Here is a 57,412-nt window from a genome sequence, read left to right as displayed (position 1 = left end):
CTGAGCACGTATTAGCCGCACGAGGCATTTGAGAAACGGGCTGGCAAGCGCCACCTCGTCCTCATCGACAGCAAGGCTAAGGGCAGGGTCGAACATTTCGCCTCCTCATTTCAGTCCTCGTCTTCAAAGGACGGCTTCTGTTTCGCGACGCCTGCCTCAGCCAGGACCTTGCGCAGCCAAGGTGGAGGGCAGGTCCTGAGCATCAGCTGCGTGCGAACCAGCACCTCTTGGATGCTCTGAGTATGCCGCACCTTGATCGGATGGATTTTTGCCGAAACAAGCTTGGCTGCCGAAGGTCCACCGATCGCCAGGCAAAACAGGAGGTGGCAGCCCTTCAGCGCTTTTATCTTCGGTGTGATGCGGTCATCCCTCTCGGAGTGATGTTTCCCACTTTCGTCGGAGACGTCGTCGAACTCGATGACTTCCACAAGCTCCCACTCCTCGCGCGTCATATCGTAGATGACAAAGCGCTTGGCCGACCCGAAATGGGCGTTGAGTTGCTTGACGTCCTGGGTAGCGATTGCCACCCGCAAAGCGCCTGCTTGTCGTTCACGCATCGGACGGTGAACCTCGTCAGTGACGAGTGAGAAGCGACGCATCGGGCTCACCTGGCGTTTGGCGTTTGCGGAATGGATCGAGCTCATCAGGCGTCGGCGCACGCCGGCCGGCCTGGAACAGGTTGGCAACCTCGAAGACCAGGTCACGGGTCCCTTGATAGAGGATCGAGAGCCTGTGCTGGCTGCCAAGCCGGTCGAAGACGGGGAAGCCGATGCGCATAAGCGGAATGCCAAGGCGTTTCGAGGCCTGGCGTCCATGTGAATGGGTGACCAGAAGATCAGCGCCGCTTGCAAGTGATTCCAGATCGCCGAGATCGCCGACCTGAATCGACTCCGCCGGTACCTTTTCCAGAATTTTCGACATACCGGTCGTCGTGACGGCCGCCGTGATTGCGCAGCCCATGTCGACGAAGAACGCTCCGAATTGATAGAGTTGGTCTGGTTCAGCAGCGATCGCAATTTTCTTGCCTCCGAAGTGGAAATGTCCGTCGAGCAACGCATCTTGCAGTTGCGCCCGCCGACGGCGGACGCTTGCCGGCACAGGCTGGCCAGAAATAGCCGACAGCAGCGAAACGAACTGATCGGCGCCCTTCAATCCGGTCAGCGACTGAAACAGCACGTAAGGCACGCCGGTCGCCTTGTAGAGAACCTCGGCCGGGCGGCGCATATGCTCGCCGATCGCGATGCAGTGCTCGGCCGTGCCGAGCTCGCGGATATCCTCGATGCTCGTTCCGCCATAGGTGGTGGGGACCCAGTGGTCTGGCACGGTACCGTCGAGCGAGCCTGAAAGGTCTGGCAAGATCACCGATTGCAGGCCAAAGCTTTCGACCATCTCGCGCAAATGCTCGAGGTCAGCCACGGTGAGGTTCCAGCCAGGAAGGATCGCGATCTTCTTTGACTGCCGCGCCCGCTCCCCAGGCTTTGTAATGCCTTCGATCATGGCGGTGACAGCCTTGGCCCAGCCCTCTTCAAGGGCGCCGGCGAAATCCGGCGTGTTGGCCAGCACGATCTCGGTACCCGCGAGTTCTTCCGCCCGTCTCAGCCTGATGTCCGAAATGTCGCCTGCGCAATCCTCGCCACGGGTTTCCACCAGGGCCGTGGTGCAGACCCCAATCAGCTTTGGCGTCGTGCGGGTCTTGAGGTTGAAGATCGCCTCTTCCAGATTGTCCGACCCGCCGAGGATGATTGTTATTTCATCCATCGCGGTCGTCTGTAGGGGAATCGTTTCCTTGAAATGCCGCACGAACAGCACGAGGGCAAAGCTGGTGCAGCCCTGGGCGCCGTGGAACAGCGGCACTGCGCCGTCAATGCCGAGAAACGCCAAGGCGGCACCAAGCGGCTGTGACGATTTCAGCGGGTTGATCGCGGCTGATTTTGTCTGGGGAAGGATACGCGTCATCGGATCTCCTCAGCACTCACGCAAATCGTCGGCGCCTTGCCGGCGGTTTCCTGGACAGCGTGCAGGTTCTCGGCGTCGTCGCTTGGGCCCGGCAGTGCGTCGTACCCATGGATCGGACCATCCCACGGGGGTCGCTCGCGCACCTGGCGCCAGATCGGGTTGTGAATGGCGAGGTCGATCTGGCGTACGAGTTCCACCATGCCGTCATAACCGGCGTAAGGGTGCTGGCGCTCCTGGTTGATGTCGAGCCAGGGCATCTTGGCCTTCAGCGCGACGAATTGCGTGCGCCCACCCGAGAGCATGATATCGGCCTTGCCTCCAGAGAGGATGGCGTAAAGGTCGCGCGCTGACATCTGCTCGAACGTATCGTTGTCGTCCTTGAGCATCTGTTTGATGCGCACCTTGTCTTCGAGCGTGGATTTCTTGACCGAGGTGCCCACGATCTCCATGCCGATCTCCACCAGCGCATGGACGAGCGACCAGGACTTCACACCACCGGTGTTGAGCAGCACGCGCTTGCCTTGGAGCCGCGGCCGGTAGGCTTCGAGCTTCTTCCATGCAATCGCCTCCTGCTGGGCGATCAGCCTCTCCGTGCGGTCCAGGATCTCCGGATCGGCCCCCTTCCTCACCAGGAGCTCAGCAATGTTGCGGAGTGCTTCCGACGTATCCGAGATGCCATAGAAAGAGCCCTCGAAGAACGGGATGTCCCAGCGCTCGTCCATCTTGCGGGCTAGAGTGATGAGGGCCGTCGAGCACACCACCATGGCCGCCCGGGCGCTGTGCGCGGAAGCTACGTCGCGATAGCGCGCGTCGCCCGGAATGCAGGCGCGAACCCGGATCCCGAGCCGATCCAGGAGCGGCTTGACCAGCCAGAATTCGCCGGAAAGGTTGAATTCACCAAGGACGTTGATGTCATACGGGCCGGCGTCGTCGGGTTCCACCGTGCCGATGACATGGTCGAGCAACGCCTCCGCGGCAAGCTTGTTGCCCAGGTTCTTGGAGCCAGCCAGGCCCGGCGCGTTGACGGGAACCACGGCCAGGCCGAACTTTTCGGCGGCGCGTTTGCAGACGGCCTCGATATCGTCGCCGATGAGCGCCGTCACGCAGGTCGAATAGACAAAGACTGCTGCGGGCGCATAGGCTTCCTTGATTTCGCGGATCGCCTTGAAGAGCTTCCGCTCGCCCCGCCCCATCACCACATCGAGTTCGGTAAGATCGGTCGTGAAGCTTGTGCGCCACAAGGTTGGCCCGGACGAAGCTGCACCGCGGTTGTCCCAGGAATTTCCCTCGCAGGCGAGCGGCGCATGCACCAGGTGGGCAACGTCAGTGATCGGCTGCAGGACGATCTTGGCCCCGTCAAACGCGCAGCCGCCCGCTGCCGCTCCCGGCGTCAGCGGCCGTGCGCAGCCTTCCTTGCGCGCCCTGACGTCCTTGCCACGGTTCTTGTCGCATGCAGGCTCGTCGAAAACGTCCTGGATCTTGGCACTGAGCGAGGTCATTGCGTCAGTCTCCAAAGTCCATTCGGGCAATGAACAGCCTGGGCGAAAAGCTGGCCGTGTGCTTTAGCGGGTGAGGTCATAGGAATAGTCCGTCACGCCCGTCTGGCTCGTCTCGCGATCGAGCTTGTCGAAGATCTTGTCGAGGATCGTGGTCAGCACGCGTAACCCGCCCTGGTAGCCCATGAGCGCAAAGCGATGGTGATGGTGCCGGTCGAAGATTGGAAACGTCAGGCGGATCAGCGGCGTGCCGGTGTCGCGCTCCAGATACTTGCCATAGGAATTGCCGATCAGCAGGTCCACCGGCTCGGTGAAGAGAAGCGATCGCAGCGCCCAAAGGTCCTTACCCGCCCAGACCTGAGCGTCCATGCCGAAGGGCGAGGCGTCAAGCAGTTCCTGCAACTCGGCTTGCCAGGCCGAGGAGCCGTTGGTTGCCAGGCAATGTGTCGGCTCGCCGCCGGTCTCCATGACGAAGCGGGCCATGGCGTACACGAAGTCCGGGTCGCCGTAGATCGCGTATTTCTTGCCGTGCAGCCAGGATTGGCTGTCGGCCATGGCATCAACCAGTCGGCCGCGCTCCAGTCGGATTGCCTCGGGGATTTCCTTGCCGGAAAGCGCCGACACCTTCATCAGCAATTCGTCGGTCGCCTGGACGCCCAGCGGATAATGGAAGGAAGCCGTGGCCTGCCCAACTTGCCCGCAATAATCCAGCGTTTTTCGCGTGTTGTAGTGCTGGAGCGAAAGCGTTGCCTCGGCGTCAAGTGCCCCCCTCACCTCTTCGATCTTGGTGCCGCCGTCATACATGCGGTATTCCCCGTCCGATGGCGTGTCGAACTGGTCAGAGGCGTCCTGGATGAAGGTGTAGGACACACCCATCATATCGAGCAGGCGTTTGAGTTCCCGGTTGTTGCCGACGCAGAAGCCGTCGAAGCCCGGAATGAGGTTGATGGTTCCCTTGGTTTCCGTGCGCTCCTGGCCTTTCCAGAAGTGCTCTAGAATGCCCTTCAGCATGCCGTCATAGCCGTCGACATGGCTACCGACGAAGGCCGGCGTGTGGGCGAAGGGCACGTCAAAGTCGCGCGGCACCGACTTTTCGTCTTTGGCGTTCTCGATGAAGCTGTGCAGGTCGTCGCCAATGACCTCCGCCATACAAGTCGTCGAGACTGCGATCATCTTCGGGTCGTAAAGCTGGTAGGTGTTGGCGAGCCCATCGACCAGGTTCTTCAGGCCCCCGAATACTGCCGCATCCTCGGTCATCGAGGAGGAAACCGCCGAAGCAGGCTCCTTGAAATGGCGCGATAGATGAGAGCGGTAGTAGGCCACGCAGCCCTGGCTACCGTGGACGAAGGACATGGTCCGCTCGAAGCCCGCGGCCGCGAACACAGCGCCGAGCGGCTGGCAGGCCTTGGCGGGATTGATCACAAGCGCTTGTCGGGCGAGGTTCTTTTCGCGGTATGCCCAGGTCTTGGTGAATTCACCCTGATCGGCAACGATCTGATCCGGGTGCGGACATTCGAAATTCAGCTTCTTCCCGGCGAGCATCTGCCTGTATTCCGGCTCGCGGAACAGCGGAGCGTGGTCGAGAATCTTTTCGGCCGACTGCGGCATTGGTATTACCTCTTTCCATCTGGCCGCGCCATACGGCAGCTCAGGTACGTGGAGACGTTTGCGGTTTCCCGAGGCTCACAAGCCGCGAGGGTTCATCGTCTCTCTGGGGAGACTAGGCCTGGGACAGGGCATCTATTCGGCAGCCATCGCCTGCCCACGGGACGGGCTTTGTTTCCAAGGTGCCTGGTAGAGGCCCCAGACCGGATTGTTGATCGCAAGATCCACGTCGCGCGCGAAAATGGCGAAGCCGTCATAGCCGTGATAAGGTCCCGAATAGTCCCAGGAGTGCATTTGACGGAACGGGATACCCATCTTCTGCACGGGGTATTTTTCCTTGATGCCAGAGCCAACCAGGTTGGGGCGAACTCCCTCGATGAACTTCTCCAACTCGTAGCCGGTAACGTCGTCATAGATCAGCGTGCCATTCTTTGCGTAATGGCCCGTGCGTTGATAGTCATCGTTGTGAGCGAACTCGTAGCCGGTGCCAACGATGATCATGCCGAGGTCTTCGTAAGCTGTGATGACGTGGCGGGGGCGCAGGCCGCCGACGTAGAGCATGACGGTATTGCCTTCGAGGCGTGGCCGGTACTTTGAGATGACCGCGTCGACAAGCGGTCTGTACTTGGCGATGACCTTCTCGACTTTCTCCTCGATTTCGGGGCCGAAATGCTTGGCTATTTTACGCAGGGAGGTCTCGATCTGGGACGGTCCGAAGAAATTGTACTCCATCCAGGCGACGCCATACTTTTCCTCCATATGCCGGCAGATGTAGTTCATAGACCGGTAGCAGTGGATGAGATTGAGCTTGGCCTTCGGGGCGCGCTCGATCTCGGCGAGTGTCGCGTCACCGGACCAGTTGCCGACCACGCGCAATCCTATCTCCTCAAGCAGGATGCGCGAGGCCCACGCGTCGCCGCCAATATTGTAGTCGCCGATCACGTTGACGTCGTAAGCACCGGCCTCGAAATCGACGTCCTTCTTGTCGAAGACCCAGTCGCGGATGGAGTCATTGGCGATATGGTGGCCGAGTGATTGCGAGACGCCGCGGAAGCCCTCGCAGCGCACCGGCACGATAGTCTTTTCGTACTCCTTGGCCTTCTTGCGAGAAACTGCCTCGGTGTCATCGCCAATGAGACCGATCGGGCATTCGGATTGCACCGTGATGCCGTTATTCAGCGGGAACAGTAGCTCGATCTCATCGATGATCTGTTCCAGTTTCTTGTCACCGCCGAAGACAATGTCTTTCTCCTGGAAATCGGATGTGAACTGCATTGTCCCGAACGTGTCGATGCCCGTTGTTCCGACGTAGTAGTTGCGGCGCTGTGACCAGGAATATTGGCCGCAACCGACGGGGCCGTGCGAGATATGGACCATATCCTTGACCGGACCCCAGACCACGCCCTTTGAGCCGGCATAGGCGCAGCCGCGTATGGTCATCACTCCCGGAATGGACTTGATGTTCGATTTGACGTCGCATTCGGAAAGGATCTCGTTTTCCCCGCCGGCCTGGTCCCCGCTCTTTGCGACGCTGAGATGCTTTTTGCGGCGCTTCGCCGCTTTGTCCGGATATTGCGATAGCACCTCCTCAATAAGCTTCGCATGGAGAGCACCATCATTCTCGTATTCCAGGCTCATGGGACCCCTTTCAAGGTGTCTGGTGACGCCTCACCGACGAGGCGCCGTTCTTTGCAAGGCGTGCCACCTCAAGGAGGGCGCCCAATATCGGTTACTGGGCTGCCGCCTTTGCCGCTTCCTTGGCCTGAAGCTCGGCAAGCATCTGCTCGTCGGTTTTCATGATGCCGAAATCGAGCAGCATGTCCTCGAGCTCCTCCATGGTAATCGGGGTCGGGATGGTACCCTGGCCAGAATTCGCATGGATCTTCTCAGCAAGCGCGCGGTATTCTCCGGCCTGCTTGGAGTCGGGCGCATATTGGATCACTGACATCTTTCTGAGCTCGGCGTGCTGGACGATGTTGTCGCGCGGCACGAAGTGGATGAGCTTGGAGTTGAGCCTGGAAGCCAGTGCTTCGGCCAGGTCAAGCTCACGGTCGGTCTGACGCTCGTTACAGATCAGTCCGCCGAGCCGAACACCGCCCGAATGTGCATATTTCAGGATGCCCTTGGCGATATTATTGGCGGCATAGAGCGCCATCATCTCCCCGGACATGACGATATAGATTTCCTGCGCCTTGCCCTCGCGGATCGGCATCGCGAAACCGCCGCAAACCACGTCCCCGAGCACGTCGTAGGAGACATAGTCGACATCGTCGTAGGCGCCGTTCTCCTCAAGGAAATTGATTGAGGTGATGACGCCGCGGCCGGCGCAGCCTACACCCGGCTCCGGGCCGCCGGACTCCACGCACTTGATGCCTCTGTAGCCTACCTTGAGCACGTCCTGAAGCTCGAGGTCTTCCACCGAACCTTCCTGTGCCGCGAGATGCAGGACAGTATCCTGAGCCTTCGAGTTCAGGATCAGGCGGGTGGAATCCGCTTTGGGGTCGCAGCCGACGATGAGGATTCGCTGCCCGAGGTCGACGAGAGCGGCGAGCGTATTTTGGGAGGTGGTGGACTTGCCGATGCCGCCCTTGCCGTAAAAGGCGATCTGACGCAGACGTGACATTAATAGGTTTCCTTCCTTGGTTTCATCCGTCGCGGCTGCCCGGGACACAAATGCCGATGGGCAGCTCTTGCCGCCTCACAACGAGGTCTCAAGTTTCGTGCCAACTTTTTCGAAGGACAGCCAAAGCGGGATTTTTCCTTTTGGCTCTAGCTAGTTAGCTTGTGCGCTAACAAGTGCTCGCTGGCAGATAGATTATTGTTGGAACAAGCCGTGTAGCGGACCCGACAATGCCCGACACAAAACGTCAGGTTCGAGCCACCGGAAATGGTCCTTTCAGTCAGAGCCGGTTTTTGGCTGCTTAAAGGCGGCGGTCATAGCGACCGGCTCGCGTCGTCCCGTCACGGAACATCAGACATCCGGGCTCGGAACTGCTGGCGCGCATGGCTGGTTCGAGACGGACGCCGAGGTCGGCATAGAACAGCCTGATGAGACGTCTGCCGACGATGACACCCCCGTCGGGCACGGAGAACCGGCACCGAAATTGCACGCCCTACTGTCACAAGATGTCGGGCAGCGATGGCGCGCTTCTGCCTTTAGTTCGGGTCATCGCAGCCAACCCATGTTGGGCGAGGATGTTCATGACCGAATCGGCGACGGGTCTTATCGAGACTGTTCTGCACGGCCCAGAAACGCCGGATCGACTATCTCCTCCCGCATGGGGTGCGGTCATTTCGCTTGCTTTGGGCACCTTCGGGCTGGTGGCGGCAGAGTGTCTGCCAGCCAGCGTGCTGACGCTGATAGCGCGCGATCTCGGCATCTCAGTGGATGCGGCTGGATATGCGATCACAGCGACGGGCATTGCTGCGGCGATCTCAGCGCCGACGATGGCCATTATTGCAAAGCGCCTGGACCGCAGGACCGTCCTGTGGGCAATGATGCTGCTTCAGATCCTGTCCAACCTTCTGGTGGCAGTCGGGTCGTCGCTGCCGGTTTTGCTGGCAGCACGCGTTATGCTCGGCATTGCGCTCGGAGGCTTCTGGTCGATTTCGGCATCGCTGGCGATACGGCTCGTTCCAAATCATCTTCTGCCGCGCGCCATGTCAATCATCCTCGCCGGCGTTTCGGTCGCTCTCGTATGCGTGCCTGCATTCGGCGCCGTCGTCGGCGGCAGCTTGGGATGGCGAGTGGCCTTCACGCTCACCGCAGTGCTTAATGCTGTTACGCTGCTGGTGCTGCTTTTAACGATGCCGACGCTGCCTCCGGTTGAAATGGCTGGATTCCGCAGTCTGCTGGATGCGGCCAAAGATCCGACCATAAAGGTCGCACTTTTGGTCGTACTGCTGGTCGCTTCTGGGCACTTCACCAGCTTCAGCTATATTCGGGTCTTCCTCGAGACGACTCCCAAGCTCGGTACCAACGGGATCTGGATATTGTTGCTCCTTTCTGGCATAAGCGGCTTCTTCGGCAGTTTTGCCGGAGCATTCCTGGCCAAACACAGTCTCAAGGCAGTCGCGGCCCTGCCATCCTTCCTTATGGCGATAGCCGCTGTCTCGTTGCTGAAGTTTGGAGCATCGACCTTTGCCTCGGCGATTGCGGTTTCCGTATGGGGCTTTGCCTTCGGCGCGGTGCCGGTGGGGTTGCAGACTTGGATACTGCTGCGTGCGGTTCCCGAGCAGGCCGAAAGCGCCGCCGTGCTGATGACCTCAACGTTCCAGGTAGCCATCGCAGCCGGCGCGATTTTCGGCGGACTGCTGCTGAAGGATCCCGACCACGTCACGGGTGTCTTTGCCTACACCGCAATTGCCACATTGCTCGCGGCACTCACAGTGTTCGTATTCGACCCGAAACACGCAACCTAACCGCCTGGTGGGAGAGAAGCTCGCCGTCGAGGTGGACTCGCACCAGCCGCGCGACGCGGTCTGCGCACGATACTTTTTCGATCCAGGCCTTCGTCTCGCCTAGGATGGCCGCCTGGATCGCGGTACTGCCTCTTCCACGTCGGCTCTTCAACGGGCATGGACCAGCGCCGGTGCCTTGCCGGCCTGCACCGAGACTACAGCGAGCGATCAGCGCTCGGCCGGGCGGACTTGGTCAGGTTGCGCAGCCCATCTTCGCCGACATCGATGTCCTGATATTGCAAGGGTGTCAGCGCAACGACGGTCTCACCTCTCGAATGACTATGTCCGACAACTTCATGGCAACGACCTCGTCCCGCTGGTGGACGCCGACGAGCTTGGGAGATAAGGGCGCAATCTGCTCTTCAACCGTTTGAACGTCGGGCACAAATGGGCAGCAAACTTTTTCGGCGCGAGCTAGCGAGACCCGTCAAATCATCGGTTTTGAAATGCCGATTTAGTGCCTGCCAGGCATAGCGATCGAATGGATCACAGAAATCCTTTCAGTTGAGTTGGAGCGGAAGATCAATGCGCTCCTGCATCAAGCCTCGCTAGGGGCAGCCGAGGCTCTCCTCGAAATTTGCAGACGTCCCACTGACAAGATTGTTGGCTATTTGCGTGCCCGGTTGGCGCTCCGTTGCGTTCTGCCGGTTCCCGCAAACAGCGGACGCTTCTTGGCGACCTTTGGGTCGGCTTTGCGACAATTCTAGTCCAGTTTCCGACACAATGGATTTCGATAGGGACGCTCGGCGAGAGGAACACCATGCGTGTAAAGATCGTAGCCGAGTCGAAAGCGATCCTTATCGAATCCGGATCGTGGCGCTGCCGGCCTGCGTTCACGTTAGTCGCACGTAAAAACACGCCAGGGCAAACACACTGTGCAATCGCTGTGCCGGCCGATGCGGGGTATTGCCTGGGCTTGCCCTGTCTGGCCCGTCCTTTGCCAGCCGGCGCCGGACGGGTGAATACCCTCTCTACACAGGACTTTTGTTCGGTGTGATGACGTGACGGCTCTGGCGCGCACCTCCGGTTGGCGAAGACGTCGTACCGAAGCGATAGCGCTGGTGCAGGAGCAGCTTCATTGGAAATGGCATGCCGCTTGCAGCCTTGTGCTTAGAGCCCATCAAACCAGGAAGAAGGTGACTACCATGGCTGACGCCCCAAGCTCCAAACGATGGACAAAGGCGACGGTGGCCGTCTTCGCTGAAGATCGGGACGTCGTCCGGTTCGGAGATCCGTCCTCCGAAGCGGCTTTGCAACTGGGGTCCGATGCCGAGACGCCAGATGATGCTCGCGCATTTGCCGGAAATCGGTTTGCATCAGCATGTCAGTGGCCAAGAGGCTTCTCAAAATTTCGGCCGAGCCCACGTCGGCCGGAAACAGGCAAGTCCAGCCAATACGCTGAACCAGTTCAGCCACGCCGCTCTGCGGCGCGGAGAATCACTTTTGCGACGCATATGCTCATCCCGCTCCTGGTCATGTCCGGTTGCCAGCATTTTGACCCCGGGTATGAGGAGTGGGTGATCCATGCCGGCTCCGGCGCCCTAGTCGCGGCCAGACCAATCGCGGCGCTAGAAGGTGCCCTCATCCCTCATATCGATGGCTTTCGGGTGAGAAAGGTCTGGAGCCGGGCCGTTGCCACGAATCCGGAGCCGCGTCCCCCAATCGCCCACGTCGATGCGGTTCGGGTGAAGAACACCTGGAGCCGGGCCGTTCCCATACACCCGAATGGAGAAAGCATCGGGAGCGCCGTCGGCATCATGCCATGCACGAGACCCGCAGCTCGGTATTGCGCCAGCCCCTGCAAGAATCCAGTGCCACCTCCCTTCAAGGAGAAAATTGATGACCGGTAAAAAGAAGGTTCCCTTCGTCACGTTTCTTACGCGTGTCCGCGATGATTCAGTCCAGGGGCCAAATCCCTACCGCTGGGAAAAAAGAACATCCGACGACTACTTTGCCGGCAAACGGGTCATCCTGTTTTCGCTGCCCGGTGCTTTCACACCGACCTGTTCGACTTACCAACTGCCGAATTTCGAAGATCTCTATGCGGAATTCAAGAAGGAAGGAGTTGACGCGATCTACTGCCTCTCCGTCAACGATGCCTTTGTCATGAATGCATGGGGGAAGTCCTTGGGGTTGCAGAAAGTCGAGCTGATCCCCGACGGTTCAGGCGAGTTCACCCGCAAAATGGGCATGCTGGTTGCCAAGGACAATCTCGGCTTCGGTATGCGCTCCTGGCGCTACGCGGCTCTGGTCAATAATGGCGTGGTGGAGCAGTGGTTTGAGGAGGAAGGTTTCTCCGACAACTGCGGGACCGACCCTTATGGCGTCTCATCCCCGCAGAACGTCCTTCAAACATTGAAGGACGCTGCATGACCTGGTGCCGAGGATGTGCAGCTGCGTTTGGACGCCACTTGCACAAGGGCAAAGCTCTAAAGCGGCGCGTCCGGGAAGGTCATTCAAAGGTGACGCGCATGAGAGGCGTCGACCCTGTGAGAGATCGAAACCAGCCGCAGTCAAGAGCTTCTAGACAGGAATAAGTGACCATGCAACCGTCATTGAGCCTACTTCAGAAACAGTCTCTGGGATTATCGCCTCAACTCATCCAGTCGATTCGCCTGCTTCAAATGAACATTCCCGAACTGAATCAGTTCGTGGCCCAGGAGCTCGAGAGAAATCCCCTTCTGGAGTATGCGAAGATGTCCCGGGATCTGCCCAGGCAAGGGAAATCGAGCACCGCGCCTGGCGATCATCGTGCCTTCGAGGAGTTTGTCGCCTTACCAGAAACGCTGCACGACCATGTCGCTTCTCAGATTTCCTTCACCGCCTTCACGCCGCACGAGCGGCTGATTGCTAATGTGCTTGCGGGACATCTGGATGACACTGGTTTGCTTGGGGCAAGTGCTTCGGAGCTGGCTGGGAAGCTAAACATCCCGCTGGCCGATGTGGAACGAGTTTTGGGTATCTTGCAGCACCTCGATCCGCCGGGGATTTTCGCACGATCTCTCGGCGAATGTCTTGAGATACAGTTGCGCCAGCGAGACCGGTTCGACCCGGCCATGGCGGCTTTGATTGCCAACCTTGACGTGCTTGCGCGGTGCGATTATCGGACTTTGAAGGTGCGTTGCGGCGTCGACGACGAAGATCTTTTCGACATGCTGCAGGAAATCCGTGCGCTCGACCCCAAGCCCGGAAACGCATTCCACTCGGGCGCGCCGGAATGCATCGTGCCGGATGTCTGGGCCACTCCCTCGCCCGGAGGTGGATGGCAGATCGAGCCTGATCCGAACACGCAGCCCAAGTTGATGATCAAACACACTTATCTCAAGGAAGTTTCACGCCGAGTCGCCAAAAAATCGAAAGAGATGACATTTCTCAACGAATGCCTACAGAATGCGCTCTGGTTAATCAGCAGTCTCGATCAGCGCGTCAAGACGATCGTCAAAGTTTCGAACGAAATCGTGCGCCAGCAGCATGCCTTTCTGGACTATGGCGTCGCCCACCTACGACCCCTCAATCTCAAGGCGGTCGCTGACGTGATCAACATGCACGAGTCGACTGTAAGCCGGGTAACGTCGAACAAGTACATGCACACCCCACGTGGAGTGTTCGAGCTCAAGTACTTTTTCACTGTCGCGATCGCTTCTTGCGAAGGCGGTGACGCGCACTCCGCCGAAGCTGTCCGCCATAGGATCAAAGCAATGGTCGCCGAAGAATCGTTTGAGAACGTGCTTTCGGACGATGAAATCGCTGACCGGCTCAAGGAAGACGGTATCGATCTCGCTCGCCGCACCGTCGCAAAATATCGCGAGGCGATGAATGTCCCCTCCTCCGTACAGCGGCGCCGGGAAAAACGCTTGTGGCACAACGGTAATCAAGGCCTCAGGGCCTCGTGACGAAAAGCGGCGTTTAAACCGGTGTGACGCGTTCTTCACATTCGCCTTTCTCGGGGCCGAAGCAATTTTCGAAATCACTGCATTCCCGACAATTGGGCGCAGTGCACAGCGAAAACCCTTCGGCCTCGCAGAGTTTGCGGTAAAAGTACTTCTTCCATTTCATATTTTGGGTGTTGCCGGCCGCCAGCGTCGGAAAGTGTGTGGCCAGAAGGCGGTTGAGCTCGGTCCGGTCGGGAAGCCCAAGGTCCTGCCACAGATGGCCATCATGCATGGCGCGCCGGGCGAGGATCTTAGCGAAGCGGGCGCTCGCCGGATGACTCGCCCGGGCATGTGCCAGTAGCAGGCCGCGCAGAAGTTCTTCCTCTACACCCGGCTCAGCATCGCTGACGTTTGCCGAGGCGAATGCTGCCATCGCGGTACCAGGGAAACCGCGGGGCAAGACCTCGCGCAGCTCGGCAAGCGAAAGGCCTGTTGACTCCGCCACTGTCGTGCCAGCCTCGACCTCCTTGAGCGCACAGGAGAAGACGCAGGCAAGCACATGTTCGTCGAACTCCTTCTCCGGCTGGATCGTCGGCCATTGGCCGGTGCCGATATGCGCATCGTTTTGACCGGACATGGTTCCGTTCTCCTGGTCTGTGCCTTCACGCAGCACTCTGCCGAGCGCAACGCGGGTCAGTCAGTCTTTCGGGCACACGTGTGCGCAGGCTCGTGCCCAATGAGCGGTCGGGGAAATCGACCGCCTTGATCATGCAATTGAGCCTCGCCTTGAAACGCGTCCTGCAGCCTGTCGGGCAGGCGAGAATTTCACCCAGGACACGACGCCGTGAATTTGGCTGACGGCGCGAGCAGGTCCTGAAGCGACGGTTAGCCGTGAAGGCTCGCCCGTCGGCAGGCGAGATAGTGGGGAACCCCATCTGGGGCCGTCCAGGTGACGGCAGCGCCACTCATCGAAACCCACGCCAAGTTCCGTTCATGAACGTGCCATTTGAATCCGTTTATGCCGAGTGGAACGAAAAAGAAGCTGCGGCCACGAAGTTGGCCCCCTTATGATTTCAAACGCGCGCATAACCCAGCGCCTTGTTGATTGCGGGAATGATCTTGTCTCCCCAGAGTTCGATCTGGCGCAGCATTAGCTTTTGGTCGAAATCCCCCAACTGGGTCTGGATTGCGATCTGATCCGGCTTCAGAATGTCGATCTCTTGCAGCAAGCGATCAATCACGCGATTCACACTGCCGATCGGCAGGTTGTTGCGCATTGCCCCGAAGGACAGATCCTGCTGGGTGGGCGTTTCCTGCAGCAGATAGCCGTCGTGGCTCTGCTGCCGGCGCTGATGCAGCGCCTCGGACAGGCGGCGCTGGAAACGGGCGTTGTCGAGATAGCTGTTGATCTCCTCCTCGTCATCGCTGGCGTAGCAGCAACGCAACAGCGATATCCTGGCGTCCGTCACATTCCTGTCCTCGGAAGCCGCCGCCTCCTTGATTGCTCCGCGCAACGTGCTCAAGCTCGCCAGGCCGTCGTGGAATGCGGTGACAAAGAAATTGTGACCCTCTCGGTAGGCCCGTTTCATGCGGGCCGGCCCGCCGGCCATCCAGATGGGCGGTGCCGGCCTTTGGACGGTGCATACTGAAATCGCCGTCGGGGGTATTTTCTCATAGTGGCCATCGTGCTCGAAGATGTTCTGGTTGAGACCCTTCAAAAGGATATCGAGATGTTCCGAAAAGATCGCCGGCGCCTCATCGATACTGACGCCGAAGCGCTCGAACTCGAACTGTTGGTATCCAGAGCCGACGCCGAGTTCCAGGCGACCGTTCGCAAGGATATCGGCGAAGCCGATCTCGGAGAGCAGGCGCTGCGGTTTGTAGAGCGGCAGCACGCAGACGGCAGTGCCGAGGCGAATGGTGCTCGTCACTCCGGCGCAGTGGGCCACCATCATCAATGGCGAAGGGATCAGGCTGTAGTTGTTGAAGTGGTGTTCTGCGAACCAGGCTGTGCCGAAGCCGGCCTGTTCCGAAGCGATGGCCTGTTCGATCGAGTTTCGGATAACGATCTCGGGGGATTGATGATACCCACGTTGGGCGGCCAGGATGAAGGTGGCGAATTCCACTATGTTTCCTTGTTTGCTGATGGTTGGCGGATTTGGAACTGCGCTCATCCGAGACACGCGATTGCCTCGGATCGGGCGCCTGGCAGGGGCATAGTGGTACGATAAGCAGTCCGGATCCATGGTTGCCGGCACGCGCGAGAGCTTGTCCCCATGCCGAGGGACGTTGCCCCGCCGACATCTTGGATCGGGGCCGCGCCGCGGGCGCGTTCCAAGCCAGGTCTCCGCTTTCATGGACGGCGCCCGGTAGCGTAGCGATGGTCGACGTTCAAACACCCGCCTCCGCAAAGCATTCGTCGTAGAGTTCGCTGGCGTTTCCTGCGTCACCGAACGCGGTCCAGCCGCCGTCCACATAGAGGATCGAGCCGTTGATGTATGAGGCGTCGGAGGAAGCCAGGAAAAACGCTGCATCTGCAACGTCTTCCGGCCTTCCCATCCTGCCCAAAGGGATCCGTCGGCCGATCGTTGCCAAGTCGATGTGGCCGGTTTTCGCCAACTCGCTAATGGCGGGAGTGCGGATATAGCCAGGAGCGACGGTGGCTGTGCGAATGCCGGCGGGCCCCAGTTCGGCCGCCATGCATCGGGTCAGCATGTCCATCGCCGCCTTCGAGGCACCGTAGGCGTGACGCGGCGCGAAGGGCAGAAAACTGTTGATCGATCCGAGGTTGAGGATCACGCCGCCCGGGCGCATTGCTTTGATCGCTTCACGCGCGCAAACGAAGGCGCCAGTGAGATTGACATGCAGGACACGTTCGATGTCTGCAGGCATTTGTTCGATCCCAGCCACAAAAGTGTCGACGACAGAAGCACCGTTGACGAGGATATCGACGCCCCCGAAGCGCTCCCTCAGTTCCTCAAACACCGCCACCACCTCGGCCTCGACGGCCACATCTACCGATTTCGCGATGTTCTTTCCGCCGAGCAATGCAGCCAGGAGAGTTGCCGCGGTGCGGTCTTTATCGGCGATCACTACGGTATCACCATTCGCGGCAAAACGGCGAGCAACGGCGGCGCCTATACCGTTCGCACCACCCGTGACGAGCACCACTCGCGCGTCGGCGCGTTGGGCCGGACAGGAGAGTTCGCTTAGGGGAACGCCTTCCACCTCAGGGCAGGCATCCCCAGGTTGGTTGAATGACATCCAGCCGCCGTCGACCGCCAGCACGGATCCCGTGACGTAGTGCGCCTGTGCGCTTGCCAGAAAACGCACAGCCCGGGCGATCTCGTCGGGCCGAGCCATGCGCCCCATTGGCACGCGACGGCGCATCGCCGAGAGGTCCATTTTGCCTGCTCGTTCCAGCTCTGCAGTCATAGGCGTGCGCACGCAGCCCGGCGCTACCGCCGTCACGCGGATGCCGCGATAAGCCCATTCGCATGCAAGCGACTTTGTCAACGAGATCAGGCCTGCTTTCGAGGCTGCGTAGGCATGGCGTCTGGGATTGCTGGCCACGCCCGACATCGAAGCGACGTTGACGATGGCACCTCCCGGCCTCATGCGCCTCGCCGCCTCGCGCGCCATGACGAACGGCCCAATCAGGTTTACTGCCAGGCGGCGTCGGAAGGCGTCGACATCGGTGTCGACAGTGGCAGCCACATTGGGTCCCACCGCGGCGTTGTTGATGAGGACGTCGATCTGCCCGAACTGTGCTTCGACCCGGCCATAGAGCGCGAGGATATCTCCCTCTCGCGAGACATCGCACTCGAGGCCAAGGTGCTGCTCGCCGAGATCGCGGGCCAGTTCAAACACGCCGGTCCCAGGAAGGTCCACCGCAACAATAGTGTCTTGATCTGCCGCAAGAACATCGACCAGGGCACGGCCGATTCCGCCCACGGCGCCTGTTATGATTACGACCCGTCCTGCATGCTTCATGGGAACTTTCTCCAGGAGTCTCTGAAATCTCTGCCCTCGACGTGGTGCGGCGGAATGGTGCGCCCCCGTAGAGCACCCTGTGCTGGCGCCGGTCGCGTGCGTTCCCAGACAGGCGTCGTCCGCATTGGCTGCGATCCAACTCTCGGTCGGATAGTCGAATGTGTGTCCGACGCCTCAAGCACAGGGGCTTGCCTCGATGAGCGGCTCTGCCAAGTCCAGCAAATCGATGTAGACCGGCCTCGGCGCGCTCGTGGCCTCAGACCAGAGCGCTGTCGCGGTCACGCTGTCGCGGGGCAGAAAGGCTACCCTGGCGGCCGCATCTTTAGCGTGCAGGGTATCGCTAAGCTTGCTGTGGCGTAGCAGAGTTGTCATAAATTATCGTCCCACCGATGTGGTTTTCCCGTTCGGAGCTGGGGACGCATTATCGCGAGAAGCAACGCGATGCTTTCCGATCGCGTAGACCGGATCGTTCGGATACGGTGCTCCAATCGGCTGTCGCAGGCCGAACCGTTCTGTCTCAAGCACCGCAGCTGGGACCTGCTCCTCGAGCCAATCGTAGACGACGGTCCGATCGGCAATCCGCCACTCGCCTGCCCTCTTTTGAAACAGATCGCAGTAGCGCCCGCTTAGCAGCATCTGGCGCATTTCTCCGTCTTTGTCCGGTCCGCGTTGCAGCGCGGTGAAATAGCTCTCGACTGCGGCCTGAGCCGGTTTGATGAATTCGACAAGGACGTTCGTGATCTGATGGATGTTGCGCGGTCCGGTCTTGAAGACACCGAGCGCAAACCGGATGAAGCCCTCGGCCGAGCCGCGATAGGCCCCATGATTGTCATGTGCATCAGGCCAGTAGGCGCTACGCAGCGCTGCCTCATCGGCGCGGTCTATCCCGCGGCAGTACCGATAGAGGCAGTCGCGGATCGCCTCACGGTCGAGTAGTTCGGTAGTTTTTGCGGGGTCCATAGTCGAAAATTCCGTCGTTCTGAGGTGTTCCGGGAGCGCATTGTTCCGTTTGCGCGTGGCCTGGGCTACTATGCGCGCAGCAGGCGGATCGTCTATTTCCAGCGCTAGTTCGGGGCAGGATCGCACCCCATCTGCCGCAAGCAGTTGCTCCCCATCCGCAACATCAATGTCACCAGGTAGGATGTAGCCCGCCTCATCCAGCTTGAAGACTGCCGGCGCTCGCGCCGAGCATTGCGCATGACCCTGGCACCTGGCTTTGTGAACGATAATGCGCACGGCTACTTCCCACGTCTGTGCCCAGTTCCGGGCGGCCTTGGTCAAGCCCAATCCAGAATCAGATTTTCGATCCCGAACACATGGCCGCCATGGGTGATGGGTGCTGTTGCCTCCTTGATCCGAAAGGGCGGTATGCGCGCCATCCACTCCTCCAGCCCAATGACAATTTCCCGCCGGGCGAGATGAGAGCCAAGGCAACGGTGGGGACCATAGCCAAAGGCGGCGTGGCGGTTGCCCTCTCGCGTCAGATCGACCGTGTTGGGGGCCTCGAATTCCGCAGGGTCACGATTTGCAATCATCGTGGCGCAGGAAACAAAGTCTCCCTTGCGGATCGGCGCGCCTTTGAAATCGATATCTTTCCGTGCCACGCGGATCATCTGAACGCTCGGATAGGCGCGCAGCAACTCTTCGGCTGCGAGCACAATCCGGTCCGGTTCGTTCCGCAGCAATTCCTGATCTTCGAGGTTGCGCGCGAGATAGGCCAAGTCGAAGCCAATGGCTGCAGCGACGGTGTCGAGTCCCGCAACGAAGGTAAGCACGCCAATGCCACGGACCTCCTGGTCCGTCAACCCGCGACCCTCGACCTGTGCATGCACGATGAAGCTCATGAAATCGTCGACGGGCTCTTTGCGGCGCATCGCCGCTAGTTCGTCGATGAACGCCACAATAGTCCGAGCAGCCGCCGGCCGTCTCACATCGTCGCCGTGGAGCAGATCTTTCGCCCAGCCGACAAATGTATCGAGACGGTGATCCGGCAGTCCGAGAAAGCGAAGGAAGATGTTGACGGCGAAGGGAAAGGCGAAATCCTTCATCACGTCGCAGCTCGTGCCCCGCGAGGCGATGCTGTCGATGAGCGTTATCGCTCGCTCGCGGATAGTTGGTTCAAATTCCGCTACGCGCTGTGGCGAAAGCAGCGGATTGAGCAGTGAGCGAAAGACTCCATGGTACGGTGGATCGAGTTCGAGCGGGATCATCGGCCAGTCTTCGCCCAATGCAGATGCGAAGATGCTGCGATGACTGGAAAAGACTTCGGTCTCCTGCAGCACCCGGCGCTGATCTGCCGCCCGAGTGATGACCCAAGTACCCTGTCCGGCCCGCGTGTTCCAAGGCGAATAAAAGATCGGCGGCCCGGCATGCACGCAAGCGACTGCTGCGTGCGGATCGCCGTTGGGCGTCGGGGACATGCCTGGCGAGGTAAAAAGACTGAAGTCGCCCACCATTTCCGGGGGGACATGATCTGGAACCGGGTTGGCTACCATTTGGTCCTCCTGCGTTCAGGCGTTTACGCCGCTGAACTGCGTGACGCACTGCCGACATCGCCTCAGATGACATTGAGCAAATCGCGTGCCGAATAGGGGCACCGTTGGCACCCGCTCATATATCGTCGTGGCGACCCGGTATGGGGCTACGCCTGGTAGGGCTTTCGACATTCTTGTCCGTTCCAGACATCACAACGGTGCGCATAGAAGCTAACGAGGAGCCTGGTGGAAGCTGCCTAAGGATCGAACGAGGTCCCTCCCAGACCGGGTGTCGCTCGGCGGTAGCGAAGCCGCTCGCGAGCGCGCTCTCCACAAGCGCTGTAGGGAGCGAGCGGCTTTGCGGTGGTAATCGACGGTTCGCAGGCAAGGTGGATTTGCTGACAGCGATTGGTTCGCAGGAACGATCACTGACCATGATGAGCCTGCGCGCTCGTGAAGAAGGCTCCGGCCCCGATCCCTTGCTGGTTTGCCGCCGAGCGGCGGAGCTGGAGCTTGGGGCCGCCGACGCCGCCAACGGCGAAAAGAAGGCCTACGTCCGCCGAGGCTATCGCGAGGCCGCAAATTAGCTCTGAAGATTCCGCCCCGACATTCTTCTGCGTCAGGATCACCTCGCCTGGCGGTGACGATCGCCTCGTCGGACAGCTGCTGCCCGCCGGAGAAATCCTCGACCGCACTCGTCGTACCGGCAACCAGGCCTTCGACTGCTGCGTCGCCGCCCCGGGCCGAGAATCTAACCGCCCTGCTCCGATAGCACGAACAGGATGCGCTGGCGTTCTTTGATGATACGGTCTGCTTCGGGCGGCGTTCAGCTTTGCATCCATCTCGCACGCTACCCTTGCGGACTTGGCATTGGACGCCGACGGGCCTTGCCGACCTTATGGATCATTCGAGCACGCCTTTGTGGACCCATCCCTCTGGAAACTGGACGAAGGGACCGATCGATTTCACCTCGACCACTTGATGCCACCCGGCGCCGTACAGGGCCGGGATGTTGGACGTTCGATCGACGTACAGCTGACGCATTAGACCAGGGGCAGCTTCCGGTTCTGGGACATCGCAACGGAACCATCGATGGCTGGCTCGCCACGGGTGTAGCGCCCTGGGGCTGGAGACTACGGTCAAGGCGATCCGCGACGGGTCGCAAAAGACAGCTGTGCTCTCGTTGGCCTCGGCAGGCGCAGAGGTGGTCAGCAGAATCCAGAGTAGCGGCGCGGACGCCGAGCGAAAACGGAAATCAATATGCGTCGGTCCTACCTCAAGCGGCGGTTGAATTGGGAAAGCGCGGCAGGTTCTCGGTCAGTAACCGCCAGTCGTCGCGCTCGGGTTCGCCTTCCCTGCGCGTCCCGAAAAACTGGATGATCATATTGCCGTCGGCGCCATAGGCTTCGAGTGACGTGACGTGGCCGTCCCTGGTCGGCTTGCGCACGGCCCAAACCTCGCGGATGTGCTGGGTCCTGAGATGCAGGTGGAAAGTGGCGTCGAGAACGTTGATGCAAGGCCCGATCTGCCTGACCAACTTGATCGGGCCGGAATGGATCTGGATGCAGCCAGGATTGCCGACAAAGCACATGATCGGCATCTCGTCCTCGGCGACACGATGGAACATGCCGCCAATGGCAGCATTGTCAAGCAGCCAGGCGTAGTCCTGGCCGACCATGCGGACCGCCCGGCGGCGCCTGAGGTTCAGCGTCTTCAGCATGCCGAAGAACTGGTGTACGTCGGTCAGCTGGCTCCAGTGCTCCCGCAGGTCGTCGATGGTAGCGGCTTGGTCCGGAATGTTTGCCTCGTTTTCGGCTGACCTCGTCTTAACCGATACAATCGGCTCCTGGTTCGAGGATTGGAGTTCGTCTGTCAGTCTTTGATAGGCATAGAGGTTTGAGGACGGCCTCAGATGCACCTTGTGCACTGCCTCGCCTGCGGCGTCGAAAAATTGCAGGCTGCGGCGGATCTCCCCGCCTTCGCGTGTCTCGACGGCAAAGCCATGCGCCCACACCTTCGGGAAGATGCGCAGATCAATGTCATTGCCGAGCACCATGGCGTGATGGCTGCCGGTGAGCACCTTGTCGTAGATGCCTATCTTCTCATGCACGGCACTATCATTGCTGGTCAGCGCCATTACCTCGCCGACCGCCTTGAGAGCGGTTAGAACAACATTGACGCGTGGCTCGATGCGCACCGTGCCAAAACCGCAATGTGCCGCGGAGAGCTCCGCTTCCGAGATGCCCAATTGGCCAGCGAGATCGCGGTCGCGGATTTTGGGGCTGTCTTCGCGTGCCCGCCGGATTCTCTCTGGCGAAGGTTTCTCGCGCTGGTGCATGTCTTACCTCTGCTTGCCCATACTGTCGGTCAGGAGCGTTAGTCCTCGCCAAAAGGGAGCCTCAAAACTCGTGCCAATTTGCCGAAGCATCTCGGAAACTGGCTTACGTGCCAGCTCAGCGGGAACTCGGGCCCAGCCCCTGTGGCGGACGCGACAAATCCGACAATACGTGTCGATTGCCGGACGCCTTCGCAGCAATTCCGAACCGGAATCGCGGCAGTGTTAGCGATGTCGCACTGTTCCAGCGCCGCTTTTCCCATTGGCACGGACCATGCATGGTGATCCGCAAAATCGTCACGCACGAGGATAAGCGAGCCATGATTACGCTCACCGACAAGGCCGTTGCCGCGGTCAAGACCGCTCTTTCCGCCGCTACTGACCCCGCGGAAGGCTTTCGCATCATGGTTCAGCCCGGCGGCTGCTCCGGCTTCAAATACTCAATCGGCTTGGAGAGCGTCCCGCGCGAGGGCGACGCGATCCTCGAGACAGATGGGATCAAGGTGTTCTTAGACGCCGGCTCCCAACCGCATGTCGCCGGCATGACCGTCGACTTCGTCACGGGGCTCGAATCCTCCGGCTTTGTCTTCGATAACCCAAACGCGCGAGCGAAGTGCTCATGCGGCAAGTCCTTCAGCTGATCGTCGAAGCAGGAGAGAGGGCCCGGGAGGTGAGCTCGTCGATCGCGACGGCGGCGCCTGTCTAAATCAATTTGTGGGTGCTGCACCGGCTCTGGATCGTCTCGGCTATCAACGGCGGGTGCAAGCGCGATGAATCCTTGCGCTTAACGTCATTCCGCTCGATTGGAGACCACACCCATGACAGTTCTCTATCTCGACAACAACGCAACGACACGGGTCGATCCCGAGGTCGTTCAAGCGATGTTGCCCTTCCTTACGGATCAATTCGGCAACCCTTCGTCGGCGCACGGTCTTGGCACCCTTGCCGGCGCCGCGTTGAGAAACGCGCGGCGGCAGCTGCAGGCGCTGATCGGCGCGGCGTTTGATGACGAGATCACCTTCACCTCGGGTGGGACGGAAAGCGACAACGCGGCCATTCTTTCGGCGCTCGAGGTGATGCCTGACCGGACAGAGATCGTGACGTCCGCCGTTGAACATCCCGCAGTGCTGGCGCTCTGCGCACATCTTGAGCAGACGCGCCGGGTCAAGGTGCACAGGATCCCGGTGGATCACCATGGCCGGCTCGACATTGACGCTTACCGGGCAGCCCTCAGCTCAAACGTGGCAATCGTCTCGATCATGTGGGCCAACAACGAAACTGGTACGATCTTCCCCGTCGCAAAGCTCGCCGAATTGGCGAAGGAAGTCGGCGCCCTTTTCCACACCGATGCCGTGCAGGCGGTCGGCAAGCTCCCCATGGACCTGAAATCGACCGCTATCGACATGCTATCGCTCTCCAGCCATAAATTGCATGGACCGAAAGGCGTCGGCGCACTTTTCCTCAAGCGCGGTGTGCGCTTCCACTCGCTGATCAAAGGCGGTCACCAAGAGAGAGACCGGCGTGCGGGAACCGAAAACACGCCCGGCATAGTTGGGCTCGGCATGGCAGCCGAACTCGCCCTGAAATTCATGGATGATGAGACCACACGGATAAAGTGGCTACGCGACCGGCTGGAGAACGGGATTCTTCAGCGTGTACCAAACACCTTCGTCAACGGCGATCCCTTCGAGCGCTTGCCGAACACCGCAAACATCGCCTTCGAACGTATCGAAGGTGATGGAATCCTGCATCTCCTCAACCGCGTGGGTATCGCCTGTTCCTCAGGCTCCGCCTGCACCTCTGGCTGTGCACAGCCGAGCCATGTGCTGAGGGCGATGAACATCCCACATGGGGCGGTCCGTTTCTCGTTCTCGCGTGACAACGACCAAGACGACGTGGACCGGGTGCTCGAGGTCTTGCCTGCCATCGTGGAGAAGCTGCGCGAGTCCCTCAGTTCTGCGCCGGAAGGGCGGAGTGCCGAAGACCTTCAATGCGGTCCCTGTCTCAGCGCCGGAAGCTCGGGCGACCATTCATGAGAAGTCAGGTCTTTCTCAAGGAGACGACTCTGCGCGAGGGCGAGCAGGCACCCGGCGTTGCCTTCACCGTGGCGGAAAAACTTGAGATCGCTGAGTCGCTTGCAGCAGCCGGCGTCGCTGAGATCAAGATCGGCACGCCGGCAATGGGCGCCGACGAGATCGACGCAATTCGCGCCGTGGTCGCGCGGAGCCTCTCGGTGCGGCTCACGGCCTGGTGCCGGATGACCTCACCGGATCTCGAAGCAGCGATCGAGGGCGCGGTCCGGGCCGTCAATCTGTCGTTTCCTGCATCGAACATCCAACTTGCCACCAAGCTCGGCCTCGATCAGGCGGGAGCGCTCCAGCTTATCGAGCATATGGTCGGGCGCGCAGCCGCCAGCGGCTCCTCCGTCGCCGTTGGCTGCGAGGATGCTTCACGGGCCGACCGGGATCATCTCGGGCGCGTTATCATGATGGCGGCGCGCGCCGGCGCAAGGCGCGTGAGGCTGGCTGGCACAGCCGGCGTTCTCGACCCCTTTTCGACCTTCGAGCTTGTCGCCCAGCTGGCGGCGATCCGCGCCGGCGCGCGCCATGCCTCGGCCACCGTCCTTGGACTCAGCGAGCGCGCGGGCAATGCCGCGCTGGAAGAGGTGGCCGCCGCGTTAGCTGTCCTCCAGCACGCAGATGCTGGCATCGACCTGACCGCATTGCCTGCCCTGGCAGCCAAGGTCGCGCAGGCGTCACGCCGACCGACAGCCGCCACCAAGCCGATCGTCGGGGCTGTGACCTCCAAAACCCTCCGGAGATCAAGGCGCATGATCCGGCCGCGTCTGGCCGATCTCCTCATAGATGCCAGCAACAAGACCTCGGTCCCATTCAGGTCGGAGCCCGGGCAGATCGAGAGCCAATGCGGCAATAATCGAGCCCATCTCGCACTGCTCGGCGCTGCGCATGGCGCCTGTTCGCCACGCCCGGGCACCGGGGTGCCCAGCCTTGCGACCAACCGATTGCCTCGCTGGCTCAGCCCACCTCGTGCATCAAACTGCGGATTTTCGCGGCTGTAGATCAGAGTTTTTCGTATTTGACCCAACAGTTTTCCGACAAGGGAGAATGTAATGACCTGTTCCGCTGACGGCCGTCCCATCGATGTCACCGATATCGTTACGCGACTGAAAGGAGTGTCGGCCGCGGAGGAGTTCTTCTCTGTCCTTGGCGTCTCCTATGATCCGAAGGTGCTCGACGTTTCACGGCTCCATATCATGAAGCGTGTGGGACAATATCTTGCTGAGGAAGATTTCTCCGGTCTGCCCGACCAGGTGATCGCCGCGCGCGTGCGCGCCCTGCTGGAACGGGCTTACGGGGACTTCGCGGTTTCCTCGCCGCTCACGCACCGGGTCTTCAAGGTGCTCAAAGATCACGATCCGGATAAAGCTTGCACGACACGCCGCGCCTTCGTTCCTTTCGATCCCGTCCTGAAGCCGTTCGGCAGGGAATGATCGCGACATAGACGCGACGCGACAATGTCAAGAAGTCGACAAGTTCGGGATCGCAACGGCGCCATCCGTAGTGAGCAGCCCGAAGGGGAACAGGGCCGCAAAGCACTTGGCACGAATGATGCAGCCAAGAACTCGCACCGCCAGCCCGCCGGATAACAGCGTAGAGAAACGCCAATGCACATCGTCGTCAGCATTAAGCAGGTGCCGGACTCGGCACAGATACGGGTCCATCCGGTGACGAACACCATCATGCGCCAGGGTGTGCCGACCATCATCAACCCCTATGACCTATTCGCCCTCGAAGAAGCTCTCAGGCTACGCGACGCTTATGGCGGCGAGGTCACCGTGCTCACCATGGGTCCGCCCATGGCAGAGGACTCCCTGCGCAAAGCGCTTGGCTACGGCGCCGATCGCGCGGTGCTTTTGACCGACCGCTATTTTGCCGGTTCCGACACACTGGCGACATCACTTGCTCTCTCCCAGGCAATCGCGAAGATCGGCGAAACCTTCGGCACGCCGGACGTGGTCTTCACGGGCAAGCAGACGATCGACGGCGACACCGCGCAAGTCGGGCCCGGCATCGCCAAGCGTCTCGATCTCAGCCAACTCACCTATGTCGCGAGAATCGCTACCATCGATCTTGCTGCGCGCGAGATCACGGTGGAGCGTCGTTGCGAGGGCGGGACGCAGACGCTGAAGAGCAAGCTGCCTTGCCTCATCACCATGCTGGAAGGCACCAACGAGATGCGTCGGGGCTCGATCGAAGACGCATTGAGCGCTGCGCGGAGGCAGGTTGTGAAATGGAGTGCGGCCGAGGCGGGCATTGAGGACCTCACCAAGTGCGGCTTGCGTGGCTCGCCGACGGTCGTCAGACGCGTTTTCGCCCCTACGGCGCGGTCGGAAAAGGCAGCGCAAATTGACACGGCCGAGAAGACGCTGCGCGACCTCGCCGACGAACTGATTGTTGCAATTTTCACCCGCCAGCCGGCACTGGAACCGGAACTCGCCTTCGACGGCGCCTGACGGCAAGGAGCAGACCATATGTCGAGCGCGAACCCAGACACTCCCCGCCCGCCCGCCGGCCGTGCCGGGATGACGAAGGAACTGCCCGAGCGTTTCAGGGCCTATCGGCACGTTTGGGTTTTCATCGAGCTTGAACGCGGCCAGGTCCACTCCGTGTCCTTCGAATTGCTTGGTGAGGGCCGCAAGCTGGCAGACAAACTTGGCGTCCAGCTCTGTGGCGTTGTGCTCGGACCGCCGGAAGAAGCCACCCAGAACGCGGTCGCCGAAGCCTTCGCCTATGGCGCCGACCTTGTCTACTTCGTCGAGTCGCCGCTGCTCGCCGACTATCGGAATGAGCCTTTCACCAAGGCGATGACCGATCTGGTTGATACTTACAAACCCGAGATTCTGCTTCTCGGAGCGACCACGCTCGGCAGGGATCTCGCCGGGTCCGTCGCGACGACCTTGCTAACAGGGCTCACGGCCGACTGCACCGAACTCGATGTGGATGCCGACGGTTCGCTTGCCGCGACCCGTCCGACTTTCGGGGGTTCGTTGCTATGCACGATATACACGCTGAACTACAGGCCGCAGATGGCGACGGTGCGACCGAGGGTCATGCCCATGCCGCAGCGGGCGGACAGAGCGATCGGGCGCGTCATCGCGCACAAGCTTTCACTGGCCGAGGATGAGATCGTCACCAAAATCCTCGGCTTCCTGCCGGATAGCCAGTCAGGCACAGCCAATCTCGCCTATGCCGATGTGGTGGTTGCGGGAGGGCTCGGCCTCGGCGGGGCGGAGAACCTGCAGCTTGTGAAGAGTCTCGCGCGAGCGATTGGCGCCGAATTTGGCTGTTCGCGGCCGCTGGTCCAAAAGGGCTGGATGCCGGCGGATCGGCAGATCGGCCAGACTGGCAAGACAATCCGGCCGAAGCTTTACATAGCGGCTGGTATTTCTGGCGCGATCCAGCACCGCGTTGGGGTTGAGGCAGCCGATCTCATCGTGGCCATCAACACCGACCCGAACGCTCCGATTTTCGATTTCGCTCACCTCGGGATCGTCACCGATGCGGTCCGCTTCCTCCCCGCGCTCACCGAGGCCTTCACCCGGCGGCTGTCACCGCACAGCCGCGACAAGCTTGCGAGCTAAGGGAGATCGAGATGATCAACGAAGAATTCGACGCGATTGTCATCGGAGCCGGCATGTCCGGGAACGCAGCTGCTTACACGATGGCAAGCGACGGCTTGAAGGTACTCCAGTTGGAGCGAGGTGAATATCCGGGCTCCAAGAATGTTCAGGGCGCCATCATGTACGCGAACATGCTGGAGAAGATCATCCCGGATTTCCGCGATGATGCACCTCTGGAGCGGCATCTGGTCGAACAGCGGCTATGGGTCATGGACGAGACCTCCCACACCGGGATTCACTATCGGTCGGAGGACTTCAACGAGGTGAGCCCCAATCGCTATACCATCATCCGTGCCCAGTTCGACAAGTGGTTTTCGCGCAGGGTGCGCCAGGCCGGCGCGACGCTTCTGTGCGAGACGACCGTGACGGAACTCGTGCGTGACAACAAGGGCAAGGTGATCGGGGTGCGGACAGATCGGGCTGGCGGAGCGATCTACGCGGACGTCGTTGTTCTTGCAGAAGGTGTCTGCGGGCTGCTTGGCACGCGAGGCGGCCTGCGCAAGATGCTGACGCCCGAAGCCGTGGCGCTGGCCGTCAAGGAAATGCATTTCTTGCCCGAAGAGGTCATTGAGCAGCGGTTCGGCGTCAAAGGGAGTGAAGGCTGCGTGATCGAGGCAGTCGGCACGATATCCCACGACATGGCCGGGCTCGGGTTCCTCTACACCAACAAGGAATCGATCTCACTGGGCATCGGCTGCCTCGTCTCGGATTTCACCGCGAAGATGGAGAGCCCTTACGCCCTCCTGGAGGCGCTAAAAAACCATCCTTCGATCCGGCCGCTGATCGCCGGCTCGGAGGTGAAGGAATACGCGGCGCATCTCATTCCTGAAGGTGGCTACAAGGCAATTCCGCAGCTCTTTGGCGACGGTTGGGTCGTTGTTGGCGATGCTGCGCAATTGAACAACGCCATTCACCGCGAGGGTTCGAACCTCGCCATGACCTCCGGTCGCATTGCGGCTGAAGCTATCATCCAAGTCAAGAGACGCAACGATCCTATGACCAAACGGAACCTCGCCCTTTACAAGACGATGCTGGACGAATCCTTCGTGGTGAAGGACCTGCGGAAATACAAAGACATGCCAGCCTTACTCCATAATAACGCCGCTAATTTCTTCACGACCTACCCGCGGCTAATGTCGAAAGCCGCGCAGAACTTCATGCGGGTCGACGGCACGCCAAAGATCGAGAAGGAAAGGGCTACTACCGCAGCCTTCATCAAGGCGCGATCGCGGTTGGGTCTGGTCAGGGACGCTATCCGCCTGGCATTGGCGTGGCGGTGAGGCACTGACCACATGACAAACCCAGTGACGAACTTGCGTGTAGAGGACAAGCTTTACCAGAACCGCTATCTGGTGGACTCCGGCCGTCCGCATATAAAGGTGCGACCGCACGAGCAACCAAGCGCGAATCTGGTCGCGCTGACCCACGTCTGTCCAGCGAAATGCTATGAGTCGAACGACAAAGGTCAGGTTGAAATCACCGCTGATGGCTGCATGGAGTGCGGCACCTGCCGCATCTTGTGCGAGGCCAGCGGCGAGATCGAATGGAACTATCCGCGCGGTGGCTTCGGTGTCCTCTTCAAGTTCGGATGATCCGCGTTTGCATAGGGCACGTGTGTACTCCTGAAGTTACCACAAGCGCCAACCGCTTCTGGCGCCATCCTCGCAAAGGGGGCGGGTGAACAGTGTGCTTCCAGAATTGAATGAATGCTACTTGGGAGGAGCATTGGACCACAACTCCTGAGTGTTTCCAGGGCTCACATACCGCCGGACCGGGTTAACGAACGCGGCAGGTCAGATACGCTTTGCGCCGACATGACATCGAGATGAAGAAATTCCAGCGTTCTCACGATGTCGAGAACAAGACCATACCCCTGCGCCAGGTGCGCGGGAACTGTCCGTGCCAAGGCCAAGCTGCTCGGGTCTCTGACGATGATCACGCTTTTGATCGCGATCATGAGGAGCCCAGGCGGGCGTCTGGACGAGAGTAAAGGGGAGGCACGCATCTCCCAGCTGGAACCATGCCGACACAGTATGCGGCGACACCTTCACCGCCGATGAGTTCACAGTCGCCGAGATCGACATCTTCGCCGGAGACCGGTCGAGAACGTTGTGCCGAGGCGCTCACGGGTGAAGGGATCGACACGCGATTTCTGTCTCTCAATGATGTCCGGCCGTAGTCGCCTTCCTCACCTTATGCGGCTGCCGCTGTCCGAGGTCCGACAAATTTATGTCGGAGCAGCCTCATGATATCCGACGCGAAAGCCAATTGCCGATCATAGTGCCGCCTTTTGAGTTGGCATTGCGCTTGCGCTTTGAACTGCGACGTTAACCCGCAACGGAGCCGTTCGATGTCCGCACCGGCAATTTCGGTTGAGAGCCTGACCGAGACGAAGCTCTCCGACCAGTTGCTGGCGAGCGCGAATTCGGGTGGCTGCGTATCTACCTCCTGCGGGTCGTCGACAAGACCGGACGATCTGGATCCGGCTGTCTGGGACAAGATCAAGGATCATCCGTGCTTTTCTGAAGAGGCGCATCACTATTTCGCGCGCATGCACGTCGCTGTCGCGCCTGCGTGCAATGTCCAATGCAACTATTGCAATCGCAAATATGACTGCTCCAACGAAAGCCGGCCTGGGGTTGTCTCGGAAAAGCTGACGCCCGACCAGGCGGTACGCAAGGTTATCGCGGTCGCCAACGAAGTGCCGCAGCTTTCCGTGCTGGGCATCGCCGGACCGGGCGATGCCTGCTACGACTGGGAGAAGACAAAGGCGACGTTCGAACGCGTCGTCAGGGAAATCCCCGACATCAAGCTTTGCATCTCTACCAATGGGCTCGCGCTGCCGGACCATGTCGCCGAGCTTGCCGACATGAATGTCGATCACGTGACGATCACCATCAACATGGTCGATCCGGAAGTCGGAGCAAAGATCTATCCCTGGATCTTTTACGACCACCGCCGCTACGTCGGCATCGAAGCCGCCAGGATCCTGCACGAGCGACAGATGCTGAGCTTGGAGATGCTGAGCGCGCGCGGCATCCTCACCAAAATCAATTCAGTGATGATCCCCGGGGTGAACGACCAGCACCTGGTTGAGGTGAACAAGCAGGTCAAGCAGCGCGGCGCGTTCCTGCACAACGTCATGCCCCTGATTTCAGACCCGGCTCACGGCACGTACTACGGACTGACCGGGCAGCGCGGCCCAAATGCAATGGAGATGACGGCTCTTCAGGATCTTCTTCAAGGCGGCGCCAAGCTGATGCGCCACTGCCGGCAGTGCCGGGCAGATGCCGTCGGCCTGCTCGGCGAGGATCGTGGCCAGGAATTCACGATCGACCAGATTCCTGGCGAGCTCACCTATGATGCCGGCAAGCGCGAAGCCTATCGGGAGCTGGTCGCGGACGAGCGCCGTGATCACCTGGCGGCCAGGAGCGAAGCGATTGGAATGGTCAAGGCAGCCGGCTCCGGCAAGTCCCTGGTCGTCGCGGTGGCGACTAGGGGCGGCGGCCGCGTCAACGAACACTTCGGCCATGCCAAGGAATTCCAGGTGTATGAAGCCTCGCCGATAGGTATCAACTTTGTCGGGCACCGCAAGGTTGAGCAGTATTGCCTCGGCGGGTGGGGCGAGAACGACACTCTCGAGTGCGTCATCGCCGCGCTGGAAGGCGTAGACATCGTGCTTTGCGCCAAGATTGGAAACTGCCCCAAGGATAAGTTGGCGGACGCCGGTATCCGAGCAACCGACGCTTATGGCCATGACTATATCGAAACGGCAATCGGCGCGATTTACGCCGCCGAGTCCGGCGTCCCGGCACTCGCGGCGAACGCCTGAGCCGTCTCATTCCACTCGAACAGGAGTCAAAATGGCTTTCAAGATCATCGCATCCCAATGCACGCAATGCGGCGCCTGCGAATTCGAATGCCCGTCCGGTGCGATCAAGTTCAAAGGCGAGAGCTACGTGGTCGAGCCGCAGAAGTGCACAGAATGCCAGGGAGAATTCGACACGCAACAATGTGCCTCGGTATGCCCGGTGCCGAAGACCTGCGTTCCCGCCTGACCCGGCATAGGGCTGCTTCCGGGAAAGCCTGCGCGCCCCATCAACAACTCTGGCCTCAAACAAACAAGGAACCGCCATGCGGCTCGCACGCGAACAGGAGGTCGAAATCCGCAGGCCTCCCCAATTCAGGCCGGGAGAGCGGGTCCGCGCCACTCGTCACATAAAGAATGACGGCACCTATCCTGGCAGGGAGATCGGCGAAAATCTCGTGCGCAAGGGTGAAGAGGGTTATGTGCGCGACATCGGCACCTTTCTACAGCAGTTCTTCATCTATGCCGTCGAATGGATCGACCGTGGCACGGTCGTTGGCATGCGAGCGCGCGAATTGATGAGCCTCGACAGGGCCGACCTTGCCGGTAGGGCCGAAGAAAACGCGAAGCAAGGGACGGCCTGATGAAAGTTATGATCCGCAGGACCGATGCCGGATTGTCCGCGTACGTCCCCAAAAAAGATCTCGAAGAGGCGATTATCAAGTTCGAGAACCAAGATTTGTGGGGTGGGGTCGTAACGCTCAGGAACGGCTGGCGCCTTCTCCTACCCGATCTTCCCCCGAATACGCGTCTGCCGATCACCGTCGAGGCAAGAAAGCTTTCGGACGACGACTGACGTTTCGCCTCAATCAGGAGGCGTGGAGAGGAAACGAGCATGAACACGATCCCGACCTCGGGCCACCTCTTCGTCGTCCGCGACAGTTTTGCCCGAAAGCTGCTTGAGCTGGCCAGACAAGCGCTCATTTCCGATCACGTGATCCCGTATCTCGGTCCGGGTCTGCTGCGGCTAAGCTCAGCGGAGCCGCCTGTACCGTGCACCCCGGAGGCCGTCGCCGCCGCACTCAACACCCGGGCCACAGCTCCCTCGAAGATCCGCACCAACATGTGGTCGGTCGCGCAATTCATCGAGCAGCGCCGGCATCGCCGCACACTTCAAGCCTGGATGGCAGATATATTCGCGGGGCCGACGGCGCCGACGCTCCTCCACAACTGGCTCGCAAAGCTCCCGCTCTCCCTCATCGTCGACAGCTGGTACGAAGGCGCCATGAGGGCGGCGCTGGCTGAGGCCGGCCGAACCGACGTCGCCGAGATACAAGGCGTCACCCGGGCGAACGAAACTCGCGACATTTGGACCAGAACCTACGACTTGTTCGGGACGGAGCTCGAGCCCGGAGCAGCGACAAGGACGGTTCTCTACGCGCCTCATGGCAGTATCAGGCCGGCCGCAAATTTCCTCATAGCCGATTCCGACTATGTCGAAGCCCTGACCGAGATCGACATCCAGACCCCTATCCCTGACGTGGTCAAGGAACGGCGCACCGACCGGGGCTTTTTATTCCTCGGCTGCCGCTTCAACGATCAGATGCTGCGCACTTACGCCAGGCAGATCATGAAGCGCTCAGAAGGCCCACGTTACGCGATAATGGACGGGAAAACGCTGACCAGAAACGAAGCGCGTTTCCTTGGGGCAAGCGGGATCACGGTGATTGACATGCCAGACAGCGATGCCGTGGCGCAACTCGCCGGGTCAACGACTTGAGCCAATGCCCTGGTCAACTTGAGGACTTCGTTGGTGTGAGTCGATGGCTTGTTTTTGAAGGCGCTAAGTTAAGTTAGGGACACACCGTGAGCAGTGATGCTGTTGGCACGACCTCTCTCAAATCGTCCGCGCATGTGAAAGCGGCCGGGTGGGGCCGGGGCTTGAGCACGCTGCTGCGCATCACGCGCATGAATCTGAGGCATCCGGGCCAAGCCGCGCTTGCGATCGGGTCGACTATCGCAGCCGTAATCCTGCAGGTGCTCATTCCCCAGCTTCTCGGCGACGCTATCGACCAGACCAAGGTAGTCCTCGGGGGCGGTGCCACGGGGGCGGCTGCAGAACAAGCGCTGTGGGTTCCGGCTCTCCTGCTGCTCGCCGCGAGTACGCTACGCGGCCTTTTCACGATGGCGCAAAACTATTTTGCCGAGGCCGTCGGACATCACGTCGCGTACGAACTGCGGCTGGCTTTTTACGACAAGGTCCAGCGCCTCAGCTTTTCCTTTCACGACCGGGTGCATTCAGGCGACCTGATCACCCTCGGCATCCTCGATCTCGATGGTGTGCGGATGTATTTTTCCACCGCCCTGGTTCGCTTGCTTCTGCTCACCATGCTGATCGGGATCGGCGGCTACAGGATGATCTCAACCGACACGCTGCTCGGTTTCATCGCGCTGAGCTTCGTGCCTTTCGTAGCCTGGCGATCGTCGATCACGCAGGTCAAGCTACGCGCCATCTGGCTCAACCTGCAGGAGCGGCTTTCCGTCCTCGGCCGTGTGATGGAGGAAAATCTGGCGGGTATCCGCGTTGTCCGGGCCTTTTCGGCACAGGCCTACGAGATGGCAAAGTTCGACCGCGCGTCGAAAAACGCGCTCGAAGTCGCTCACCAGCAGGTTGACGTGTACGTGCCAAATACGTCGGCGATGACCCTGGCCTTCTTTCTCGCCATGGGGTTGGTCCTCTGGATCGGTTGCAACAAGGTCATCGTCGGCCAGATCAGCGTTGGGACGCTCACCATGTTCCTGGCCTTCATGACGATCCTGCAAATGCCCGTCCGGCAGATTGGCCTGATGGTCAACGGCTTCGCCCGCGCTTATACTTGCGGTTCGCGCCTCTTCGGTCTGCTCGATCAGGACAATACGATCAGGGATGTTCCCACCGCCCGACCACTTGAGATCGGTGAAGGCACTCTGCGCTTCGACAATGTCTCGTTTGCATATCCCGGCACCGGAAACCGGGCCGTTCTTGAGAATGTCACTTTTTGTGCCCGTAGGGGCGAGACGATCGCGATCGTGGGTCCGCCGGGTTCGGGCAAATCGACAATCGCTCACCTGATCCCCCGCTTTTACGACGTCACTGGGGGCGCCATCATGCTTGACGGGCAGGACATCCGTGGGGTCACCCTCGCCACGCTTCGCAAGGCGGTCGCTGTCGTACAGCAGGATGCATTCCTGTTCACTACCACGATCGAGAACAACATCGCTTATGGCGACCCTTGGGCAAAGGAACAGCGGATCGAGCGCGCTAGCGAATCCGCCCAGTTGCACAACTACATCCTGGGCCTCCCCGCAGGTTACAAGACGGTCGTCGGCGAACGGGGCACTTCTCTGTCAGGGGGTCAGCGGCAGCGCCTCACCATAGCTCGCACCATGATGTTGCGTCCATCAGTCGTCATTTTCGACGACTCAACGGCCGCGATCGACGCCGCCACCGAACAGCGCATTCGCGTGGCGATACGGCGTTTCGCCAAGGATAGGGTGACGATCATCATCGCCCACCGGCTAAGTTCGCTCAAGCACGCCGACCGGATCCTGTTTGTCGACAACGGCAAGATCGTGGAACGTGGTACCCATCAAGAGCTTTTGGCCAAGCAAGGACGCTACAAGGCCCTTCATGATCTGCAGTTGCGCCCGGGAGATGACATTGTGACGAAGTATAGGGGCGCGCCCTGATGGCCCAGGAGCACGCCAGCGAAATCGAAATCGAACCCAATGACGGCGGCAGACGTCCCCCGCGCGCGGTCGTCGGTTCCCATCGCGCCGAGGAGGAGATGTTCGGCCGGGCCTTTGACCAAAAGATCGTTCGGCGCATCTGGGCCTTCGTTCGTCCCTACCAGGCCACGGCAGCCGTCTCCGTCGCCGCATTACTGATTTTCACTGGCACGCAGCTTCTCATCCCGCTGATCATCCGCTACGCGATCAACGAGGCCATAACCCCGGCAGGCGTTGATCGCTCCGCACTGCTTGAGGCCGCCGGCGCGTTTGCGCTCGCCATTCTGGTTAATTTCGGCGCCGCTTACGCACAGGAAGCCGTGATCGGGAAAATGGCCGGAAACGTCCTCTTCGACATCCGCCGCGCCATGTTTGCGCATCTGCAGATGGTATCGCTCTCCTTCATGGACAAGACCGAGATCGGACGCCTGATGTCCCGCCTCCAAGGCGACGTCAACTCTATCCAGGAATTCCTCGAAAGCTCAATCTACTCTGTAGGCGACATAACGCTTCTCTTCGGCATCATTGTCGTTATGCTGTGCGTCAACTTCAGGCTCGGCCTTCTGACGCTCTCTGTCTTGCCGGTCCTGTTGGTTATCCGCATCGTCTGGCTGCCGCGTGCTCGCGACGCCTTCACTGCTGCACAAGACACCAATTCAGTTGTTAACGGCGCGTTGGCCGAAGCCATTCACGGCGTGCGCACCGTTCAGTCCATGGACCGCCAGCAGGTAAACTTCGCATTGTATGACGACAAGGCACATGCTGACCTCACAACCCACCTGATCGCTGCCAGGTATACACAGATAATGGTGCCGATCGTGGATGGCCTCACAGGCCTCGCCATGGCTGTCGTAATTGTGGTCGGCGGCTCCATGAATGGTCCCATCGAAGTAGGAGCGTTGGTTGCCTACATATTCTATATCCAACGCTTCTTTGACCCAATTCGTTCACTTACCCTGCAATATTCGGTCATGCAGAGAGCGATGGCCTCCGGCAAGCGCCTGACCGAGGTGCTGGACGTCCAGATCGAGGTGCAGGACAAACGCGACGCGCGGGTACTTTCGGCGGAAATGGACTGCTCGGTTGAGTTCAGGAACGTTACGTTCGGCTACGATCCCAACCATCCGGTGCTGAGCAACGTATCTTTCGAGGTCAATCCCGGCGAGACCGTCGCCTTGGTCGGGCCGACCGGCTCTGGTAAATCGAGCGCAATGGCCCTCGTCCACCGCTTCTATGATGTTCAGCAAGGCCAGGTGCTGGTCGGCGGACGCGATGTGCGCGACCTCACCCAGGAATCCCTCGGCCTCCAGATCGCCATGGTACTGCAGGAACCGTTCCTGTTCACCGGGACAGTCTTCGAGAACATCCGCTATCACAAGACCGAGGCCACGCGCGACAGGGTGATCGAGGCCGCTAAGGTGGTCGGAGCCCACGACTTCATCACGAGCCTTCCCAACGGGTATGAAACCCAGCTCGGCGAACGCGGCGGCAACCTTTCTCTCGGCCAGCGTCAGCTTGTCAGTTTCGCCCGCGCTCTTGTTGCCGACGCCAAGATCCTGGTTCTTGACGAGGCCACCGCCAACATAGACAGCTACACGGAAATGTTGATCCAGAAGGCTCTGAGAAAACTCCTGGAAGGCCGCACTGGCCTCGTCATCGCTCACCGGCTCGCCACAATCCGCTATGCCGATCGGATCATCGTACTTCAGAACGGCCAGGTTATCGAGACCGGCAACCACGACAAACTGATGGCTATGGGCGGGCTCTATTCCAAACTGTACGATCTGAACTACTCATCCTTCGACGACATTCCCAAAGAGGAAGCTGATGCGACCGTAAAAGCCGCCTCTCGTACCTGATGCAAGCATCGCCGGCAGTATCCGCTTTAGGCGCGTCGGCGAACGCCGCGGATGAAGCGGGCAGAGAAAACCACTCGCACTCAAGGAAGCCAACCGCGTGACGGCCGTATGATGAGCGGGATAACCCTAATCCGTTTCCAATCAGACGAACGCTGCCTCGCCTCCAGCAAGCCCTGGACAAGAAGCCGTGCGAACGAGACCGATCCAGAAAACGGCGGCAACCATCTGCCTCCAAGCGTTGAAGAAACGCTGTAGACCTGACGCAGGGCCATAAGCCCCGACGGGTGGGCAACTGTCCAGCGGATGATGTTTGATCTGCGGTCACTTCAGGTTTTTCCTCGGTAGCATACTGTCCCGCAACAGCGTGTGGCTCTGGTCGAGGCAAACCGGCTGCCGCGCGCCGAGCGTGTGGCATCGACGGTCCACGCTTCCAAGATCCCACCTCTTCCTGCTCCACACCAAGGCTCGCAAAAATCGTATCAACTCACCCATCGACCCGACATTCGTTTCCAGCGGTTAGCCTAAGCCCTAGACAAGAAAGTGCCTGAACGAAGAGGTTTGTCGCGGACCCGACAATCCGACACTCCGTGTCGGATGGCGATCATAGACCGCTATCGTACTCGGATACCGGAAAAGTGGGGCAGCGAGTGGGACGCGATTGAGCACGAGACCGCTGGAGGCCATTCGGCCTAGAGTCGGTTCGGCAGCCATTGATCCCGCGGACCCGGCGCCCAGCCGTCTGGTGCAAGGCACCTCCCCGCTGTTTGTGGGAGCGTAATCGACGAACCCGCGACCAGTCTACGTTCGCCCCAGTCGCGTTCCAGTAGCCGCGTCGCTCAACCATCATTGCCGAAGCTGGCCGTCTTCGCCGTGTTCATCGCCAGTTTCTAGGTTCTGCCTGCTGGACACTCGACACAGCCGTCAGCCAATATCGAGGCCAGCCCGCCTTTTCCAAGTTCGGCGACGGCAGGCTACGTCTCACCGGGATGAGGCCGGCAAGTCTGCGGGCGTCAGCGTGAGAACTCATTTTCGGGCATAGTTCGAGCACTCCTTCGCAAGATCGCGTCAATCCAGCAGACGGCACGTGTTGTGCAGCATCGGCGAATGCGGTCCGACTACCGGCCTTTCGTTAAGGGCGGGGCGTTCCCGACCATGGCAGGAGCACCAATTGCGCTATCCGCTCGCCTTTTTCCTCTCGAGTGCCGCAGATGCGATCGCTCCGTCTCGCCGGCGTCTCCATCTAAATGCTGGGCGCGAGCTGACGATCTCGCGCAAGCAGGCGCTCGCTTTTCTGGCCGATCCCGACGCCTATCTCACCGGAAACCGCTGTGAGCTCGATGATACCTCAGCGCTACGAATACGAGACCTTCGGGGCACGGCACATCCCCTCGCGCAACGTGGCCACGGCGCTCTGGCCTCCGCCAGCAAGGGCCAACTCAGATAGCACCCCAGAGACGAAAACCACGTGAACCTGCACACGCGCCAGCCGGCGACGACTGCGCAATCGACAAGTGACCTGCACGCCCGGCATTTTGCTGTTGTCGGCGCTCTCCTTGGCACGAGGATTGCGTGACCGTTACCGAAATAGCAAGGAATTCGAAACCGTTAGCAGGAGTAAAGATGGATACCGCACAATTGGACCGGGAGATCCACAAGATCGCCAACCAATGCGTGACCGAGGCCAGGGCAGTCGTCAAGAATCGAGGGCTCCAGCCCCAGGAACTAACCGCGAAAACGGTCGCTGCCGGCGTCGACACTGTCGAGATCGTACGCTCGGCCGACGCGGCCATGAGCAAGGTTGACGAGGGGACGTGGCTGTGACGACGATCGCCTACAAACACGGCGTAATGGCCGCCGACAGCCGTGCCTACGGCGCCGGCCTGGGGTCAATCGGCTCCAAGCTCAAAATCCGCCGTCTTCCGGATGGACGCCTGATTGGCGCAACGACTCCCCAGGTTGGCGCCGGTGAGGCCATTCTGGACTGGTACGCCGCTGGCGCTGACGTTCACAACACGCCAGAGGGTGTAAAAGGCTCCAACGTCGGTCTGCTGGTCGTTCATCCCGACGGGCGCGCTCAAGTGGCGTCTGGCGCCTGGACACTGACCGGCATGCTCGAAAGCCCCTATTTTGTTGTCGGCAGCGGCTCCCATTACGCGGAGGCCATTCTCGAATCCGGCGGGACCTCACAGCAGGCTGTAGAGATCGCCTGCAAGTTCGATTCGCACTCCGGGCTCCCGGTCGTGTCCCTGATGCACGGAGCGCCCTGCCCTTCCCCGCGCCACCCCAGGCGGGCCAAGTGGCTGTCGTGGGTCGGCAGGAGGTTCAAGATTTCGGGCTAGTTATCGTCGCAGCTGCCGGCCGTGACAATAGGATGAAGGGAGTCTGATGGGGTACAAACCAACGCGGCACAAGCCGCGCGAGGCAGCCCTGATCCGCTTGATCATCAACGGGTTCGGCGGCCCAGCGCCGGCGCCGCTAGTAGCGATCGCGCTGCTGGCGACGTCGGCCATCCAGTTCGCCGGCGTACCGGTCTCAGTCGTGGCGCTATTGTTCTTGCGCCGCCAGCTGGAGGAATCTTTCAGTTAAGGCCCCGAGGCGTTGCTTCAATCACTCTGTAGACAGTGGTCGGGTCTTCGCCTGGATCAGGAGTTCGCGTGACTCGTCGGACATCGCAGCTGTGAGGGTCACCCTTCGTGCGTACCCTGTGTTTGGCATTGACGAGACCTTTCCCTTGCCGGCGCAAGCAACGTCGTCAGATGAATGACCAACATCAGGCGTGAATCAGCAAGAGCGGGCAAACCACACCAGCGGCTTCTGAGGACCGCGGACACCTTGCGCTTGTCGGACATGACCTGGACGAAAGCGGACACACACGGAGCATTGTCGATCCAGACATGGACGAATCCCGCCGATGCCGAGGAGGCGATTGACTACGCCCGTTTGCCGCCGGTGATGCGATGTCCGACGAGGCCAAGGCCGGCCCAGCTCTTGATGTCGAGATGAACTACTTCGCCGGGATGCTCCCGCTACCGGGCGCCTGGGACCCGGCTCCGACGCACCGAACCTGTTCAGGCCCAAACCGCCAGTCGGCCGCTGCAACGATCCATTGCTCTGCGATCACCGATCCATCGTACAAGTCCTCGTCAATAAGGTGTGCGGCCTGCCAAGGGTTCTCTTCGATCTTGGTCGGCACGCCCTTCCAGATTTTCCTTTCAAAAGACATCGTGGGCTCCTGCGAAAAGGCGGGCCCGCAATTTAAAGGCGGGCCCGCAATTTACAGGAGTCTTTAGCATGGACGTGTTCTACACCAAAAAGGATAGCGAGCGCACAGAGCTCATATCGGGTGGTAGCACCGGTCACCGGTTCCTCGTTCTATTTTGCTTTACATAACGGCCACCTGTCGTTGGGGCCAACCAGGTCGAAACAGCTTGAAATTGGCCTCCTGCCCGCCAATCTCATTGCTAGGTAGCAAAGCGTCATGGCCCCATGTTCTTGCCTGGGTCGATCGAATCGAAATGGCGACGCGGGGACCCCACATCGCTCGTCTCAAGGCGCCAAAGCACCAAGGCTTCATCTGGTTCGGTTGATTCTTCACAGACGTTTGATCTCAATGCCGTATTTCCTCAGCGTGTAGCCAATCTGGCGCGGCGTCAGTCCAAGCAGGCGTGCCGCCTTTGCCTGGACCCAGCCACATCTTTCCATGGCCGCGATGACAGCTTCAGCACCGGTCGTTCTCGTACCGTTCAAGTGAGCTATCCTGCTGAGTGGCGGCTCCCCTGTAGTCTCAGGCGGGACTGCGACGGAGGGAGACGTACCGGCAGCAGCCGGCGTTATGGCCGCACCCCCTGGCGCCGGCAACATCGGACGCGATTGCAGCGCCAGGCTGACGGATCTGACCTTATGCAGCGCCGCTGCGAAGCATTGGCCTTGGCAGCATGCAAAGTCGCCTCTCCCTATCGATGCCCCCATCGCCAGAACGGCTGTCCGATACACGCAGTTCTGGAGCTCGCGAATGTTGCCGGGAAAATCACAGTTCATCAGCACTTCAACCGCACCGGGATCGAGGGTCATCGTAACGCCGTTCTCATCATTGAAATTTTTGAGAAACTCGGCTGCGAGGAGCGGAATATCACTGCGCCTTTCGCGCAGCGCCGGCACCCGCACCGTAAACACATTGATGCGGTAATAGAGGTCCTCCCGGAACTCATTTCTGGCAACTGCCTCTTCCAGGTTCTTGTTCGTGGCAGCGATGATCCGAACATCGACTTTGACGGTCTGGTTGCCGCCGACGCGCTCGAACTCCTGCTCCTGCAGCACACGCAAGAGCTTTGCCTGGAACGATGGCGAGATCTCGCCGATCTCGTCCAGGAACAGCGTCCCTTTGTCGGCGAGCTCAAAGCGCCCCTTGCGCGAGTTGAACGCGCTTGTGAATGCGCCCTTCTCGTGACCGAACAATTCGGATTCCAGGACTGTCTCGGATAGCGCAGCGCAATTGACCTTGATGAAGGGGCGTTTGGCGCGCGGCGACAAATCATGGAGGGCCTTGGCGACCTTCTCCTTCCCGGTACCCGACTCGCCTCGCAACAGAACCGCAATCTTGAGCTTGGCTACGACCTGGATATTCTCAATCAGATCGCGAAACGGCAAACTGTCGCCAATCATCCCCTCGATGTGAATCTTGTTACGCTGCCGCGCCGGTTGGTTCTGCTTTGGCTGCAAGTCGTGCTGGGCCATGGGTTGCTGGCGACCGCCCCCTAGGGAGCGACGAAACTTGACTGTCTGACCTACCAAATTAGCGATTTGGTTGAGCAGATAGAGGTTGTGATCGAGCCAAGCTCTTGGGTCTTCGCCCAGTACGTGGTCGATGGTCAGTGTGCCCACGACATCCGCATCGACGCGAATGGGAACGCCGATGAAGGACACTGCTGCGTTGTTGGAGACCCCGAGCACGTCCGTGTCGGCGGCGGTGAAAGCCGAATGAAAGGCGATGTTCTCGGTGACCAGGGGCGTGCCCGCCCTCATAATGTGGTCGATCGCGTTCCGCGGCACACGGCGGCTCTCGCTCGAGCCGGCGCCGAAGATTTCCAGTTCGCCATGACTGTTTAAGAGAGAGATGATGCCGTGCCGCATCGGCAGAAACGATCGCAGAATATCTACGACCTTTGTCAACGTGACATCGAGCGCGGAGGGGGCGGCAAGTGCTGTAGTAAATATTTCCACTACGCCGGCAAGCTCGCTCTCACGTGACGGCAGAGTAGCGGATTCCATTTTGGCGTCGTGAAGCGATGGGCAGCATGACGGCGTCTGCTCAGCACTTTCTTCAGATTGGCGATTGTTGTCATGATTTAGCATGTCATCCTCCATTCCGGGCCGCGACAGCAACGCCGCGCCATGTGGGCCTGCGACGTCGCCGGGCGTAGAGGCCCTGGTCAAATGGCATCGGCGCCCCAGCCACCGTTGGCCGGGACCGGCATGAGTTTCTTCGCCCCGTAGGCCGCCGCAGATTGGCGCACTTGCTCGCGCGTCGGAGCCACGAGTGCTTGGGACGTCGATAGAAACAATCGTGACGCGGGGTTGGCGGCAGCACGCCGGAGTTCCGCAGGAGGCATAAGACGAAAAGTAGGTCTCGGTTTTTGGCTTCGGTCAGGGTCCGATGAAAGGCAGGCACGAAAAATGCGGGAGGCGATGCTCGATGCATAGCTGGACTATCCTTAGTGAATCGGGGCGCTCTACAGGCTCTTCCGGTGGCCACCACTGCTGCTCGGAACGAGATGGGCAGTCAACAGCTGCTCGGAACGATGTGGCCAATCAACCGAACTTCCTTGCATTTCTGAAAGGATGAGAGAGGCTATGATAGAATCCATCATTCAGATTCTAGGAGATCGATGGGAACGGCAAAGATGTTTGCCCCGGCGTCTCGAGGGTGCCTGGCGCGCTGAGCGAGCCGACGCATTTGCGCGCTTCTATCGCCGGCAATCGCTGCCGACGTCCTCCTGGTTCCGGCTCGCTGAGTGACCGCGACAATCGTTCATTCCTCGCTATTTGATGCCATTCCCACGAGAGCAGGCTGGCGCGTGCCATGGCGCGAAGTTGTCGTCGTGCGGGCTTCAGTGTTCGTGCTGCAAAGCATCTCCTCAATCACACGGTTGCGCCAGGACCCGCGGGATCAATCGGTCTGTCGACGGCCCCTTCGAGACGCTCTGCTTCGGCGGGAGCGCGGCCAGAGCACGCTCGTGTAGGTGATCCTCCACTCCGGTGGCGGTCGGTCGCAAATACGACAAGGAAGCGGGGACATCGGGGCGCCAGAGACACAACCGGCGGCCGCTCTGCCAGGCAAAGCAATTACTGCACGGCGCCCTGTCAATCCTCTTTCTTCTACCGGACCGTATTGCTTCGACGCGGCACAATGCCGAGCCTAAGTGCGGGATTTCGCCCAGGATCAGGCAGCCAGTGCGGAAACCCGCACAAACCTCGGGGACACCGGGTGACCGAGCGTCTGAACATGCACGATTGGGCGCGGGATTTCCACTTGGCACGACGCTTGCAGCCGAAACGACAGCAGCGCTCGACCGGAGCGCCGCGATGGAGAAGCGCGGGAAGGGAGGAGGCCCACCCCGATCCGGTCAGGGAGAGAAAAGCTGTTGGCTCCACCGATTCGAAGCGCCGGTCCCCCAGCCCGCAAGGCCTTCTACGCCCAACTGTACGTGCAGGTGCTTACCGCCATCGCCCTCGGTGTCGCAGTCGGCTATTTGTATCCGGGCACCGGAGAGGCTCTGAAGCCGCTGGGCGATGCTTTCATCAAGCTCGTGAAGATGATTATCGCACCTGTGATCTTTCTAACCGTAACGACCGGCATTGCGGGCATGAACGATCTCAAGAAGGTCGGCCGGGTCGCCGGCAAGGCGATGATCTATTTCCTCACCTTCTCGAGCCTCGCATTGATCGTCGGTCTCATTGTCGCCAATGTCGTTCAACCCGGCTCTGGCCTCGATATCGATCCGGCCTCGCTCGATGGCCAGGCCGTGCAGGGCTATGTGGCCAAGGTCCACGATCAGTCGGTGACCGGCTTCCTCATGAACATCATCCCGTCAACTATCGTTGGTGCCTTCGCCGAAGGCAACATCCTGCAGGTCCTGTTCTTCTCGATTCTGTTCGGCAGCGCTCTGGCGATGGCCGGAGACACCGGCAAGCCTGTGCTTTCCTTGCTTCAAGCGCTACTCGCGCCGGTGTTCAAGCTGGTCGGCATCCTGATGCAGGCCGCGCCCGTCGGCGCTTTCGGCGCCATGGCCTTCACAATCGGCAAATATGGCATCGGTTCAGTGGCCAACCTCGCCATGCTGGTCGCGACGTTCTATTTCACCGCATTCGTCTTCGTGTTCGGGATTCTTGGCGCGGTGTGCCGATACAACGGTTTCTCAATCTTTTCTCTCGTGCGATACATCAAGGAAGAGCTGCTGCTGGTCCTGGCAACGTCCTCCTCGGAGGCTGCGCTGCCCTCGCTCATGGAGAAAATGGAGAAGGCAGGCGCCAAGCGTTCCGTCGTGGGTCTCGTCATCCCGACGGGATATTCCTTCAATCTGGACGGTACCAATATCTATATGACGCTTGCCGCCCTCTTCATCGCCCAGGCAACGAACACGCATTTGTCGGTTGCCGATCAGATTCTCCTGTTGGTCGTCGCGATGCTTTCCTCGAAGGGTGCCGCAGGTATTACGGGGGCTGGCTTCGTCACGTTGGCCGCCACGCTTTCCGTAATACCAACTGTTCCCGTTGCTGGGATGGCTCTGATCCTTGGTGTGGACCGCTTCATGTCCGAATGCCGAGCGCTGACGAATGTAGTGGGTAACGCGGTGGCTGCGCTCGTCGTCGCCCGCTGGGAAGGCGAATTGGACGAAGCGCGCATGAAAGCCGCCTTCTGCGGGAGCTTGCCGAGAGACTAAACCGGCCACCCCGCCCCAGCAAGATTGCTGCAGCGCGACCAATCAAGTCGCCGCGCTGTCATCAGCACGAAACAATCGGCTCGCGGCTCTAAACAGCGCGTCGCGAGACACAAGATCAGAAGCGCCAATGCGGTGAATCAAGAAACATGGATGCCTTACGCAAACGAAACCGAGAGCGACGAATGCTCGGTTGCTCCTTGAGCGCTGTTCATTGGATAGGTTGCCGATCGTGGAGCATGTCGAAATCTTCACGTTGCCGCCCGGAACCGTCGCCGGGACCGGGCCGATGACACAGGGACAGCCGATCAGAATTGGCGCGACGGCCAAGCGCCCCACAATTGCCGATCTCGCCCGCGAAGCCGGAGTGAGCGTAGCAACGGTCGATCGCGTCCTGAACGATCGTCTTCCGGTGCGGGAGCGGACCGCGCGGCTGGTCAATGAAGCCGCCCACGCGATCGGCTATCATGCGGCGGGTCTCATCAAACAGCGCTTGCAACGGGACCTGCCGCAGTACCGGCTAGGCTTCATCCTGAGAAAGCCGGCCCAGCATTTCTACCAAGATTTCGCGCGCGAGGTCGAAGCAGCGGTTACTTCGGCCGAGACCTTCCATGGCACTCCGGTTATCGAATTCGCGCCTTCGCATTCGCCCGGGGAGCTGGCGGCTAGCCTCAGGAATCTTGGTAGGCGCTGTCACGCGATCGGCATGGTGGCGCCAGACCACCCTAAGATCACGGCGGCAGTCGAGGAGCTCAAGGCAAAAGGCATCCCGGTTTTCTCGCTGCTTTCTGACTTCGCCGCTGGCGCGCGCGAGGGCTACGTAGGTCTCAACAACCACAGGGTCGGGCGCACGGCAGCTTGGATGTTCTCCAAAGCCGCTAAACGGCCTGGCAAAGTGGCGGTGTTTGTCGGCAGCCACCGTTTCCAGAGTCATGAGCTGCGGGAAAGCGGCTTCCGCTCCTATTTCCGTGAGAACGAGCCAGCATTCGAGGTGCTCGATACGCTCTTGAACTTTGAGAAACGACAGATCACTTACGAGGCGCTACTGCATCTTATGCAGCGGGAACCTGAGCTCGTCGGGTTCTACGTGGCCGGCGGTGGCATGGAGGGTGCCATCTCCGCGCTCCGGGACGAGTGCAACGGTCAGGATCTCGTCGTGATCGTGAATGAAATCACGCCGGAGTCACGGGCGGCTCTCGCGGATGACATCGTCACGATGGCGCTCGCCACGCCACTGCGCCGACTTTGCCAGGAGCTGATGCTGCTGATGGACCGCGCCCTCAAGAACGGCACGGCGGAGACATCGGGCCAGACATTTCTGCCGTTCGATATCTATGTGCCGGAGAATATCTGAATGATGTGATTCTATCAGTGCGTGCCAATTTTCTATCATAAATGCAAGAATCGCTCGATTGACTAGCCTGCTCCAATCAGCTTTGTGCATCCGCCTGCGGTGGGGCGCGCGGAGAAGCCAGACAAGACTGGCGCCGCACTTTTTGAAGGAAAAGCCAAGCCCATGCGCCAGGTATCTCCCCGCTTTGCGCTGGAAGACATGGCGGCGCCTTCTGTCGACGTCAGTGCAATTTTCGCAATTGCGCGTGATCAGGGCCTGACCGATGTTCAAATCCGTGACCATCGTTTCAGCAATCCTGTTGCACGCGCCATTCCGGCTGCTGAGGTCCGCTCGGCCGCTACCGAAGCCGGCGTCACGATAATTTCGATGAACGCTTTGCAGCGCTTCGACGACTGGACTGCCATCCGCCGGGCGGAGGCGAGCAAGCTGGCCGACTACGCTGCGGCGTGCGGGGCCAAGACGGTCGTGCTGGTGCCAGTCAACCACGGCTCGCGCGCCAGCGCTGGCGAGCGCCATGACTGTCTCCGCCTCGCTCTAAACGCGCTCAAGCCGGTCCTCCAATCGCGCGGCCTTGTCGGCCTGATTGAGCCGCTGGGCTTTCGAACCTGCTCGCTCCGATCAAAGAAGGAAGCGGTCGAGGCGATTGCCGCGGTTGACGGCCAGACCGTGTTTCGCCTGATGCACGATACGTTCCACCACACGCTCGCCGGCGAGGCCTCCTTGTTTGGCGAGCTTACCGGACTGGCGCACATTTCAGGCGTGAACGACCCGATGTTCTGGATTTGCCCGGATCGCCTTCTTGGAGGTTCTGACAATGCCAGTCAGATCCAGGCGCTGCTTGACCATGGCTATGCGGGACCCTTCTCGTTCGAACTGGTAGAGGAAGTGTGCACGATTGACGAGCTCGCTGGCGCGCTTGCCGCCAGTATTGATTTCATCCAGCGCGTGCTGTCGACGCGAAAGCAGTTGGTCGAAGAGGTAGAAAGCGAAATGGACGTGTAAAGCCTCGCGTGTTGTCACAGCGGAACAGCCATGCGAGCTGCCTCCTGCATCATTACCTCGCGCATCCAGACGCTTGCCGGATCGGTATTATGGAGTGCTGGCCATTGGACCGCTTCGGTGAAAGCAGGAAGCGGCAGCGGAAGTTCCACAATCTGAAGGGGGAAGGTTTTTTCGAAGTGCTTAACCAGCCGGAAGGGCATGGTCGCAATACGAGCCGTGCCGGACACCATGGGTGGGATCATGCTGAAGCCCTGCACGGCCACCTCGACACGTCTTTTAAGACCATGCTCGAGTAAGAACCATTCCTCGACGGACGGCATCAGCGAACGTCCGAACCTGACCGAGACGTGCCTCATCGACAGGTATCTCTCGAATGTAAGTTGCCGTCTCAGCTGCCTGTTCGTGGGACAGCCGACGCATACGAGCCTCTCGTCGAACAAGGCCACGCTCGAATGCGCGCTCGACGTGAACAAATCTGGAAGAACTACAAAATCGACGTCGCCGCGCCCGAGGAGCTCATCGGGGCTATCGTTGACAGGCAGCAATTCGAAACTGACGGCGGGGGCTTCCCGGGCAACACGCTCCACGACTTTCTCAAAAAAAACGAGCGTGGCGAAATCGGAAATAGTGATCCTGAAGCGACGATCGGATCGAGCCGGGTCAAACGGATCGGAAGAAATAATCGTACGCTGGATGTGCAGCAGAGCGTCGCGAACTGCGGGGCCAAGTGCTGCCGCACGTGACGTCAGAATACGTTCGCGGCCGTTCATGCTGAACAGTTCATCGCCGAAAAAATCGCGCAGTCGGGCGACGGCCGCACTCATCGCCGGCTGACTGAGATTGATCCGGCGTGCCGCCGCCGAGAGATTGCGCTCGGCCAGCAATGCGTCCAGCACGACGAGAAGATTGAGATCAAGCCCCCTGAAACGCATTTCTGCGGCTATCCATAGAGTGGATACCTTCCATCGAAACAAAGGATTTTATCATTGTGCTGAAATCTCGCATGGACAAACACCTGACGCACCGATCACCGCTGCCTCTATGCCGTGATGAGCGTCTTAAGGACAACCCGAAAGGAGAAATTCTTCCATGCGCTCTGCCGTGCAGTGGAGGTTATGCTGGGAAAATAGCTTGCAAGTGGCCGACCATGTCGAGCTCTCCGATTTCTTCCGAAAGATCTATGGACGAAACGGGGTCTTCGGCGCAAAGCCATTCGAAGGTGGCCGCAGTTGGGCCGGCGCAAGACCCGAACTCCGCCTTATTGCCAGCGACCCTGAGGGCGTAGCGGCACACATCGGAATACTGCGCCGCTTCATCAAGGTTGGCGACGTCGATGTTCTTGTGGCTGAGTTGGGCCTGTATGGCGTTCGTCAGGATCTTGAGAAGCTCGGAATCAGCTTTTCTATGCGCGCCGTATATCCCGTCCTGCAGCAGATGGGGGTTCCCTTCGCTTTCGGCACGGTTCGGCACGCCATGCGTAACCATGTTGAGAGGTACTGCAGAGAGGGCATAGCCACCATTGTGCCAGGCGTCCGGGTCCGTTCGAGCCGCGCAAATGTGCATCACGACCTGCCGTCCACGCGCCTGGATGACGTACTCGTGTTGGTATCGCCAATTGGACGCTCCATGGACGAATGGCCCTCCGGCACGCTGATCGACCGCAACGGTCCGGAGCTGTGAAGCTTCGGGGCTGCATATCCGTCCCGAGTGGCTACGGCCTCCCAGCAAGATTCTTCGCCATCGCGGCCTGCGCCGCAGGCCAGCCGGACTTATCCGGCTCCATGGGCGTTAAGCTTCTTCAGTTGCAGAAGTTTGATGGCTGGTTCCCCGATGCGCGCGGCTCAAGGAGTTATGTCGCGCCACGTAAAAACAAGCTGAAATGGAAAGAGACAAATGTCTGATCAACTTATAACGGAAGTCATTGAGATAATCAGGAAGCGCATCGAATCGGAGAACGCCGAGGGAACGACTGCAGCATCCGTCGGCGAAATAACCACTGCGAACGAAGTGACTGCGCTCGGGATCGATTCACTGGGGTTGGCGGACGTGCTCTGGGATCTCGAGCAGGCGTACGGCATCAAGATCGAGATGAACTCGGCCGATGCGTGGTCTGATCTCCAAACTGTCGGGGACATGGTGGAAGCCATCCGCGGCTTGCTCAACAAGGCGGCTTGAATGGATCGCCGGGTCGTCATCACTGGACTGGGCGGGCTGTGCGGGCTGGGCACCGATGTCGGGTCCATCTGGAAAGGCATGCGCGAGGGCCGATCGGCCATCGGTCCCATTGTCAATGCACAGCTTCACGGACTGGAGGGCGCGATCGGCGCCGAGATCAAGACGCTGCCTGAGCACGACATTGAGCCTCGGCAGCTGCTCTCCATGGGACGTTTCAGCCTGCTTGCCGTGCTTGCAGCACGCGAAGCCATGCGACAGTCCGGACTCTCCTGCGATGAAGGCAATGCCCATCGCTTTGGCGCAATAGTGGGTGCCGGCTTCGGCGGCTTCGATGCGACCGAGAAAGGCTACCGCGACGTCCTTTTGGGGGGAGCGTCCCGCGTTGAACTGTTCTCGGGAGTAAAGGCGATGCCGAGCGCGGCTGCGTGCCAGGTCAGCATGAGCCTCGGCCTTCGCGGGCCGGTCTTCGCCGTCACCACCGCCTGTGCATCGGGCAATCATGCGATTGCCTCGGCCGTAGACCAGATCAAGTATGGCCGGGCCGACGTGATGCTTGCGGGAGGCAGCGACGCGGCGTTCGTGTACATGATGATGAAGGCATGGGAAGCCATGCGCGTGCTCGCTCCGGACACTTGCCGGCCCTTCTCCGCGGACCGGAAGGGAGTGGTGCTGGGCGAAGGTGCGGGCATGGCCGTACTGGAAAGCTATGAGCATGCTACCGCCCGGGGTGCAAAGATTCTTGCCGAGGTCGCGGGCATCGGTCTGTCTGCCGATGCCTCCCACATCGCCGCGCCGGCAGTTCACGGGCCGGAAGGCGCGATGCGCGCCTGCCTTGCCGATGCGAAACTGAATCCAGAGGACGTCGAGTACCTGAACGCGCACGGCACCGGCACCAAGGCCAACGATCAAATCGAAACGGCGGCGATCAAGCGAGTCTTCGGTGAGCATGCTCATTCGATGTCCGTCTCTTCCACCAAATCCACCCACGGTCACTGCCTAGGTGCAGCCAGCGCGATTGAAATGATCGCCTGTGTGATGGCGATTCAGGAGGGCGTGGTACCTCCGACCGCCAACTATCGCGAGCCAGACCCCGATTGCGATCTCGATGTCACGCCCAACGTGCCGCGCGAGCGTAAGGTGCGTGTGGCCATGAGCAACGCGTTTGCCATGGGGGGCACGAACGCAGTTCTAGCGTTCAAGCACGTATAGTGAGCGTCCATGTCGCCGCAAAGTCCTTCCGCGAGCCTTGCTAGACAGTCTGAACGCTCTCCCAGTGTCCACCAGTCAGCTCCAGGTGGTCAGATCGGTCGAGCCGCGTCTGGTCGTGCGGCCGATGCCGCCGCAACCCAATTGGTGCGTGAACTCACCAAGGCCGTTTGGCTGGATAAAATATTACGTCGCCGCGGATCGGGAGCGCCCAGGAAGCCATCCATCGAGCCGAGACTTCCGGCAGGCGAAACCGAATTCGCCGGCCTGAAGAGAAGAGGACAAGATATGTTCGAATTGAAGGGCCGCAAGGCGCTCGTCACCGGGGCATCGGGAGGCATCGGCGAGGCGATAGCCAGGATACTGCATGCGCAGGGCGCCATTGTCGGCCTGCATGGTACGCGCATCGAAAAGCTGGAGACGCTGGCCAACGAACTGGGCGACCGGGTCAAGCTGTTTCCGGCCAACCTGTCGAACCGCGACGAGGTCAAGGCGCTTGGCCAGAAGACGGAGGCCGATCTCGAAGGGGTTGACATCCTGGTCAACAATGCCGGCATCACCAAGGACGGCCTGTTCGTGCGCATGTCGGACGCCGATTGGGACTCAGTGCTCGAGGTCAACCTGACCGCCGTTTTCCGGCTGACCCGGGAACTGACCCACCCGATGATGCGCCGCCGCCACGGCCGCATCATCAACATCACTTCAGTTTCGGGTATCACCGGTAATTCGGGCCAGACCAACTACTCAGCTTCCAAGGCCGGCATGATCGGTTTCTCCAAGTCTCTGGCGCAGGAGATCGCCACCCGCAACATCACCGTCAACTGCGTCGCCCCGGGCTTCATCGAATCGGCCATGACCGACAAGCTCAACGACAAGCAGAAAGAGGCGATTATGGCGGCGATCCCGACCCGGCGGATGGGCACCAGCGCTGAAGTCGCGTCCGCGGTTGCCTACCTCGCCTCCGATGAAGCAGCCTACGTCAGCGGCCAGACCGTCCACGTCAATGGCGGCATGGCCATGATCTGAGCACGGGTAACCGGAGCCTACCTTGTCGTAGGCATCGCGCGACAGGTCTCACCGCCGGGGTTTGCAGGGCATGTGCTGCTGCATGCGGATCAAACGTCCGCGGCGCTTGTCGTAAACGGTTCATCCCGCAGCCCGGCCACGGCTGCACCCATGGCCGTGCGATGAGTTTGATACGCGTGCCGCGGAAGCGCAACAGGGGTCTCAAAGCCAGGCGCAGGCCTTTCCAGGGTCGTCATGGCGACCAAGATCCTTGCGCTCACCGATCCGCTCGGCACTTGTGTGCTTCGTCCCCCGTCAGGAGGCCGCTTCGATACGGGGTTTCGCCCGCGCATCGAGGGCGTCGCCTTCGGCGATCCGATCGCCGACACGGGGTTCAACATCAACACCATCATTGCCGATCTGAACGAGCGCGGCGCCAGGATCGCAATCCAGCACGATCCGAGGCGCGCCTTGCCGCCGCCTCTCGATCTGGAAGCGTCATCTGATCGAGAACTTCTTCTGCACCCAAGCGTATGGCAGGACAACTCCAACCAGAGCTTCGAAGCGAGCATCGACCGCAACCCTGGCATAACCCACGATGGGCCTCAGACCAAGGCCAGCCAAGATGCGAACCGGATGAGGTACCGACCAGAGACATGCACTTCGAGCTCCGCTCCTCGCTCCGGGCGTCTCACAGTCTGCAAGCGCAACACCTGCCGATCAGCTGACGATCTGTCGCCTCAGGCAACATGAGTGTGGGCGGTAACGGCCGACACAAATCCAGGAGCGCTGGGGGCCTCGCGTGGATTCGCAGGAGTAGCAAGTCGGGATGCTTCCTGCACCATTATCTCCCGCATCCAGATGCTGGCTGGATCACCGTTGTGGTTGGCCAGCCATTGGACGGCTTCGGTGAAAACGGGAAGCGGCAGTGGAAGTTCGACGACCTTAAGGGGGAACGTTCTTTCGAAGTGCTTAACCAGCCGGAAGGGCACGGACGAAATACGAGCTGTGCCGGACACCATTGGCGGCACCATGCTGAAGCCCTGCACCTCGACTTCGACACGTCTTTTTAGGCCGTGCTCGAGCAAGAACAGTTCCTCGATAGAGGGCTTGCGCCAACGTCCGAACCTGACGCAGACGTGCCTCATCGACAGGTATCTCTCAAATGTAAGCTGCCGTGGCAGCTGCTTGTTGGCGGCACAGCCCACGCATACCAGCTTCTCATCGAAAAGCGCCACGCTTGGAAACGCGCCCGACATGAACATATTCGGAAGAATTACAAAGTCGATGTCGCCGCGCCGGAGGAGCTCGTCTGGGTAGTCATCGAGTGGCAGCAATTCGAACGTGACGGCGGGGGCTTCACGAGCGACACGCTCCACGACTTTTTCAAAAAAAACGAGCGTGGCGAAATCGGAAATAATGATCCTAAAGCGTCGATCGGATCGAGCCGGGTCAAACGGATCCGAAGAAATAATCGAGGACTGGATACGCAGGAGAGCGTCGCGGACTGCGGGGGCAAGTGCAATCGCTCGTGCGGTCAGGATGCGCTCTCGACCGTTCATACTGAACAGTTCATCACCGAAAAAGTCGCGCAGCCGGGCGACAGCCGCACTCATGGCCGGCTGGCTTAGGTTTATGCGGCGTGCCGCCGCCGAGAGAGTGCGCTCGGCCAGCAATGCGTCCAGCACAACGAGAAGGTTGAGATCAAGCCCCTTGAAACGCATGCGTGCGGCTATCCATAGAGTGGATACCTTTCATCGAAACAAACGATTTTACCAGTTTTGCTGAACGTCGCATAGGGACCTCACAAGAGATGTAAGCAAGCCCTAAAGGAACTTGATGCTTGCGTGGGTGCCGGACAGCATTTCTGGCGTACGCCTTCCGGTGTCGACCGGATCGCATGTCCAGTGCGGCTAAAGTTCACCGGTGACCTGCGAAAGCCATATCGCGCCGGCTCGACGCGACAAGCTCCCCGTCATTAGGCGCTTACCTCAGGAAAACAGGAACGGACAGAGGTCTTTCCATGCGCTCTGAAGTGCAGTGGAGGTTGTGTTGGGAAAACGAGTTGCAACTGCATGAGCATGTCGAGCTGTCAGACTTCTTGCACAAAACCTATGGAGGGACTGGCACCTTCTCCGCAATGCGATTCGAAGGCGGCCGCAGTTGGTTCGGCGCGAGGCCAGAGTTCCGCGCAATTGGTAGGGACACGCACGGTGTAGCGGCACATCTCGGTCTACTGCGCCGGTTCATCAAAGTTGGCGAAATCGACGTGCTGGTGGCCGAACTCGGATTGTACGGGGTGCGTAGGGATCTTGAGGGCCTCGGCATCAGCTTGTCCCTGCGCAGTCTGTATCCGGCGCTGCAGCAGATGGGCGTTCCATTCGCTTTCGGCCAGGTTCGGCACGAAATGCGAAATCACATCCAGAGGCTCTGCAAGGTGGGGCTTGGGAAGATTGTGCCGGACGTTCGCATCCGCTCGACCCTGGCAGACATGCATCCCGACCTGCCGCCCACGCGCTTGGAGGACGATCTCCTCTTTGTCTCGCCGATTGGGCGGTCGATTGACGAGTGGCCGTCCGGCACCTTCATCGAGCGGAACGGTCCGGAGCTATGAAACATCTGGACCGCATATGTGAAATGTCCAGTCACTGCGCAGACGGCACCCAAGAGCGCAGCGTCTATCTCACGTTTGACGACGGTCCCGATCCCGTTTGGACACCGGAGGTCCTCGACGTGCTGGCGCAACACCGGACACCGGCGACATTCTTCCTGATCGGTGACGCGGCTGTAGACCGGCCGGAGCTTGTCCGGCGAATTATTGCGGATGGGCATGAAGTGGCCAATCACACGATGACTCATCGCGACCTGTCCAGATGCGAACCCGGCGAAGTTGAACGTGAAATAGTTGAGGCGAACAGCGCCATCAGGATGGCGTGCCCCCAAGCTGCGCTGCGGTACTTTCGTGCGCCCTATGGGAGCTGGACCGAAGAAGCTCTCAAAGTCTCGGCGAGCACTGGATTGGCACCCCTGCATTGGTCAGTCGATCCGCGAGACTGGTCTCGCCCCGGCGCGGACTTGATTGTCGATGCAGTTCTCGCCGGGGTCCGCCCGGGCGCGATTGTGCTCCTTCACGACGGGTGTGACTGCTCTCGAAGGAATCCACGCGACCAGACCGTTATGGCGCTGTCCCGCCTGATCCCAGCGCTGCACGACCGCGGATTCACAGTCCGACCCCTTCCTCAACATCATTGAACAAACGAGATCCTATGGACCCGCTTACCACAGCCAGTACCGTCGCCGTTTCGTGTTACGCGCTGCTCTCGACCGTTTATAAAGGCATGCAAGCGGTTTATGCGCAGCCGGGACACGTTGCCTCAAGCTCGGACGACTTGCTCGCCTTCGACCTTTGGCCGAGCGTGGATGTCATTATCCCCTGCTACAACGAGGAGCCGCGCACACTTTCGGCCTGTCTGGCTTCGGTTGCAAACCAGGAATACGCCGGAAAGCTGCACGTCTATGTGGTTGATGACGGTTCTGGAAATCGCAACGCCCTCATGCCGGTGCATCACGCCTACGTAGACGACCCCAGATTCACCTTTATTCAGCTCCCCCACAACGTCGGCAAACGTAAAGCACAGATCGCCGCGATCCGTGGTTCGTCTGGAGATTTCGTGCTCAGCGTCGACTCTGACACGACTCTCGAGCCCGACGTGATCGCGAAACTTACCGCAAGGATGCGGGATCCAGCGATCGGCGCCGCCATGGGCCAGCTGACGGCATCCAACCGGAGCGACACTTGGTTGACCCGGTTAATTGACATGGAGTACTGGCTCGCTTGCAACGAGGAACGGGCAGCGCAGGCCCGCTTTGGTGCGGTCATGTGCTGTTGCGGCCCCTGTGCAATGTACCGCCGCTCTTGTCTGATGTCGCTGCTGGATCAATACGAAACTCAGCTGTTTAGGGGCAAACCTAGCGACTTCGGCGAGGACCGCCATCTTACCATCCTGATGCTGAAAGCAGGCTTTCGGACCGAGTACGTTCCGGACGCCATCGCGGCGACAGTCGTTCCGGACAAGATGGGACCCTATCTGCGCCAACAACTACGCTGGGCACGAAGCACTTTCCGCGACACGCTGCTGGCACTGCGCCTGTTGCCGGGCCTCGATCGCTACCTCACGTTGGACGTGATTGGACAGAATCTCGGTCCATTGTTGCTCGCGGTCGCTGTACTCGCCGGGCTCGCAGAGCTCGCATTGGCAAATACGGTGCCTTGGCCAACGGCAATCATCATTGCCGGCATGACGATCATTCGATGCACCGTGATAGCTTTGCGTGCACGCCAAGTCCGGTTCTTCGGCTTTTCTCTGCACACGTTCATCAACATCTTTCTCCTACTTCCCTTGAAAGCTTATGCGTTGTGCACCTTGAGCAACAGTGATTGGCTGTCGCGCAAAAATGCCATCCAGCCCCATGGGAGCAAGAAGCCGATCATCGTCGCAAACCCGATCACCAGGGCAAATGGTACAGGCAGTCCGGGAATTGCCGGCTCGAATCGTACTGATCGTTCGCGCGATTCTGCACAGCTGGTTGAGCCTGGCGTTCTTCACAGCTCCGACTGAGCACTTGGGTAGAGAATACGTCGTGAGCTTAGGCATACATCAACGATCAGACCGAGAACCAGCCGAAAGCGACTGTAGCCTTCGACCCTTTTTTGCGCGGCTGCTACAATCGCTTTCTCTCATTCCTCAAGGACCAGCACAGGTACCAGCTGCTCTGGACCAGAACCTCGAAAGTAAGCTGCCGGCCGGCCGATTGGCCTGTTTTCAGCCTGAGATAGACGTATGTCCAATGTAGCAATCGACCTTGACCAGGTAACCAAGTCATTTGGCAGCAAACTCGTTGTGAAAGGGTTGTCCTTCACTGTGGGGACGGGAGAGTGCTTCGGCCTGCTGGGGCCGAACGGTGCAGGCAAGAGCACCATTGCCCGCATGCTCCTCGGCATGACCCGGCCTGACTCCGGTAAGATCACGGTGCTCGGGGTGCCGGTGCCGGCTCGAAGTCGCTTGGCCCGCAAGGGCATAGGTGTCGTTCCGCAGTTCGACAACCTGGACCTGGAATTCACGGTCCGCGAGAACCTGGTGGTGTTCGGGCGATACTTCGGCATGAGCACACGGAAGATTCAAGAGGTCGTTCCATCTCTCCTCGAGTTTGCCCGCCTTGAGAGCAAGGCGGACTCACGTGTCGGCCAGCTGTCAGGCGGCATGAAGCGGCGTCTAACGTTGGCACGCGCGCTGATCAACGACCCACAACTTCTTATAATGGACGAGCCAACTACCGGCCTCGACCCGCACGCCCGCCACCTGATCTGGGAGCGGCTCCGTTTTCTGCTGGCGAGCGGAAAGACA

At 60.0% G+C, this 57,412-nt stretch carries 51 protein-coding genes and 2 pseudogenes (2 of these 53 running past the window's edge); 34 read left to right on the top strand and 19 right to left on the bottom strand.

The genetic code is table 11. The features are described from left to right. The 7 genes from FJ425_RS08325 to nifH all read right to left on the bottom strand — a co-directional run. Positions 1-96: the beginning of a NifX-associated nitrogen fixation protein gene (locus tag FJ425_RS08325; protein ID WP_064993521.1), read on the bottom strand. It extends 384 nt beyond the left edge of the window; only the first 96 of its 480 coding nucleotides appear in the window; its start codon is at positions 94-96; the stop codon falls past the left edge of the window. A 14-nt stretch (positions 97-110) separates the two neighbouring features. After that, positions 111-608: a nitrogen fixation protein NifX gene (gene nifX, locus FJ425_RS08320; protein WP_064993522.1), complete on the bottom strand. Its 498-nt coding sequence runs from the start codon at positions 606-608 to the stop codon at positions 111-113. Further along, positions 574-1,956: a nitrogenase iron-molybdenum cofactor biosynthesis protein NifN gene (nifN, locus tag FJ425_RS08315; protein WP_064993523.1), complete on the bottom strand. Its 1,383-nt coding sequence runs from the start codon at positions 1,954-1,956 to the stop codon at positions 574-576. Before nifN ends, nifX begins: the two co-directional genes overlap by 35 nt. Beyond that, the gene (gene nifE / locus FJ425_RS08310; RefSeq protein ID WP_064993524.1) at positions 1,953-3,455 is read right to left on the bottom strand and encodes a nitrogenase iron-molybdenum cofactor biosynthesis protein NifE; all 1,503 of its coding nucleotides are present in this window, start codon (positions 3,453-3,455) and stop codon (positions 1,953-1,955) included. The genes nifN and nifE overlap by 4 nt, the downstream gene beginning before the upstream one ends. A 63-nt stretch (positions 3,456-3,518) precedes the next feature. Further along, positions 3,519-5,060: a nitrogenase molybdenum-iron protein subunit beta gene (gene nifK, locus FJ425_RS08305; protein ID WP_064993525.1), complete on the bottom strand. Its 1,542-nt coding sequence runs from the start codon at positions 5,058-5,060 to the stop codon at positions 3,519-3,521. A gap of 132 nt (positions 5,061-5,192) precedes the next feature. Next, positions 5,193-6,695, bottom strand: coding sequence for a nitrogenase molybdenum-iron protein alpha chain (gene nifD, locus FJ425_RS08300; protein WP_064993526.1), 1,503 nt, complete (start codon positions 6,693-6,695; stop codon positions 5,193-5,195). Positions 6,696-6,786: 91 nt separating this feature from the next. Further along, complete coding sequence (gene nifH / locus FJ425_RS08295) at positions 6,787-7,680, bottom strand: nitrogenase iron protein (RefSeq protein ID WP_064993527.1); 894 nt, start codon at positions 7,678-7,680, stop codon at positions 6,787-6,789. A gap of 578 nt (positions 7,681-8,258) precedes the next feature. Between nifH and FJ425_RS08290 the strand changes: the two genes are divergently transcribed. From FJ425_RS08290 to rpoN, 3 genes are all read left to right on the top strand, one after another. Beyond that, complete coding sequence (locus FJ425_RS08290) at positions 8,259-9,479, top strand: MFS transporter (protein ID WP_064993570.1); 1,221 nt, start codon at positions 8,259-8,261, stop codon at positions 9,477-9,479. A gap of 1,878 nt (positions 9,480-11,357) precedes the next feature. After that, entirely contained in the window at positions 11,358-11,891 is a 534-nt protein-coding gene (locus FJ425_RS08280) for a peroxiredoxin (RefSeq protein WP_064993528.1), read from the top strand. Between the two features lie 170 nt (positions 11,892-12,061). Then, complete coding sequence (rpoN, locus tag FJ425_RS08275; protein ID WP_084015736.1) at positions 12,062-13,411, top strand: RNA polymerase factor sigma-54; 1,350 nt, start codon at positions 12,062-12,064, stop codon at positions 13,409-13,411. 13 nt (positions 13,412-13,424) lie between these two features. Here the strand turns inward: rpoN and FJ425_RS08270 are convergent, their stop codons facing one another. From FJ425_RS08270 to FJ425_RS08250, 6 genes and pseudogenes are all read right to left on the bottom strand, one after another. After that, positions 13,425-14,027 carry a nitrogen fixation protein NifQ gene (locus tag FJ425_RS08270; RefSeq protein WP_064993572.1) on the bottom strand — a complete coding sequence of 201 codons (603 nt, stop codon included), beginning with the start codon at positions 14,025-14,027 and terminating at the stop codon, positions 13,425-13,427. Positions 14,028-14,463: 436 nt separating this feature from the next. Continuing rightward, the gene (locus FJ425_RS08265) at positions 14,464-15,516 is read right to left on the bottom strand and encodes an LLM class flavin-dependent oxidoreductase (protein WP_064993530.1); all 1,053 of its coding nucleotides are present in this window, start codon (positions 15,514-15,516) and stop codon (positions 14,464-14,466) included. A gap of 265 nt (positions 15,517-15,781) precedes the next feature. Then, entirely contained in the window at positions 15,782-17,383 is a 1,602-nt protein-coding gene (locus FJ425_RS08260) for an SDR family oxidoreductase (protein ID WP_064993531.1), read from the bottom strand. Positions 17,384-17,758: 375 nt separating this feature from the next. Further along, positions 17,759-18,343 (bottom strand): nuclear transport factor 2 family protein, encoded by a 585-nt coding sequence (locus FJ425_RS08255; protein ID WP_064993573.1) that lies wholly within the window; start codon positions 18,341-18,343, stop codon positions 17,759-17,761. A gap of 153 nt (positions 18,344-18,496) precedes the next feature. Continuing rightward, positions 18,497-18,619, bottom strand: a pseudogene (locus FJ425_RS31975) (ferredoxin); the annotation flags it as partial. 41 nt (positions 18,620-18,660) lie between these two features. Beyond that, positions 18,661-19,878 (bottom strand): cytochrome P450, encoded by a 1,218-nt coding sequence (locus FJ425_RS08250; protein ID WP_064993533.1) that lies wholly within the window; start codon positions 19,876-19,878, stop codon positions 18,661-18,663. Positions 19,879-20,246: 368 nt separating this feature from the next. Between FJ425_RS08250 and FJ425_RS08245 the strand changes: the two genes are divergently transcribed. Then, positions 20,247-20,444 carry a hypothetical protein gene (locus FJ425_RS08245; RefSeq protein ID WP_064993534.1) on the top strand — a complete coding sequence of 66 codons (198 nt, stop codon included), beginning with the start codon at positions 20,247-20,249 and terminating at the stop codon, positions 20,442-20,444. Positions 20,445-21,133: 689 nt separating this feature from the next. Here FJ425_RS08245 and FJ425_RS08235 read toward each other — a convergent pair. After that, a complete protein-coding gene (locus FJ425_RS08235) occupies positions 21,134-22,195 on the bottom strand; it encodes a ChuX/HutX family heme-like substrate-binding protein (protein WP_064993535.1) in 1,062 nt (353 codons plus the stop codon). Positions 22,196-22,512: 317 nt separating this feature from the next. Between FJ425_RS08235 and FJ425_RS08230 the strand changes: the two genes are divergently transcribed. From FJ425_RS08230 to FJ425_RS08195, 8 genes are all read left to right on the top strand, one after another. Next, entirely contained in the window at positions 22,513-22,833 is a 321-nt protein-coding gene (locus FJ425_RS08230) for an iron-sulfur cluster assembly accessory protein (protein WP_064993574.1), read from the top strand. A gap of 177 nt (positions 22,834-23,010) precedes the next feature. Further along, positions 23,011-24,228, top strand: a complete 1,218-nt coding sequence (gene nifS / locus FJ425_RS08225; protein WP_064993536.1) for a cysteine desulfurase NifS — start codon at positions 23,011-23,013, stop codon at positions 24,226-24,228. Next, positions 24,225-25,271, top strand: coding sequence for a pyruvate carboxyltransferase (locus tag FJ425_RS08220; RefSeq protein ID WP_224655971.1), 1,047 nt, complete (start codon positions 24,225-24,227; stop codon positions 25,269-25,271). Before nifS ends, FJ425_RS08220 begins: the two co-directional genes overlap by 4 nt. Before the next feature lie 51 nt (positions 25,272-25,322). Beyond that, positions 25,323-25,703, top strand: coding sequence for a nitrogenase stabilizing/protective protein NifW (gene nifW, locus FJ425_RS08215; protein ID WP_064993537.1), 381 nt, complete (start codon positions 25,323-25,325; stop codon positions 25,701-25,703). Between the two features lie 174 nt (positions 25,704-25,877). After that, the gene (locus tag FJ425_RS08210; protein WP_013533507.1) at positions 25,878-26,726 is read left to right on the top strand and encodes an electron transfer flavoprotein subunit beta/FixA family protein; all 849 of its coding nucleotides are present in this window, start codon (positions 25,878-25,880) and stop codon (positions 26,724-26,726) included. 18 nt (positions 26,727-26,744) lie between these two features. Further along, positions 26,745-27,854 carry an electron transfer flavoprotein subunit alpha/FixB family protein gene (locus FJ425_RS08205; protein WP_064993538.1) on the top strand — a complete coding sequence of 370 codons (1,110 nt, stop codon included), beginning with the start codon at positions 26,745-26,747 and terminating at the stop codon, positions 27,852-27,854. An 11-nt stretch (positions 27,855-27,865) separates the two neighbouring features. Next, positions 27,866-29,173 carry an FAD-dependent oxidoreductase gene (locus FJ425_RS08200; protein WP_064993539.1) on the top strand — a complete coding sequence of 436 codons (1,308 nt, stop codon included), beginning with the start codon at positions 27,866-27,868 and terminating at the stop codon, positions 29,171-29,173. A gap of 12 nt (positions 29,174-29,185) precedes the next feature. Then, positions 29,186-29,485, top strand: coding sequence for a ferredoxin family protein (locus tag FJ425_RS08195; RefSeq protein ID WP_064993540.1), 300 nt, complete (start codon positions 29,186-29,188; stop codon positions 29,483-29,485). 164 nt (positions 29,486-29,649) lie between these two features. Here FJ425_RS08195 and FJ425_RS08190 read toward each other — a convergent pair whose 3' ends face one another. Continuing rightward, positions 29,650-29,850, bottom strand: coding sequence for a hypothetical protein (locus FJ425_RS08190; protein ID WP_064993541.1), 201 nt, complete (start codon positions 29,848-29,850; stop codon positions 29,650-29,652). A 393-nt stretch (positions 29,851-30,243) separates the two neighbouring features. Between FJ425_RS08190 and nifB the strand changes: the two genes are divergently transcribed. The 10 genes from nifB to FJ425_RS31505 all read left to right on the top strand — a co-directional run bounded on the left by nifB (position 30,244) and on the right by FJ425_RS31505 (position 39,914). After that, a complete protein-coding gene (gene nifB, locus FJ425_RS08185) occupies positions 30,244-31,725 on the top strand; it encodes a nitrogenase cofactor biosynthesis protein NifB (protein WP_064993542.1) in 1,482 nt (493 codons plus the stop codon). 31 nt (positions 31,726-31,756) lie between these two features. Beyond that, the gene (locus FJ425_RS08180) at positions 31,757-31,951 is read left to right on the top strand and encodes a 4Fe-4S dicluster domain-containing protein (protein ID WP_013533512.1); all 195 of its coding nucleotides are present in this window, start codon (positions 31,757-31,759) and stop codon (positions 31,949-31,951) included. A gap of 76 nt (positions 31,952-32,027) precedes the next feature. Further along, a complete protein-coding gene (locus FJ425_RS08175; protein ID WP_064993543.1) occupies positions 32,028-32,345 on the top strand; it encodes a nitrogen fixation protein NifZ in 318 nt (105 codons plus the stop codon). After that, a complete protein-coding gene (gene nifT, locus FJ425_RS08170) occupies positions 32,345-32,557 on the top strand; it encodes a putative nitrogen fixation protein NifT (protein WP_064993544.1) in 213 nt (70 codons plus the stop codon). The genes FJ425_RS08175 and nifT overlap by 1 nt, the downstream gene beginning before the upstream one ends. Before the next feature lie 39 nt (positions 32,558-32,596). Continuing rightward, entirely contained in the window at positions 32,597-33,481 is an 885-nt protein-coding gene (locus tag FJ425_RS08165; RefSeq protein ID WP_064993545.1) for an SIR2 family protein, read from the top strand. Positions 33,482-33,567: 86 nt separating this feature from the next. Then, positions 33,568-35,430, top strand: a complete 1,863-nt coding sequence (locus tag FJ425_RS08160) for an ABC transporter ATP-binding protein (RefSeq protein WP_064993546.1) — start codon at positions 33,568-33,570, stop codon at positions 35,428-35,430. Then, a complete protein-coding gene (locus FJ425_RS08155) occupies positions 35,430-37,328 on the top strand; it encodes an ABC transporter ATP-binding protein (RefSeq protein WP_064993547.1) in 1,899 nt (632 codons plus the stop codon). Before FJ425_RS08160 ends, FJ425_RS08155 begins: the two co-directional genes overlap by 1 nt. A gap of 1,620 nt (positions 37,329-38,948) precedes the next feature. Continuing rightward, complete coding sequence (locus tag FJ425_RS08145; RefSeq protein ID WP_064993548.1) at positions 38,949-39,149, top strand: hypothetical protein; 201 nt, start codon at positions 38,949-38,951, stop codon at positions 39,147-39,149. Continuing rightward, the gene (locus tag FJ425_RS08140; protein WP_064993549.1) at positions 39,146-39,667 is read left to right on the top strand and encodes a hypothetical protein; all 522 of its coding nucleotides are present in this window, start codon (positions 39,146-39,148) and stop codon (positions 39,665-39,667) included. The genes FJ425_RS08145 and FJ425_RS08140 overlap by 4 nt, the downstream gene beginning before the upstream one ends. 46 nt (positions 39,668-39,713) lie before the next feature. Beyond that, positions 39,714-39,914 (top strand): hypothetical protein, encoded by a 201-nt coding sequence (locus tag FJ425_RS31505; protein WP_176479567.1) that lies wholly within the window; start codon positions 39,714-39,716, stop codon positions 39,912-39,914. 418 nt (positions 39,915-40,332) lie between these two features. Here FJ425_RS31505 and FJ425_RS08130 read toward each other — a convergent pair whose 3' ends face one another. Next, on the bottom strand, positions 40,333-40,551 hold the full coding sequence (locus FJ425_RS08130) for a hypothetical protein (protein WP_064993551.1): 219 nt from the start codon (positions 40,549-40,551) through the stop codon (positions 40,333-40,335). A gap of 368 nt (positions 40,552-40,919) precedes the next feature. After that, positions 40,920-42,680, bottom strand: a complete 1,761-nt coding sequence (gene nifA / locus FJ425_RS08125) for a nif-specific transcriptional activator NifA (RefSeq protein ID WP_064993575.1) — start codon at positions 42,678-42,680, stop codon at positions 40,920-40,922. A gap of 1,286 nt (positions 42,681-43,966) precedes the next feature. Here nifA and FJ425_RS08120 point away from each other — a divergent pair. The 3 genes and pseudogenes from FJ425_RS08120 (at position 43,967) to FJ425_RS08110 (ending at position 47,621) form a co-directional block, all read left to right on the top strand. Continuing rightward, positions 43,967-45,360: pseudogene (locus tag FJ425_RS08120) on the top strand (dicarboxylate/amino acid:cation symporter). 194 nt (positions 45,361-45,554) lie between these two features. Beyond that, entirely contained in the window at positions 45,555-46,619 is a 1,065-nt protein-coding gene (locus FJ425_RS08115) for a LacI family DNA-binding transcriptional regulator (protein ID WP_064993576.1), read from the top strand. Positions 46,620-46,781: 162 nt separating this feature from the next. Next, on the top strand, positions 46,782-47,621 hold the full coding sequence (locus tag FJ425_RS08110) for a TIM barrel protein (protein WP_064993577.1): 840 nt from the start codon (positions 46,782-46,784) through the stop codon (positions 47,619-47,621). Between the two features lie 14 nt (positions 47,622-47,635). On the opposite strand, the gene FJ425_RS08105 is transcribed toward FJ425_RS08110, so the two are convergent. Beyond that, positions 47,636-48,553 (bottom strand): LysR family transcriptional regulator, encoded by a 918-nt coding sequence (locus FJ425_RS08105; protein ID WP_064993553.1) that lies wholly within the window; start codon positions 48,551-48,553, stop codon positions 47,636-47,638. Between the two features lie 157 nt (positions 48,554-48,710). On the opposite strand from FJ425_RS08105, the gene FJ425_RS08100 reads away from it, so the two are divergent. The 5 genes from FJ425_RS08100 to FJ425_RS31500 all read left to right on the top strand — a co-directional run bounded on the left by FJ425_RS08100 (position 48,711) and on the right by FJ425_RS31500 (position 52,760). Further along, entirely contained in the window at positions 48,711-49,301 is a 591-nt protein-coding gene (locus FJ425_RS08100) for a NodA family N-acyltransferase (protein WP_064993554.1), read from the top strand. A gap of 213 nt (positions 49,302-49,514) precedes the next feature. Continuing rightward, positions 49,515-49,796 carry an acyl carrier protein gene (locus tag FJ425_RS08095; RefSeq protein WP_064993555.1) on the top strand — a complete coding sequence of 94 codons (282 nt, stop codon included), beginning with the start codon at positions 49,515-49,517 and terminating at the stop codon, positions 49,794-49,796. Beyond that, the gene (locus FJ425_RS08090) at positions 49,797-51,005 is read left to right on the top strand and encodes a beta-ketoacyl-[acyl-carrier-protein] synthase family protein (RefSeq protein WP_064993556.1); all 1,209 of its coding nucleotides are present in this window, start codon (positions 49,797-49,799) and stop codon (positions 51,003-51,005) included. 285 nt (positions 51,006-51,290) lie between these two features. Beyond that, complete coding sequence (fabG, locus tag FJ425_RS08085) at positions 51,291-52,028, top strand: 3-oxoacyl-[acyl-carrier-protein] reductase (protein ID WP_064993557.1); 738 nt, start codon at positions 51,291-51,293, stop codon at positions 52,026-52,028. 234 nt (positions 52,029-52,262) lie between these two features. Further along, the gene (locus FJ425_RS31500; protein WP_064993558.1) at positions 52,263-52,760 is read left to right on the top strand and encodes a hypothetical protein; all 498 of its coding nucleotides are present in this window, start codon (positions 52,263-52,265) and stop codon (positions 52,758-52,760) included. Here FJ425_RS31500 and FJ425_RS08075 read toward each other — a convergent pair. Next, a complete protein-coding gene (locus FJ425_RS08075; protein ID WP_064993559.1) occupies positions 52,748-53,731 on the bottom strand; it encodes a LysR family transcriptional regulator in 984 nt (327 codons plus the stop codon). The genes FJ425_RS31500 and FJ425_RS08075 overlap by 13 nt on opposite strands. Before the next feature lie 299 nt (positions 53,732-54,030). On the opposite strand from FJ425_RS08075, the gene FJ425_RS08070 reads away from it, so the two are divergent. The 4 genes from FJ425_RS08070 to nodI form a co-directional block, all read left to right on the top strand. Further along, the gene (locus FJ425_RS08070) at positions 54,031-54,621 is read left to right on the top strand and encodes a NodA family N-acyltransferase (RefSeq protein WP_064993560.1); all 591 of its coding nucleotides are present in this window, start codon (positions 54,031-54,033) and stop codon (positions 54,619-54,621) included. Then, a complete protein-coding gene (nodB, locus tag FJ425_RS08065) occupies positions 54,618-55,259 on the top strand; it encodes a chitooligosaccharide deacetylase NodB (RefSeq protein ID WP_064993561.1) in 642 nt (213 codons plus the stop codon). The genes FJ425_RS08070 and nodB overlap by 4 nt, the downstream gene beginning before the upstream one ends. A 14-nt stretch (positions 55,260-55,273) precedes the next feature. Beyond that, positions 55,274-56,626: a chitooligosaccharide synthase NodC gene (nodC, locus tag FJ425_RS08060; RefSeq protein ID WP_064993562.1), complete on the top strand. Its 1,353-nt coding sequence runs from the start codon at positions 55,274-55,276 to the stop codon at positions 56,624-56,626. A gap of 222 nt (positions 56,627-56,848) precedes the next feature. After that, on the top strand, positions 56,849-57,412 hold the 5' portion of the coding sequence (gene nodI / locus FJ425_RS08055) for a nodulation factor ABC transporter ATP-binding protein NodI (RefSeq protein WP_064993563.1). 351 nt of this gene lie beyond the right edge of the window; the window shows 564 of its 915 coding nt (coding positions 1-564); the start codon lies at positions 56,849-56,851; its stop codon lies beyond the right edge, outside the window.

The sequence above is a fragment of the Mesorhizobium sp. B2-7-2 genome, from assembly GCF_006440775.1.
In the GTDB taxonomy this organism is placed as follows: Bacteria; Pseudomonadota; Alphaproteobacteria; order Rhizobiales; family Rhizobiaceae; genus Mesorhizobium.
Note: the sequence above shows the minus strand (reverse complement) of the source record. Positions and strands in the feature narration are given on the sequence as shown.

Coding starts and splice junctions, on each gene's coding strand:
- nifN (WP_064993523.1), bottom strand. CDS start 1,956: ATGACGCGTATCCTTCCCCAGACAAAATCAGCCGCGATCAACCCGCTG.
- nifE (WP_064993524.1), bottom strand. CDS start 3,455: ATGACCTCGCTCAGTGCCAAGATCCAGGACGTTTTCGACGAGCCTGCA.
- nifK (WP_064993525.1), bottom strand. CDS start 5,060: ATGCCGCAGTCGGCCGAAAAGATTCTCGACCACGCTCCGCTGTTCCGC.
- nifD (WP_064993526.1), bottom strand. CDS start 6,695: ATGAGCCTGGAATACGAGAATGATGGTGCTCTCCATGCGAAGCTTATT.
- nifH (WP_064993527.1), bottom strand. CDS start 7,680: ATGTCACGTCTGCGTCAGATCGCCTTTTACGGCAAGGGCGGCATCGGC.
- FJ425_RS08290 (WP_064993570.1), top strand. CDS start 8,259: ATGACCGAATCGGCGACGGGTCTTATCGAGACTGTTCTGCACGGCCCA.
- FJ425_RS08280 (WP_064993528.1), top strand. CDS start 11,358: ATGACCGGTAAAAAGAAGGTTCCCTTCGTCACGTTTCTTACGCGTGTC.
- rpoN (WP_084015736.1), top strand. CDS start 12,062: ATGCAACCGTCATTGAGCCTACTTCAGAAACAGTCTCTGGGATTATCG.
- FJ425_RS08270 (WP_064993572.1), bottom strand. CDS start 14,027: ATGTCCGGTCAAAACGATGCGCATATCGGCACCGGCCAATGGCCGACG.
- FJ425_RS08260 (WP_064993531.1), bottom strand. CDS start 17,383: ATGAAGCATGCAGGACGGGTCGTAATCATAACAGGCGCCGTGGGCGGA.
- FJ425_RS08255 (WP_064993573.1), bottom strand. CDS start 18,343: ATGGACCCCGCAAAAACTACCGAACTACTCGACCGTGAGGCGATCCGC.
- FJ425_RS08250 (WP_064993533.1), bottom strand. CDS start 19,878: ATGGTAGCCAACCCGGTTCCAGATCATGTCCCCCCGGAAATGGTGGGC.
- FJ425_RS08235 (WP_064993535.1), bottom strand. CDS start 22,195: ATGCACCAGCGCGAGAAACCTTCGCCAGAGAGAATCCGGCGGGCACGC.
- FJ425_RS08230 (WP_064993574.1), top strand. CDS start 22,513: ATGATTACGCTCACCGACAAGGCCGTTGCCGCGGTCAAGACCGCTCTT.
- nifS (WP_064993536.1), top strand. CDS start 23,011: ATGACAGTTCTCTATCTCGACAACAACGCAACGACACGGGTCGATCCC.
- FJ425_RS08220 (WP_224655971.1), top strand. CDS start 24,225: ATGAGAAGTCAGGTCTTTCTCAAGGAGACGACTCTGCGCGAGGGCGAG.
- nifW (WP_064993537.1), top strand. CDS start 25,323: ATGACCTGTTCCGCTGACGGCCGTCCCATCGATGTCACCGATATCGTT.
- FJ425_RS08210 (WP_013533507.1), top strand. CDS start 25,878: ATGCACATCGTCGTCAGCATTAAGCAGGTGCCGGACTCGGCACAGATA.
- FJ425_RS08205 (WP_064993538.1), top strand. CDS start 26,745: ATGTCGAGCGCGAACCCAGACACTCCCCGCCCGCCCGCCGGCCGTGCC.
- FJ425_RS08200 (WP_064993539.1), top strand. CDS start 27,866: ATGATCAACGAAGAATTCGACGCGATTGTCATCGGAGCCGGCATGTCC.
- FJ425_RS08195 (WP_064993540.1), top strand. CDS start 29,186: ATGACAAACCCAGTGACGAACTTGCGTGTAGAGGACAAGCTTTACCAG.
- FJ425_RS08190 (WP_064993541.1), bottom strand. CDS start 29,850: ATGATCGCGATCAAAAGCGTGATCATCGTCAGAGACCCGAGCAGCTTG.
- nifB (WP_064993542.1), top strand. CDS start 30,244: ATGTCCGCACCGGCAATTTCGGTTGAGAGCCTGACCGAGACGAAGCTC.
- FJ425_RS08180 (WP_013533512.1), top strand. CDS start 31,757: ATGGCTTTCAAGATCATCGCATCCCAATGCACGCAATGCGGCGCCTGC.
- FJ425_RS08175 (WP_064993543.1), top strand. CDS start 32,028: ATGCGGCTCGCACGCGAACAGGAGGTCGAAATCCGCAGGCCTCCCCAA.
- nifT (WP_064993544.1), top strand. CDS start 32,345: ATGAAAGTTATGATCCGCAGGACCGATGCCGGATTGTCCGCGTACGTC.
- FJ425_RS08165 (WP_064993545.1), top strand. CDS start 32,597: ATGAACACGATCCCGACCTCGGGCCACCTCTTCGTCGTCCGCGACAGT.
- FJ425_RS08155 (WP_064993547.1), top strand. CDS start 35,430: ATGGCCCAGGAGCACGCCAGCGAAATCGAAATCGAACCCAATGACGGC.
- FJ425_RS08145 (WP_064993548.1), top strand. CDS start 38,949: ATGGATACCGCACAATTGGACCGGGAGATCCACAAGATCGCCAACCAA.
- FJ425_RS31505 (WP_176479567.1), top strand. CDS start 39,714: ATGGGGTACAAACCAACGCGGCACAAGCCGCGCGAGGCAGCCCTGATC.
- FJ425_RS08130 (WP_064993551.1), bottom strand. CDS start 40,551: ATGTCTTTTGAAAGGAAAATCTGGAAGGGCGTGCCGACCAAGATCGAA.
- nifA (WP_064993575.1), bottom strand. CDS start 42,680: ATGCTAAATCATGACAACAATCGCCAATCTGAAGAAAGTGCTGAGCAG.
- FJ425_RS08115 (WP_064993576.1), top strand. CDS start 45,555: ATGACACAGGGACAGCCGATCAGAATTGGCGCGACGGCCAAGCGCCCC.
- FJ425_RS08110 (WP_064993577.1), top strand. CDS start 46,782: ATGCGCCAGGTATCTCCCCGCTTTGCGCTGGAAGACATGGCGGCGCCT.
- FJ425_RS08105 (WP_064993553.1), bottom strand. CDS start 48,553: ATGCGTTTCAGGGGGCTTGATCTCAATCTTCTCGTCGTGCTGGACGCA.
- FJ425_RS08100 (WP_064993554.1), top strand. CDS start 48,711: ATGCGCTCTGCCGTGCAGTGGAGGTTATGCTGGGAAAATAGCTTGCAA.
- FJ425_RS08095 (WP_064993555.1), top strand. CDS start 49,515: ATGTCTGATCAACTTATAACGGAAGTCATTGAGATAATCAGGAAGCGC.
- FJ425_RS08090 (WP_064993556.1), top strand. CDS start 49,797: ATGGATCGCCGGGTCGTCATCACTGGACTGGGCGGGCTGTGCGGGCTG.
- fabG (WP_064993557.1), top strand. CDS start 51,291: ATGTTCGAATTGAAGGGCCGCAAGGCGCTCGTCACCGGGGCATCGGGA.
- FJ425_RS31500 (WP_064993558.1), top strand. CDS start 52,263: ATGGCGACCAAGATCCTTGCGCTCACCGATCCGCTCGGCACTTGTGTG.
- FJ425_RS08075 (WP_064993559.1), bottom strand. CDS start 53,731: ATGCGTTTCAAGGGGCTTGATCTCAACCTTCTCGTTGTGCTGGACGCA.
- FJ425_RS08070 (WP_064993560.1), top strand. CDS start 54,031: ATGCGCTCTGAAGTGCAGTGGAGGTTGTGTTGGGAAAACGAGTTGCAA.
- nodB (WP_064993561.1), top strand. CDS start 54,618: ATGAAACATCTGGACCGCATATGTGAAATGTCCAGTCACTGCGCAGAC.
- nodC (WP_064993562.1), top strand. CDS start 55,274: ATGGACCCGCTTACCACAGCCAGTACCGTCGCCGTTTCGTGTTACGCG.